The sequence below is a fragment of the Kitasatospora sp. NPDC051853 genome (assembly GCF_044452665.1).
Lineage (GTDB): Bacteria > Actinomycetota > Actinomycetes > Streptomycetales > Streptomycetaceae > Kitasatospora.
The window spans coordinates 352,738-407,262 of sequence record NZ_JBITBY010000005.1 but is presented as its reverse complement, the minus strand read 5'-3'; the positions used below and the strand labels follow the sequence as shown (position 1 = coordinate 407,262).

Genomic DNA, 54,525 nt, shown 5'->3' with positions numbered 1-54,525 from the left:
TACAGCACCGCGACCGTGCCGTCCGGGAGTCGGGCCAGGTCCGAGTAGCCGGAGCGGCCCGGGGTGATCAGGGTGCCGGCGGTCTGCCAGCTGCGGCCCTCGTCGGTGGAGGAGCGGATCGCCAGTTCGCGGCGGTCCTCCAGCGGGTTGGGGCCGAGGCGGGAGGCGCCGGAGTACAGCAGCCGGGCCGGGCGGCCGTCGAGGGCGGGGGAGTGCAGGCGCAGCAGCGAGCCGAAGACCGGGGCGGTGTCGAGGTTGGCCACCGGGGTGAACGGGGCGGCGAAGCCGGTGCCGCCGTCGGGGCTGGTGCTCTCCAGGCGGTGCTCGTTGGTGGTGCAGCGGGTGTTCTCGGAGTTGCGCGCGTTGACGTACAGGCCGCCGCTGCCGGTCTCGGCGAGGGTCGGCTCTGCCGGGTGGGCGCCGCTCTTGGGCGCACCGGAGACCGCGCCCAGCTGCCAGCTGAGGCCGCCGTCGTCGCTGACGTAGAGCTGGATCCCGGCCGTGGTGTCCCGGTCGGCGGTGTGGTCGCCGGCCACCACCAGCCGGTTCTTGTGCGGTCCGCCGGTGAGCTGGACGCCGTGGCCCGGGCCGGTGGAGACCCAGCCCCAGCCGGCGGCCTTGAGCTGCGGCTGCGGGGCGGGGGCGGACCAGTTGGCGCCGCCGTCCTCGCTGCGGACCGCCAGGACGGAGCGCGGGAAGGCGGCGCGGGAGGGCGCCGCCGGGTCGCCGTTCCAGTCGCTGCTGGAGTAGAGGAGGGTGATCCGGCCGGAGCGGGCGTCGATCACCGGGGCGGGGTTGCCGTGCGCCAGCCGGTCGTCGGCGCCGACCAGGACCTGGATCGGGCCCCAGGTGCGGCCGCCGTCGGTGGAGCGGCGCAGGACCAGGTCGTTGTCGCCGACGTCGCCGCAGTTGCCGTCGCGCACCCGGCCCTCGCCGAAGGCCAGCAGGGTGCCGGTGGCGGTGCTCAGCAGCGACGGGATGCGGACGCACTGGTACCCGCCGTCGCCGGGCACGAAGGGGGTGGAGAGCTTGGCCGGGACGGGCGTCACGGCGGCGGCCGGCACCGGAAAGGCGGTGGTCGCGGCGGCCAGCAGGGTGGCGGCGAGCGCGGACGGCCAGCCGGCGCGTGGTCGGCGGAAGGGTGCTGATGACACGGTGATGGGTCCCCCGGATCGTGAACTGACTGCTGGTCAGAACTCTAGAAGGGGCCGGTTTGCGGTGTGCACGGCGGGTCCGGAGTGGGTACGCACCGGTGGACGGGACCACGGACGGTTCGGCCACCGTTCACGGATCAACCACCTGTTGGTGGTGGGCCATTCGGCCGGAGCGAGGACTGTCATGCCCGCCCTGACGCAACCGACCTCCCCCAGGATGGAAACCGTGACCGTATCGCCCGCCGGCCGCTGGCGCCGCAGCCTCGCCCCCTCGCTCGCCGCGGCCACCGCCCTGGTGGCCGGTGTCCTGACCGTCGCCCCGGCCCAGGCGGCCCCGGCGGACGACATCCGGATCAACGAGGTCGTCACCACCGGCAGCGTCAACGACTCGATCGAGCTGTACAACAAGGGCACCGCCGCGGTCGACGTGTCGGGCTGGGTCCTCAAGGACGACAGCAGCTCGTCCGCCTACACGATCGCCTCCGGCACCACCCTGGTGCCGGGCGCCTTCCGGGCCTTCGACGTGTCCGGCTCCTTCGGCCTCGGCTCCAGCGACAAGGCCCGCCTCTACCTGCCCGGCGGCTCCACCCTGGTCGACAGCTTCACCTGGACCAGCCACTCCAACCCGTCCTGGTCGCGCTGCGCCGACGGCACCGGCGCCTTCAAGTCGGCCGCCGTGACGCTCGGTTCGGCCAACGCCTGCGGCACCTCCGGCGGGGGCACCACCCCGGTGGCCTGGCCCGGCGGCTCCACCGTGGCCACCGCCGACGGCTCCAACGTCTTCGGCTCCGACCTCAGCGGCCTGGCCCTGGAGGGCAGCGGCGTGCTCTGGGGCGCGCAGAACTCCGGCAAGCTCTGGCGCATGGTGCCCAACGGCTCCGGCGGCTGGAAGCCCGACACCGCCAACGGCTGGACCTCCGGCAAGACCCTGCGCTTCACCAACGGCTCCGGTGCCCCGGACGCCGAGGGCGTCACCCTCACCTCGGCCGGCGCGGCGGGCGGCGTCTTCGTCTCCAGCGAGCGCGACGGCTCCGGCAGCAGCCGCCTCTCGGTGCTGCGCTACGACGTCTCCGGCACCTCGACCTCGCTGACCGCCACCAAGGAGTGGAACCTGACCGCGGACCTCCCGTCGGTCGGCTCCAACGCCGGCCTGGAGGCGGTCACCTGGGTGCCCGACTCGGCGCTGACGGCGGCCGGCTTCAAGGACGCCTCGACCGGCGCGGCGTACGACCCGGCCGGCTACGGCGCGCACAGCGGCGGCGTCTTCTTCGTCGGTCTGGAGGGCAACGGCTCGGTCTACGGCTACGTCCTCCAGGACTCCGGCGCGTTCAAGAAGGTGGCCACCGTCGCCTCCGGCATGGCCGGCGTGATGGACCTGGAGTGGGAGCCGCAGGCGAACCGCCTCTGGGTGGTCTGCGACGACACCTGCAACGGCCAGCACCGCACCTTCACGGTGAACGCCTCCGGTGCCTTCGCCGTCGCGGCCGCCTACAACCGGCCGACCGGCATGGCCAACCTGAACAACGAGGGCTTCGCGGTGGCCGGCGCGGCCGAGTGCGTCGGCGGCTCCAAGCCGGTGTACTGGTCGGACGACGCCAACACCGGCGGGCACGCGATCCGCAAGGGCAGCATCAGCTGCTGACGCCCCGTCCGGCGCGGCGGTCCCGTCCCCGGGTGGGGGCGGGACCGCCGCCGTCGTTCACCGGGCCGGGCGGACGGGGTGCTTGCTCAGGATCGAGACCCGGTTGAAGGCGTTGATGGTGACGGCCACCCAGATCGCCGCCGAGATCTGCTCCTCCGTCAGCACGGCGCGGGCCTCGGCGTAGGCGTGCTCCTGCGCGGTGTCGTCGGAGGGGGCGGTGGTCGCCTCGGCCAGTGCGAGGGCGGCGCGCTCCTGGGGCGTGAACAGCCGGGTGTCGCGCCAGGCCGGCAGCACGCCGAGGCGCTGGGCGGTCTCGCCCTCCTGGAGCGCCGCCTTGGTGTGCACGTCCAGGCAGTAGGCGCAGCCGTTCAGCTGGGAGACCCGGAGGTTGACCAGCTCGACGAGCCGGCGGTCCAGCCCGGCCTCCGCGGCCGCGACCCGGACCGCCTCGGCGGTGGCGCGCATGGCGCGGAAGGGTTCCGGGTGCTGCTTGTCGATGAACACCCGCCGGGGCGCCGCTGCGGCCGTCGTCACATCGGTCGCGGTGTCGGTCATGGGGACTCCTGTGGTCGGTGGCGATCGTCAACGATCTTCCCATGGCATAATAGTTGAATCTGGAACCATTGGGCTCAACGGGAGGAACTGCCATGGACTATGTCGAGACCGGCACCGGGCAACCGTCGGTCGAGGTGCTGCCCGTGCGGGACGTCCCGCTCGGCGGGCCGCGGTCGATGACGGTGCGGCGCACCCTCCCGCAGCGGGGCCGCACCCTGATCGGCGCCTGGTGCTTCGTCGACCACTACGGCCCCGACGACGTCGCCGACACCGGCGGCATGGACGTCGCGCCCCACCCGCACACCGGCCTGCAGACCGTCAGCTGGCTCTTCACCGGCGAGATCGAGCACCGCGACAGCCTCGGCGTCCACGCCTACGTCCGCCCCGGCGAGCTCAACCTCATGACCGGCGGCCACGGCATCAGCCACTCCGAGGTCTCCACCCCCGCCACCACCGTCCTGCACGGCGTCCAGCTCTGGGTCGCCCTCCCCGGCCAACACCGCCACGCCCCGCGGGACTTCCAGCACCACGCCCCCACCGCCGTCCCGCTCCCCGGCGGTGAGGCCCGAGTCTTCCTCGGCACCCTGGCCGGCGACACCTCCCCGGTGAGCACCTTCACCCCGCTCCTCGGCGCCGAACTCACCCTCCGCCCCGGCGCCACCGTCACCCTCGCCGTCGACCCCGCCTTCGAGCACGGCCTCCTCGTCGACCGCGGCACCCTCGACGTCTCCGGCACCACCCTGGCCCCCGCCGACCTCGGCTACCTCGCCCCGGGCGCCGCCGAGTTGACCCTCACCAACACCGCCTCCACCGACGCCGTCGCGGTCCTCATCGGCGGCCCGCCCTTCGGCGAGGAGATCGTCATGTGGTGGAACTTCATCGGCCGCACCGACGCCGACATCCGCCAGGCCCGCGAGGACTGGGAGCACGGCGACCGCTTCGGAGAGGTCCAGGGGTACCCGGGCGAGCGGCTCCCGGCGCCGGAGCTGCCGAACGTGCCGCTGAAGCCGCGCGGGAACCGCAGCTGACCTGTGGTCTTCCAGCTCGGTGGGTGAGTTGATCCCCTCTGGAGCGGGTGTGTTCTGCGAGCGGCCCGAGTGCGGTGTCGCCGCGCTGCCCGGCCAAGCTCGCCGCGTATCTGGACCAGGGTCCGGCCGCGCACGGCTGGGTGGAGGACCAGGTGTGGACCGCTTCCCGCGTGGCCACGCTGATACGAGGTGACCGGACCGCGCCGGGGGCCATCGCGCTCGACGGGGCCTGGGCGGTGCTGTCGGCTCGGCGTGCTTGGATACGGCGTTCGCCTCGAGCGTGAAGGGAGAAGGGCTTGACGCGCACGACACCACCGCGGCCGCTCGACATCACGACAGCGTTTCCGGAACTCATCGGCTCGGCCAGGACAACCACCCGCCTTCACCCGACCCCCGGAACCCCGACCGTTCACGACAGTTCGGTGGGCGGTCCCCTGCTGTGGCCGACGGACGAACCCTGGCCGGACGGTGAGCCGGGATACCCGCCGGTCAAGCCCGTGCAGACCCTGGCAGACGTCCGCCAGGTGCGGACCCTGCTGACCCAGGCGTGGGCGCGACCGCGTGGCCCGCGTGAGAATCTGCTGACCGTGCAGGAGGACGAGACGGTGACGCGGCTGCGTGCCGGACACGACCCTGCGCTGCTGCCCACCGGCCCGCAACCGCTGATCCCGCTCGCGCAGCTCTACGCCCGTGACGTGCCCGCGCTGACCTTCCCGGAAGGCACCGATCTGCTGCAGGTGCTGTGGGCGCCGGGCCATGACGTCGAAGGCTGCTCGGCCAACGTGCAGCTGCGGTGGCGCCGGGCATCGGATGTGCAGGACCTCCTGCGGACGCCTCCCGAGCCCGCCTATGTCGAGTGCGACGTCCACGTACCCGAGCCATGCGTGCTCCAGCCCGAACCGGTAGGGGAGTTCCCACCGGGCCATCTGCTTGACCAGGCCCTGGGCGAGCGCCTGTACGACTGGTGCAGGCAGCGGTCCGTGAGCTACCAGAGCGACCTGTCCGTCGCTCCCGGCTGGAAGGCGGGCGGGTGGCCGGCTCCTTTCACCTTCCGTGACCCGCCCGAGTCCGACGAGGACGAGGAACGGCAGTGCGGCGAGTGCGGCGGGCCCCTGGACACGCTGCTCACCATCGACAGCGGTGAGTGGGACGGAGCCGGCGGCAGCTGGCGGCCGGCTGAAACGGCCACGGAGAAGCTCGTCGGAGACCCCTACCGGACCCTGCACAAGCCCACCATGATGACCATCGGACGGGGCTACACCCTGCAGGTCTACAGCTGCGTCAACATGCCGGCGCACCTGCCGCGCACGATCGTGCAGTAGCCCGGGCGAAGGCCCCGGAATGGCGACCGGCCAGTTCCCGTCCGTCGGCGATGACCGGCGCGTACTCGGGCACGCCGTCCGGGCACTCGCGCAGTCGGGCAGCGGTGACCAGGTGGATGCGGGAGCTGAAGCGCAGCAGCAGCACGGCGGGAGTTCCGGCACGGGGGGCGCCGCCCTTGGTCAGGCCGGCCTTGACCGGTGGTGGGCGACAACGTGCCTCTCCCCGCTCCTGCGGCCATGGAGGACCGGGCTGGTCAGGCGGTGCCCGGCGGTGTCCGGCGAGGGCCCGGACTGTCCCGGACAGTCCCGGACACCCCGAGACCTTGCTGGGCCACGACGGCGGCGGCGAGGGTGAGGGCCCGCTGGACCAACCGGTTCGGCGACCCACTCACGAGGAGTTCGCTCCATGACATTCCGTCTCGGGAAGACCGCGATCGCCGTCGGCCTGATGGCCGTGGCCTCGCTCTCGGTGCCGGCCGTGTCGGCGTCCGCGGCGCCGTCGTCCGACCTCGCCGCGGTCACCTGCGGCAACGCGTACTGGCCGCACAGCAACCTGGACTCGGGCTCGGGCACGATCTCGGTGAGCAGCGCCCCGGTGCGCACCGGCCCGTACGGAGCGTGCACCGCGGTCGGCTGGTACTCCCAGGGTGTCCAGGTGGACTACGACTGCTACTCCGTCAACGAGTACGGAAACACCTGGACCTACGTCCGGGGCCCGGCCGGCAGCGGCTGGATCTACGACGCCAACCTGAGCAACGGCGGCTCCACCGTCCGCTGCTGACCCTGAATCAAGCGGTGGCGGCTCGAGGGCGATCCCGGGCCGCCACCGACTCACGAGCGGGGACATCAACGACGGAAGGGCCCGGCTCTCACCCGGGCCGAACGCGAGCACCTCTGCTACCGCGGCCGACGCCGTTCCCGGCCGAGGCCGTTCGCGTTTCGTAAGGAGCCGGGCCCGGGGCACCGGCCCGCCGCGTCCGTAGGCTGGGCAGCCCGGTGTGCGGTGCGTGTCGCCGGGTCCCTGGTGAGGTCGTCCGGCGCGGAAGGCTGCTGATGATGTCCGCTGTTCCCCCAACTCCCCTGCCCCTGGCCGAAGTCGCCGAAGTCGCCGAAGTCGCCGAAGTCGGCGTGATCGGCGGGTCCGGGTTGTACGCCCTGCTGGACGAGGTCACCGAGGTGGTGGTGGACACCCCGTACGGGCCGCCGAGCGACTCGGTCCTGCTCGGCGAGGTGGCCGGGCGCCGGGTGGCCTTCCTGCCCCGCCACGGCCGGGGCCACACCCTGCCGCCGCACCGGATCGACTACCGGGCCAACCTCTGGGCGCTGCACTCCCTGGGGGTGCGTCAGGTGCTGGCGCCGTGCGCGGTCGGCGGCCTGCGGCCGGAGTACGGGCCGGGCACGCTGGTGGTGCCGGACCAGTTCGTCGACCGGACCTCGGGCCGGGTGCAGACCTTCTACGACGGGCTGCCGCTGCCGGACGGCACGGTTCCCGAGGTGGTCCACGTGGCGATGGCGGACCCGTACTGCGCGGCCGGCCGCGCGGCCCTGCTGGAGGCGGCCCGGGGCGAGGCCTGGGAGCCGGTGGACGGCGGGACGCTGGTGGTGGTGGAGGGGCCGCGCTTCTCGACCCGGGCCGAGTCCCGCTGGTTCACCGCCAACGGCTGGTCGGTGGTCGGCATGACGGGCCATCCGGAGGCCGTCCTGGCCCGGGAGTTGGCGGTCTGCTACAGCTCCGTCGCGCTGGTCACCGACCTCGACGCGGGCGTGGAGGCGGGTGAGGGGGTCACCCACGCCGAGGTGCTGGAGTTCTTCGGGCGCAACGTCGAGCGGCTGCGCTCGGTGCTGTTCAAGGCGGTCGAAGGGCTGCCGGTGGCCCGCGCGTGCGCCTGCGCGCACGCCCTGGACGGACTGGCGACCGGGCTCAACGGCGTTCCCGGCGCCTGAACCGGGCCCGGCGGGCCGCGCCCAGGCCGGCCCCCACCACGGCTCCCACCACGGCCCCCAGCGCGGTCACCACCGCGACGGCGGCCAGCAGGAGCAGCCAGTTGCGCAGGTAGGGCAGGGGGAGGACGGACGGGTTCCCGCCGTCCTCCCCGGCCCGCAGGACGGCGGGCACCGCGACCGCGCTGACCGCCGCGGCCACCGTCAGCCCCGCGCGCACGGCCGGAAGGCGTACCAGCAGGGCGCCGGCCAGCAGGACCAGCGGTACCCAGAGCCCGTCGTGGACCACCACGGCACCGGCCGACCAGAGCAGCACGTCCAGGGGGTCGGTGATGTGACGGTCGTTCAGCAGTCCGTAAACGCCGTAGCCGAGGAGGGCGGCCCCGGCCGCGCCGGTGGTGAGGCGCAGCGCCCTCATCCGAGCACCTCGATCCGGGAGACCCACTTGGTCTGGAGCACGCCGGGGCGGTTGGGGGCGATGATCCGGGCGGGGTGGCCGTGGTCGGCGTTCAGGACCCGGCCGTTGACGGACAGTGCGAGCAGGGTGAGCGGGTCGCGGGCGTGGGCGGGCTCCATGGTGGTGACGGCGTAGGGGCCGTAGGCCTCCAGGGAGACGATCCGCAGCCGGGCACCGGACGGCACCCGGGCGAGGTCGAGCAGGTCGCGCAGCCGCACCCCCGTCCACTCGGCGGACGCGCTCCAGCCCTCGACGCAGGCGATCGGCAGCCGGACGGTGTGCTGACGCAGGGTCAGCAGCTCGGCGAGGGAGAGCCGCAGCGGGGCGGGGCCGTCGACGGTCAGCCGCCAGTCGGCGGGGACGGTGGTGGTGCCCGCCTGGGCGGCGGTGCGGTTGACGGGCAGGCCCTGCGATCCGAGGTCGGGACGGCGCGGGGCCAGCAGGTCGGCCCCGCTCAGCCAGGGGACGGTCTGCCCGGCCGTGGTCACGGTGACGGCCGCGACGGAGGCGCCGACGGTGCCGAGGAAGGCCCGGCGGCCCGGCAGTGCGGTGCGGGGGCGCCACCACTGCTCGGCGATGGTGACGGCCTTGGCGGCGACGTGCAGCAGCAGGGCGCCGGTGATGATCCAGCCGAGCCAGAAGTGGGTCTGCCGGAACGGGAACGGCCACGGGTACCACTGGAGCGTGTTGAGCAGGCCGGTGAAGAGCTCCAGCAGGGTCGCGGCGACCAGCACGGCGATGGCGAGCCGCTCCAGCAGGTGCCGGAGGCTGCGGGCCGGCGGCCACTCGAACAGCTTCGGGTACACCGTCCACAGCTTGGCGCCCAGCAGCGGGACGGCCGCGATCCCGGCGATCACGTGCAGCCCCTGGGTGACCCGGTAGCCGTTCACCGGCCGGCTCGGCAGGTGGTCGCGCAGCCAGCCGGGCGGGTCCTGCAGGGCGTGGCTGACCAGACCGGTCAGGAAGCAGAGCACGACCGCCGCCCCGAGCCAGCGGCCGATGACCACGGCGGTGCGGGGTTCGTGCAGGGGGGACCGGAAGGTGCCCTCGCGCAGCGGGCCGATCCGCAGGAAGTCCGGCGGCTGCGGCAGGGGGAGGTCGAACCGGCGGGAGGCGCCGCCGGTGGTGGTGTCCTTCATGCCTTCATGAGAGCGCCGATCCGGGCGCCACGGGTGGTGCGACGTGCTTACGGAAGTCGTACGGCGGCTCGCGGCTCCGGCCCGCGCCCGTGCGGCGGTGGCACTCTGACGGGGTGTCCGACACCACGAGATCCGACCGCTCCGCCTGGCCGGCCGTCCTCGCCCTGGCCGCCCTCCTCGCCGCCCTGGCCGCCACGGTGACCGGCGGCGGGACGCTCGGCGACCCGGCCGGCCTGTACGGCTGGTACGCCGTCGACGGGGCGCTGTTCGCGCTCGCGGTCGTCCTGCTGCGCCGGGCCCCGGCGGAGGTGGTGCCGGCGCTGGTGCTGGCGGGCAGCGTCGCCGTCGCGGCGACCGGTCTGCTGGCCCCGCCGCGCACCAGCGACGACGCCTACCGCTACCTGTGGGACGGCCGGGTGCAGGCCGCCGGGCACTCGCCGTACGACCACGCCCCGGACTCCCCCGCGCTGGCCGGGCTGCGGGCGCGGGCGCCGGAGCTGTTCCCACCGGGCGGTGCCTGTGCGGGCTGGGACGAACGGCGGACCGCGGCGGGTGAGTGCAGCAAGGTCAACCGCCCCTCCGTGCACACCATTTACCCGCCGGTCGCCGAGGGCTGGTTCGCGGCGCTGTACGCGACGGGCGGCCGGTTCGGGGTGCGGGCCGCCCAGGTGGGCGGTGCGCTGCTGGCGGTGGCCGTGTCCGGGGCCCTGCTGCTGGTGCTGCGGCGGCCGGGGGCCGGCCCGCCGTGGCGGGCCGCGCTCTGGGGCTGGTGCCCCGGCGTGGCCGTCTGGGCGGTCAACGACGCGCACGTCGACACCCTCGGGGTGCTGCTGATGGTGGCCGGTCTGGCGGTGGCCGCCGGTGGCCGGCCGGTGGCCGGGGGTGCGCTGCTGGGCCTGTCGGTGGCCACCAAGCTGGTGCCCGCGCTGGCCCTGCCGGGGGCGCTCTCCGGGGTGTTCGGCCGACGGCCGCGGGCGCGGGACGCGCTGCTGCCGCTGGCCGCGCTGGCCGCGTTCGCGCTCTCCTACCTGCCGTACCTGTGGGCCTCCGGCCCGGCGGTGCTCGGCTACCTGCCCGGCTACCTGCGGGAGGAGGGCTACCACGAGGGGCGGATGGACCGGTTCGGGCTGCTCCGGCTGGTACTGCCGGACCAACTGGCCTCCCTGGCCGGGGTGGTGGTGATCCTGGCCGCCGCCGGGTGGGTGCTGTTCCGGGGCGACCCGGCCCGGCCGTGGAGCGGGGCGCTGCTGGTGACCGGGACGGCGCTGCTGGTGGCGACGCCGGCCTACCCCTGGTACGGGCTGCTGCTGGTGGCGCTGGTCGCGCTGGACGGCCGGTGGGAGTGGCTGGCCGTGCCGGCCGCCGCCCAGGTGCTCTACCTGACGGGTGGTCAGGGCCAGCAACTCGCCTACGGAGCCGCGCTGTTGGTGGTCGTGGTGGCGGCCCTGGCCCGCCGCCGCGGCCTCAGGCCCGCCGCAGGGCGGTGAAGCGGCGGCCGTGGCTGGTCCAGCGCTCCGACTCGACCAGGCCGGCCGGGCGGGCGTACCGGGCGGCGGCGTCCGCGCCCAGGCGGGCCCAGCGGAACGGCGGGCCGGTCTGCCCGGCGCCGTCCTCGACCCGGACCTCCAGGCGCTCGTCCAGCTCCACCGGCTCGGTCTCGGCTATCAACCGACCGCCGGGGGCCAGGAGTTGGGCCACCCGACGGAGCAGGGCGGCCGGATCGCCGCCGATGCCCAGGTTGCCGTCGGCCAGCAGGACCGCGCGCCAGCGGCCCTCGCCGGGGAGCCGTTCGAAGACCGAGCGGTGGAGCGCGGCGGCTCCCAGGCCCCGGGCCCGGGTGACGGCCGCCTCGGTGAGGTCGACGCCGAGTGCGGGGACGCCCAGGGCGAGCAGTTCGGCCACCAGACGGCCGGGCCCGCAGCCGACGTCCAGCACGGGGCCGCCCCAGCGCAGGCAGCGCTCCAGCACGCTGTGGTCGGCCCGGTCGGGCGGCGCGCACCAGCGCTCCACCTCCAGGCGGTGGCGCGAGCCGTCCGACCCGCGCAACCAGAGCGGCCCACGGCCGGTGCGGATCGCCGGCGTGAACGGGTCGTCGATCCAGGGCCGGGCCGGCGCGGAGGCGTTCACCGGTGCGCCCTCGGGACGGTGGTGATCCGGTCGAGGCAGGCGGCGAACCGTCCGGCCGGTGCCGCGGCGGCGACCTCGGCGGCGGCCCGGGCCGTGTCCACGTCGGTGAGCCGCGGCAGGTGGTGGACACGGAGCCCGGCCCGGTCCAGCCGGGCCAGCAGGGCCTCGCCGGTGCGGTCGGTGGACATCGGGACGCCGAGCAGCAGGTCCCGGGCGAGCCGCTCGGTGGGCCGGGCCAGCCCGAGGGCCCAGAAGCCGCCGTCGGTGGCCGGGCCGTACCAGGCGTCCACCCCCGCGCGGGCGCCGGGAGCCAACGGGCCGGCCAGCGTCGCGGCGTCCACCTGGGGGGTGTCCATGCCGACCAGCAGGGCCGGCGCACCGGGCGGGGCGTGCCCGAAGGCCGCCGCGAGCCGGTGGTCCAGCCCGCCCCCTGCCTGCGGCACGACGGTCCAGCCGGTCGGCAGCCAGTCACCCGGTGCGCCGTCCAGCACCAGCAGCCGCCGCCCGGCCGGCACGGTGGAGAGGGTGGCCAAGGTGTCGGCGAGCGCGGCCTCGGCGAGCTCGGCCGCCTGACGGTGCGTGAACCGGGGGGTGAGGCGGGTCTTCACCCGGCCCGGCACCGGGGACTTGGCGATCACCAGCAGGGTCGGCGGCGGCGCGGCGAGGACCGCCCGCATGTCGTGGACGGCCTGCCGGGTGCCGCGCAGCGTCCCGGTGACCTTCGAACGCCCCGCCCGGGGGCGGTAGTCCACCTCGGTCTCGGCGATCCGCATCCCGGCCGCCGAGGCGGCGAGCACCATCTCCAGCGGGTAGCCCGAGCGGCGGTCCGCCAGCCCCAGGGCCAGCAGCCGATCCCGCCGGGCGGCGCGCATCGGACCGAGGTCGTGCAGCGGCGCACCGGTGCGGGCGCGCAGCCGGCGGGCCAGTTCGGCGTTGGCCAGGCGGGCGTGCAGCGGCCAGGCACCCCGCCCGGTGGGCCGGCGGCGGCCGAGCACCAGGTCGGCGGCGCCCGCCAGCACGGGCTCCACCACCCGGGGGAGCTGGCGCGGGTCCAGCGAACCGTCACAGTCCAGGAAGCACACCAGCTCCGCGGTCGCGGCCAGCAGCCCGGCGTGGCAGGCGGCCCCGAAGCCGCGCCGCTCGGCGTGCACCACGGTGGCGCCGAGGCCGGCGGCGATGTCGGCCGAACCGTCGGTGGAACCGTTGTCCACCACGACCGGGCGCCACCCCTCGGGCATCCGGCCGAGGACCCAGGGCAGCGCCGCGGCCTCGTCCAGACAGGGCAGCACCACGTCGACGGGGGCGGGGAGGGAGGAAGGGTTCACCCTTCCCACGCTAGGGCCGGCCACCGGGCGCGGGACGGAACGGCGTGCTTACGGAAGTGCTACGGGGAGCGTGCCCGTCACCTGGAGCGGAGGCCGGGGCCTAGGCTCGTCCGGTGACCGTTCCCGCTCCTGCCGCCCGCATCCTCGTGGTCGACGACGACCCGACCGTCGCCGAGGTCGTCACCGGCTACCTGCTGCGCGCGGGCTTCCTGGTCGACCGGGCCGCCGACGGCCCGTCCGCCCTCGCGGCCGCCGCCGCCCACCGGCCCGACCTGGTCGTGCTGGACCTGATGCTGCCGGGCATCGACGGCCTGGAGGTGTGCCGCACGCTGCGCGGGCAACCGGGCGGGGCCGGGCTGCCGGTCGTGATGCTCACCGCCAAGGGCGACGAGGCCGACCGGGTGCTGGGCCTGGAGCTGGGCGCGGACGACTACGTGACCAAGCCGTTCAGCCCCCGGGAACTGACGCTGCGGGTCCAGTCGGTGCTGCGGCGCGGCCCCGCCCGCCCCGCGCCGCCCGCCCCGCTGGAGGTGGGCGACCTCGTGCTCGACCCGAACGGGCGCCGCTGCTTCCGCGCGGGCCGCGAACTCCCGCTCACCCTGCGCGAGTTCGACCTGCTGGAGTTCCTGCTGCGCCACCCGGGCACCGCCTTCTCCCGGGAGGAGCTGATGCGGCGGGTCTGGGGCTGGGAGTTCGGCGACCGCTCCACCGTCACCGTCCACATCCGGCGGCTGCGCGAGAAGGTCGAGGACGACCCCGCGGCCCCCGCGCTCATCACCACCGTGTGGAGCGTGGGCTACCGCTTCGACCCGCAGGGAGCTGACCCGACGTCATGAACGACCTCCTGCTCATCGCCGCCTACGCGGCGCTCGGCGCCGGCGTGGCCGGGCTGCTCGGCTGGCCCGCCGTCCGGGCGCTGCGACGGCGTTCGATGGCGCTGTCGCTGTTCGCCGTCGCGGTGGTCACCGTACTGGCCATGGCCTCCGGGACGACGGCCGTCGCCCAGGCGATGTTCCTCTCCGAGCACGACCTCGGCGTGGTGATGACGGTGCTGGCCATAGGAGCCGTGGTCTCCCTGGCGACCGCCGCCGTGCTCGGCCGGCAGGCCGTCACCGGCAGCCGGGCCCTGACCCTGGCCGCGCGCACCGTGGGCAGCGACGGCGGATTCGCCGCCCCCGACCAGCCGCTCAGTTCCGAACTGGCCCAGCTCAGCTCCGAGTTGGCCGCGACCAGCGCCCGGCTCGCCGAATCGCGCAAGCGCGAGCAGACCCTGGAGGCGTCCCGCCGGGAGCTGATCGCCTGGATCTCCCACGACCTGCGGACCCCGCTCGCCGGGCTGCGTGCCATGGCCGAGGCGCTGGAGGACGGGATCGCCGAGGACCCGGCCCGCTACCACGCCCGGATCGGCACCGAGGTGGACCGGCTCACCGGCATGGTCGACGACCTCTTCGAGCTCTCCCGGCTCCAGGCCGGCGCCCTCCACCTCACGCCCGCCCGGATCTCCTGCTACGACCTGGTCGGCGACGCGCTCGCCTGCGCCGACCCGCTGGCCCGCCAGCGCGGCGTCCGCCTGCTCGGCGGGCAGGTCGACCCGGTGCCGGTCGAGGTCGACGGGCGGGAGGTCTCCCGGGCGCTCGGCAACCTCCTGGTCAACGCGATCCGCTCGACCCCGGCCGACGGCGTGGTCGCGGTGACCGCGCACCGGCACGACGAGGAGGTCGTGCTGGCCGTCACCGACGGCTGCGGCGGCATCCCCGAGGCCGACCTGCCCCGGGTCTTCGAAACCGGCTGGCGCGGCGGCAGCGCACGCACCCCGCACCTGATCGAGGGGGCCGACGGCGGCGAACGGGCCGGCGGTGGCGCCGGGCTGGGCCTGGCGATCGTCCGGGGCATCGCCGAGGCCCACGCCGGCACCGCCACGGTGTCGAACGTCGAGGGCGGCTGCCGGTTCGAGATCCGGCTGCCCACCGCCGGCCAGCCGGCCTGACCGGCTGCCCACTGCCGACCAGCCGGCCTGATCCCGCCCCGGGGCCCGGGCGGTCCGGGCGACCGGACGGTTCAGCTGGCCGGGGCGCCGACGGCGTCCCGCTGCGGCGCGGTGGCGAACTCCGCCATCCCCTCGGCGAAGCCCACCGTCGGCAGCCATCCCAGCTCGCCGCGCAGCCGCGACGAGTCGGCGGTCACGTGCCGCACGTCGCCGAGCCGGTAGCGGCCGGTCACCTCCGGCTCCGGACCGCCGACGGCAGCGGCGAGGGCCCGCGCCATCTCCCCGACGGTGTGCGGCTCCCCGCTGCCGACGTTGTACGCCCGGGCCGTGCCTCCCGGCCGTCCCGCCACCGCGGCCAACGCCGCGGCGTTGGCCCCCGCCACGTCCGCCACGTGCACGAAGTCCCGCCGCTGCCCGCCGTCCTCGAAGACCTGCGGCGCCTCACCCCGCGCCAACGCCGAGCGGAACAGCGAGGCGACCCCGGCGTACGGGGTGTCCCGCGGCATGCCCGGCCCGTAGACGTTGTGGTAACGGAGCGTCAGGACCCTTCCGCCGCAGGCCCTCGCCCAGGCCGAGGCGAGGTGCTCCTGGGCGAGCTTGGTGACCGCGTAGACGTTCCGCGGATCGGCCGGTGCCTCCTCCGTGACCAGACCGGGCCGCAGCTCCTCGCCGCACTCCGGGCAGGGCGGCTCGAACCGGCCGGCCTCCAGATCGGCCGAGGCGCGCGGCCCCGGTGCGACCGCACCGTGCTCGGCGCACTCGTACCGGCCCTCGCCGTACACCACCATCGACCCGGCCAGCACGAGGTCGCGGACCCCGCGCCGGGCCATCGCGGACAGCAGCACCGCGGTACCCAGGTCGTTGCAGCCCACGTACTCCGGGGCGTCGTCCAGGTCGACGCCCAGCCCGACCATCGCCGCCTGGTGGCACACCGCGGACACCCCGTCCAGCGCACGCTCCACCACGTCCCGGTCCCGGACGTCCCCGCGCACCCGCTCGACCCCGGCCGGCAGCTCGGGCCACCGGCCCGACCCGCCGTGCGCGGCGGGCAGCAACGCGTCCAGCACCCGCACCCGGTGCCCTTCCGCCACCAGCCCGGCGGCCACCGCAGAACCCACGAACCCGGCACCGCCGGTCAACAGAACGTCCATACCCGGACGCTACGCCCGCCCCCGGCGGTCCCGGGGCAGCCATGACCGGCCGTCAGCACACCGTAAGATCCGGCCCGTTCCGTCCGGGCGGAGGTCCGACGGCAGCGGGGCCGGGTCACCACCGGGCGATGAGCGGGGTGTCCGGTCTGTGCTGCTGCCACTTCTCGTTGAGGCGGGTGAGGCGGGCGGGGGCGCCGATGCCGCGCACCGTCGTGATCCGGCCGTCCGCGACGTCGAAGGTCACGGCACCGATGACCCGGCCGTCGACCACGAAGAGGAGGGCGGGCGCCCCGTTGACGGGTGCGTAGTGGACGGCGGGCGTGCCGCCGGCGAGCCGTCGCTTCGCGGGGGTGGGACGGAAACCGGCCCGTGCGAGGGCGGCGACGCGCTGCGGGGTGTCGTACCGCAGCAGCGTCTTGGCCAGGCCGGCGGCGTTGGAGTCGGAGACCGCGGTCGCGTCGTCGGTGAGCAGCGCCACCAGGCGTTCGGTGCGGCCGGAGGAGGCGGCCGCGAAGAACTCCTCGACGACCCTGCGGGCGGACGCCGGGTCGGCCTCGCCGCCGCCGCGGCGTGCGGTGGTGATGTGGCGCCGGCCCCGGTGGAGGTGCTGCTGGCTCGCGGACTCGGTGATGTCGAGGATCCCGGCGATCTCGGCGTGGCCGTAGGAGAACGCCTCGCGCAGGACGTAGACCGCCCGCTCCAGGGGGGAGAGGCGTTCCATGAGGGTGAGTACGGCCAGGGAGACCGATTCGCGCTGCTCGAACGTGTCCGCCGGGCCGAGCATCGGGTCGCCGTCCAGGAGCGGTTCGGGCAGCCAGGCCCCGACGGTGCGCTCGCGGCGGACCCGGGCCGAGCGCAGCCGGTCGAGGCACAGGTTGGTGACGACCTTGGCCAGCCAGGCCTCCGGCACCTCGATCCGCTGCCGGTCGGCGGCCTGCCAGTGCAGGAACGCGTCCTGCACGGCGTCCTGGGCGTCGGCGGCGGAGCCCAGCAGGCGGTACGCCAGCGAGGCCAGCCGGTTGCGGCTGGCCTCGAACCGGTTGGTGTCGAAGCCGTCGGTGGCGGTGCTGTCCACGAGGGTCACCCTAGTGAGGTGGCTACCCGACCGTCCCCCGCGGGTGGAGGGTCTCCGTCCGGGGCGCCTCCTGCGGCGGGGCGGCCAGGCGGTGCCTGCGCCGGGGCAGGCCGAAGGTCGGGTGCGAGGTGGTCCACAGCGACAGCCCGACGATGCCCGCCTTGATCCGGGCGGCCTTGCGGCCGCCCAGGTACTTCGGCTTCGCCCGCGCCTGCTGGTCGACCATCTGCAGGATCCCGTCCCGCCGCCCGAGGCTGATGTGGTTGCCCAGGTACTCCAGCTTGGTGCGCGCGATCTCACGACCGGTCAGGTGCCCCACGATCGCGGCCGTGGCCTGCATGCCGGTATAGCCGGCCGTGGCGCAGGACATCGGCAGCGGCAGGCCGTTGTCGCCGATGGCGCGGGCGCTGTCGCCGACCGCGTAGACGTCCGGGTGCGAGAGCGAACGCATGGTGCGGTCGACGACGATCCGGCCGTCCTCGTCGACCTCCAGCCCGCCGGCCGTGGCGAGGGGGCCGACCGCGAACCCGGCCGTCCACACGGTCGCGTCGGCGGCCAGGGCGGAGCCGTCGGCGCACAGCACCCGCGTCGCCTCGACCGCCTCGACGCCGGTGTGCTCCAGGACGGTGATGCCGAGCCGGTCGCAGGCCCGGCGCAGGTGGCCGCGGGCTCCGGTGGAGAGCGGGGCGCCCAGCTCGCCGCGGGCGAGCAGCGTCACCGACAGGCCGGGCCGGGATTCGGCGATCTCGGTGGCGGTCTCGATGCCGGTCAGCCCGTCGCCGACGACCAGGACGGTCCTTCCATCGCCGCGCTCCTCCAGGCGGTCCAGGTGCTCGCGCAGGCGCAGCGCCGCCGGGCGGCTGGTGACGTGGAAGGCGTGCTCGGCCACGCCCGGGACGCCCCGGTCGGCGGCGTGGCTGCCGAGCGCGTAGACGAGCGTGTCGTAGCCGAACTCGCCGCTGCCGCCGTCGGCGTCGGCCACCGCGACGGCCCGGCGCCCGGGGTCGACCGCGGTGACCCGGGCCAGGCGCAGCCGCACCCCGGTGCCCGCGAAGACGTCGGCGAGCTGCGGGGCCTCGATCTCCTGGCCGGCAGCGAGCTGGTGCAGCCGCAGCCGCTGGACGAAGGCCGGCTCGGCGTTGACCACGGTGATCTCGGCGTCCGCCGGGGGCAGGCGGCGGGCCAGGGTCCCGGCCACGTAGGCCCCGGCATACCCGGCGCCCAGAACGACGATGCGGTGCTTCACGGTCTGCTCCTGTCGGTTCGCTTGGCTCTCGGGTACTTGAGCGGGGCAGCGGCCCGATTGCTGACAGGAGCCGTGTGTGATGTGGGCCACACGGCCGTGGTGTACGGGTCGCCTCCGTCGGGCGCCTCGGTGGACGGCGCCCCGCGCGCTTCGAACCGGCCGTCCCTGGGCACCTCTCCTCGCGGAGACGGACGCACACGCACCGTCGTGAACGAGGAGAGCGCATGAACCAGCCCGCGCACCAGCCCGAGCACCAGCCCGAGCACCAGTCCGAGCGCCAGGACGAAGCCCTCCGCCGGTCGTCCGCCTTCCTCGTCGACGAGGCCCTCGGATTCCTGTTCCCCGCCGCCCTGCGCGCCGCCGCCGACGTCGGTGTGGCCGACCACCTCGCGGGCGGCCCGCGCACCCCCGCCGAGCTCGCCGCGGCGACCGGGACGGACGCCGGCAACCTCCACCGGGTGCTGCGACTGCTCGCCACCCGGGGCGTGGTGACGGAGGGTCAGGACGGGCGGTTCGGGCTGACGGAGGCGGGGCAGGCGTTGCGCAGTGACGTGCCGTACTCCGCACGGGCCGCCGTCCGGATGCTCACCGACCACACCATGTGGCGGCCCGCGGGGGAGCTCTCGCGCTGTCTGACCGAGGGCGGCACGGCCTTCGAGGGCATCTTCGGCATGCCGTTCTTCGACCACTTCGCCAAGGACGAGCGCACCGCCGCCGTCTTCCACGTGGGGATGGCGGCCATGTCGGACGCGGAGAACGCCCCGATCGCCGCCGCCTGCGACCTCCCCGACGTCGGTACGGTCGTGGACATCGGCGGCGGCCACGGCGGACTGCTGATCGAGGCCCTCCGCCGCCACCCGCGCCTGCAGGGCGTCCTCTACGACCAGCCACACGTCCTGGCCGGCCACCGGCTCACCGACGCCGACGGGATCGAAGGCCGCTGGACCCTCGCCGAGGGCGACTTCTTCGCGGCCGTCCCGCCCGGTGACGTCCACCTGCTCAAGCGGATCACCCACGACTGGGACGACGACCAGTGCGTGACCCTCCTCGAACACTGCCGCCGCGCCCTGCACCCCGGCGGCCGCGTCCTGGTCCTGGACGCCGTCGTCCCCGAGGGCAACGCCCCGCACCAGTCCAAGACGCTCGACCTGATGATGATGGCCTCCCTCGTCGGCCGCGAACGCACCGCCGCCGACTTCGCCACCCTCCTCACCGGCGCCGGCCTCCGGCTCTCCCGCATCATCCCCACCTCCACCGTCCTCTCGGTGGTCGAGGCGGTCGCGGCCTGACGGGTCCTCACGGGGCCTCACGGGGCCTGGCACGGCCCACGGTGGCTTGCGCGGGGATCCCGCGCCGCAGGAGTGTGTCCGGGGCGGATCGCGACAGGGCGGGGGAGCAGAAGGTGTGCAGCATGGGTCTGGCCGCCAAGGAAGCGGCGATCGCCCGCTTCGTCGAGGAGCACCCACGGGCGGCCGATGCCGGCCGTGGGCACCCGGCCCTCCGCGGCTGTGAGGACGTTCGGTGGTCGGAGTACCCCGAGTGCCCGGCCGCGATTCCGGTGCTGCTGCACGCCCTTCTCGATCCGGGCGCCGCACCCGAGGCCAGGCGGGTGCTCACCAACTCCGTTCTCAACAGCGTCAGGGAGATGAACGCCGCCATGCCGGCGGTGCTGCCCTTCCTGCTGCGCCTGGCAGGCGACCCGCACGTTCCCGCGAGGGAGGACTTGCTACGGCTCGTGGTCGCGGCCGCAGGGTTCTCGAAGCCGGTCGACGCCGGGAACGAGGGCATGGTGCAGTGGTTCGGCAGCGACGAGGATCATCCCGAACGTGCGCAGTGCAGGGCGGTCTTCGCGGAGCACGCGCGTGTGGTGGCGGTGCTGGCGGAGCAACTGGACGGCCCCCACTACCGGTTGGAGCTCCGGCAGGCCGCCGGGCTGCTGTGAGGTGCCGGCTGGGGTGTCCGCGCTCGTCGCGGTCCGGGCGGTGGTGGGCGAGGCCGGAGTCGAACCGGCACAGCGATGCGGGGGCTTTACAGGCCCTTGGGCTCTCCAGTGCCCAGCTCGCCCTTGTTCGGTGAAGGGAGCGGAGGAGGTGGGGGTCGAACCCACACGGGTGCTCACGCACCCCAACGGTTTTCAAGACCGCGGCCGGCGCCACCTGTCGGCTGGCTCCTCCGTGAACTGCCTTGTGCTGCGCTGCCGGACGAGGATTCGAACCTCGAACTTCCTGATCCAGAGTCAGGCGTGCTGCCAGTTGCACCATCCGGCACTGCGGGGCGGCGGTGAACGCGAAGGCCGCCCGGAAGGGGTGGTCGTTCCCCTCGGGCGGCCCGGCACGTGACGGTGCCGGTCTACCGCGTGGAGGGATACCCCTGGCTCTGCTGTGAGCCCGAAGAACGCTGATACGACTGGCCGTTGCTCATGACGTGCGTTCCTCTCCGTGGCGGTGGTGCCGGGCTGATGTGCCTACTCTGCGGCAGGCCGGCCGGTCGGGGCAACCGAGTTTCGCCAGGGTGCTGTGCAGGTTCACCAGCTTCGCCCGCGTCCTCGCCGCTCGTTCACGCCGGAGTTCAAGCCCGGTTCCGAGCGTCGCTCGGCACGGCCGAGCTCGGGCGGTGGCCCGCTCAAAGGCGGGACCACCACATGCTGTTGTCTTCTTCGATTCCCTTCCACACCATGTGCAGGGTCCCGTCCACCTCGCCCACGGCGGGGCCCCGGGAGGTGCCTACCGAACCCATGTTGATCTGGCCGGTGAACGCGGTTCCGTCGAAGAAGGAGAAGTAGATGCCCTGGTCGTCCTCCGCGCCTTTCCAGGCGACCGCGAGCCGCGCTCCGTCGACCGCGACCGACGGCCCTGCGCTGGTGCCGACCTGCACAGTTCTGTTCCCGCTGGCCAGCGCCACCGTGTACACGAGATTGCGCTGGTCCCGCCAGTCCTGTTCCCCGTCACCGATCGACGAGAAGTAGATTCGCGGGTCGTCGTCGATGCCCTTCCAGAACATGAAGAGCCGCCCTTGGAACTCGGCGAGCGCCGGCGAATCCGAGGTGCCGACGCCGTTCACGTTGCGCTGCGGCGCCCAGACACCGGACCGGAAGTGGGAGAACCAGATGGAACTGTCGCCGCGGACCCCTTTCCAGGCCAGGTACGGAATCCCGCTGAACAGGGCGAGAGTGGGGCGATGGCTCGATCCTGCGCCCCTGACGTCGTCGGGCTGGGACCAGCCGGTGCCCACGTCGATGGATGTGTGGAGGCCCTGGTCGTCCCCGCTTCCCTTCCAAGCCATGATCAGCCCGGTGGAAGTTCCGTCCCCCTTCGGGAACCCGGCGAGCGCCGGGCTGTGCGAGGACCTGAAGCCCTGCCGGATTCCCGCCTGCGGCGTCCACCCACCGGCCTCCAGGTGCGATGCGTAGAGGGTGGAGTCGTCGCGGCTGCCTTTCCACGCCATGTGCAGGGTATTCGTCACCCAGTCCAGTCCCACCGATCTGGTGGCGGTCAGCGCGGGGCGGTCGGAGGTGGCCCGGTCGCCGATCGAGACCTGGGGCGACCAGCCGTACAGGCTGCGGACCGCGTCGATGCTCTCCGCGTCCACGAGCGAAGTGTTGCGGTCGATGGGGAACATCAACGAGGAGGGGTCGTCCGAGTGCGCCAGACCCAGGACATGCCCGATCTCGTGGAGGGCGACATTGAACAGGGAGCTTTCCGTCCAGGTTTCGACGAGATCGAAGTGAAGCTTCCCGCGCGGCGGGAACTCCGCCGAGGCCAGCGTGCCGCCGACGGTGCCGAAGTGGGGATTGGCGAGCAGCGTTTCGAAGGCTGCGTGGATGTCACCACCCGTCGGCGTCGGCGTGAACGTGAAGAGGCCGCCGACTGCGGACTGCCAGGTGCTGAACGCGGAGGAGATCGTGGAGATGACTGTCGCGGGAGGGAGTGTCTGGCCCATGGGGCCGATCATTCTCGCGAAGGTCGGGTCGATCGAGAAGGAGAGTGCGCGTTCGGGCCAGCGGCCCCACGGCGACCCGAAGGTTTGGATCTTGGTGTCCGAATCCATGGCGTCCGGGACGCCGCACCTGCCGTACACGGATTCGAAGCCGGCCTGCTCGCCGAGCGCCCTGAGGGACGCGACGCCGTTCGCCTCGCACAGGGTGCGCAGGCTCAGTGGGACCTCCGGATGTCCGATCCTGGAAGCGATCTGTCGTAACTGCATGATCTTTCCTTGCTCTTGCCGGTGAGCCTAGGCGGAACCCTCGACGGGTTCACCGAGTGGGATCTTCGACCAGATGGCCACGTGCCCGTCCGGCGTCGATCTCCTGCCGACGCACAGCCACAGCGTCGTTCCTTCGTCTCGGTGCGCGTGGCCGGGCCGAATCGACATGAGACTGACGGCCAGCAGGTCGCCGCTCCGGCCTTCCCTGGGCAGCGAGGGGTCACCGGCGCCGAGTTGGGTTTCGACCCGGAGATTGATGCGTGCATCGTGGATGGTCACGCCGCCGGGGTAGTCCCTGGAGAAATTGATGGTGAGCCCATCGTTCTCGCCGTGTACGAGTGCGCGACGAAACGGCCCACCCTCCTGCGTCCGGTAGGCCTTCTGTTCGAGAATCAGGTCTGATGCCTGCGCATTGACGACGGCTGCTTCGATCGTCACCCAGCCATCCTTGTCCTTGTCCAGGAAGACGTCGCTGGTCACTTGGCCACCCGCTCTCCGCTTGCGATGCGACTGGGGTCCGTGCACGTGAACGGTGCACGGTGCTCCGCCCAGTCTGCGACCGCGACGCGGAGGCGGCACTCCGGCCCGGAGGGCCACGAGTTACCCGACTCGGACCAACTCGATGCGGCTGAGCTCGTGCCGAGGTGCGGGTCGTCGGAGGACTCGCCGCAGGCGGGCGGTGAGGCTGCGGATCGACCAGATCCAGAGTCAGGCGTGCTGCCGGTTGCACCATCCGGCACTGCGGGGCGGCGAAACGCGAAGGCCGCCCGGAGGGGGTGGTCGTTCCCCTCGGGCGGCCCGGCGGGTCTGTGGCAAGATCACGGAATGCTTCGACTCACGGACTTCATCATCGACTGCCCGGACACGATGGCGCTGGCGGCCTTCTACTCCGAGGTGGTGGGGCTCCCGGTCAAGGAGGACAGCAACGAGCACTGGGCCGGTATCCGGTTCGGCGAGATCGAGCTGGCCTTCATCCAGGTCGAGGACTACCGCGCCCCGCAGTGGCCCGACAGCGAGCACCCCAAGCAGTTCCACCTCGACTTCGAGGTGGACGACATGGAGGGTGAACAGCGCCGCGTCCTGGCCCTCGGCGCGACCCTGCAGCGGGACTGCGTCGGCTCCGACGGATACGGCTTCCGCGTCTACACCGACCCCATCGGCCACCCGTTCTGCCTCTGCCGCAACAAGGGCGTCGTCTGGGTCGACGGGAGCCCCACCTGGCCCGGGCGCGGCTAGGCGTCGGTGCCGTGCGGGGTCTTCTCCCAGCTGAACGGTGACACCGCGAGTTGGTGGAGGGCCCGCCAGGCGGCGACCGACCAGAGCACCGAGTAGACCGGGACGAACACCGCCTGCCAGGGGCCCGCCAGGCCGGCCCGCCTGGCGGAGGCGTAGGTGATGCCGATCCAGGAGGCGACCGAGAGCGCCTGGGCGGCCAGGACCGGGACCACCGACCCGGGGTCGTTCGCCAGGGCGAGGAGGGTGAGGGCGGAGGCGACCGGTTGGAGTGCCGAGGTGAGCGGGGCGCTCGCGACGACGCCGAGTAGGGAGAGCAGTCCGGAGACCCGGAACCGGTGTGCGGTCCGGTGCGGGTGCCGGGTGTGCACCACCGCCGTCAGCAGGAAGCCCTTGAACCACCGGGTCCGCTGGCGCATCCACGGGCCGAGCCGGCCGATGGCCTCCTCCCGGGTGACGGCGTCGATCGTCTCGACCCGCTTGCCGAGTGCCGCGCACCGCATGCCGAGGTCGGCGTCCTCGGTGACGTTCCAGGCGTCCCAGCCGCCGAGTTGACGGAGGGCGGTGGTGCGGAAGTGGTTGCTGGTGCCGCCGAGCGGGATCGGCATCCCGAGCCGCACCATGCCGGGCAGGACGAACGTGAAGCGCAGCGCGTACTCCAGTGCGGACTGCCCGGTCAGCCAGTTGACCTCCGCGTTCCGGAACAGCAACTGCGCCTGTACGCAGGCCAGTCGCTCGTCCCGCGCGGCGAACCGGGCCGCCACGCGCCGCAGTTGGTCCGGCTCCGGCCGGTCCTCGGCGTCGAAGATCACCAGTAGCTCGCCGCGGGCCAGCATCAGGCCGAGGTTCACCGACCGCGGCTTCGTCTGCGGCGGACCGGACGGCAGGTGGACGGTGCGGACGAACGGCGGCGGGTCGGCGGCCAGGACCGCCCGCAGGGTGTCCGGGTCGTGCCGCTCCAGTAGGACCAGTACCTCCAGGCGGTCCGGCGGGTAGTCCAACGCGCCCATCTGCCGCACGAGTTCACCGATCACCGCCGCCTCCCGGTAGGCGGGGACCAGGACGGTGTAGGACGGGAGCTCCTCGTCCGCCAGTGGACGGTCGGGGGTGGAGCCGACGTGTCGCATCCCGGCCACCGCGATCACGGCGTGCAGCAGGCTGTACGCCGTGGACAGCGCCGTGAGCACCAGTAAGGTGGCCGTCGGCGCGACCACCACCGCGGACAGCCCGCCGAGGCCGGCCACCGCCGCCGCCCACAGCTGCCAGCGTGCGAACCCCGACTTGGCCGCCAACTCCGGCTGGGCCTCGGCGAATCCGTTCGCCATCAGCTCGGCCACCTCGGCCGACCGCTCCACCAGGATCCGGTCCTGCTCCGGCGCGTCCGCGCTCCGCAGTGCCTCGACCACGTCCGTGTCGACAATCCCCGCCATGACGCAGCTTCCTGACCCCTCGTCGAATACCGGCCCGACGATTGTCATGGCCGGTCAGGCCGACGGGGTCGGAACGCCCTTCTCGTGATCATGACTTGCGTCACGCCGCACGGCCGGGAACCCGGCGGGCTCGGGCGGGCTCAGGCGGGCCGGGTCTCGGCGAGGGCGGGGATGCCGGCGGCGCTGGGGAGGATGTGGGTGTGGGGGTGGGAGGCGAGGTAGGTCTCGTCGACCTTGCCGGTGAGCACGCCGACCACCACGCCGGCGCCGGAGTTGGTGCCGGCCTGGAGGTCGACGGCGGTGTCGCCGGCGGCGAGGACGGCGCGGACGTCGAGGACGCCGGTCTTCTCCATGGCGCGGTGGATCATGTACGGGGCGGGGCGGCCGCGGCCGACCTCGTTGGAGGTGACCACGGCGTCGAGGTTGCCGCCCTCGCCGGTGGACCAGCCGATGGCGGCGAGCAGCGGGACGGCGACGTCGTCGCTGAATCCGGTGGTGAGGGCGACCTTGATGCCGCGGGAGCGCAGCTCGGCGAGGGCCTGCTCGACGCCGGGGAGGGGCTGCGGCGGGGTGGCGAGGTAGGCCTCCCGGAGGTGCTCGGCGAAGGCCCGGTAGCTCTCCTCGACCAGTTCGGGGGTCGGGGTGCCGCCGCCGAGGCGGACCAGGGCGTCGATGGCCTCGCGCTTGTCGGTGCCCATCCAGGTCTGCAGGTCCTCGTCAGCGACGGCGACGCCGTTGCGCTCCACGGCGGCGCGCAGCGCCCGGTAGACCGCGCCGGCCTCGTCGATGGTGGTGCCGGCCATGTCCAGTACGGCGAGCTCGATCACGTGTCAGTCCTCTTCGGTGCGGTGGTGGGGCGTGGTGGGGTAGCGGCCGGCGGTGGTGCGGCCTTCGATGGTGTTCTCGATGGTGAAGGTGGCCATGGCCGGGAGGTAGCGGTCGTCGCCGTACTCGAGCGGCTCCCCGTCGCTGGAGGAGGTGATCCGGCGGACCCGCAGCAGGGGTTCGCGGGGCCGGACCTCCAGCAGTTCGGCGTCGGCGGTGCCGGCGGCGATGGCGTCGATGGTGTGCCGGGCGCGGTACAGGTCCACGCCGCGGCGGAGCAGTTCGGCGTTGACCGAGCCGGAGTCGGGATCGAAGTCGAACAGGTGCTGCCCGACCTCGCCGACGAAGCTGGAGCGCTCCAGCATCGCGGGGACGCCGTCGAGCAGCCGCAGCCGGACCAGCTCGACCACGAAGTCCGCCTCGGTCAGGCCGAGTCGGGCGGCGGCCGGCTGGGAGGCACGGCGGCGGGAGACCTCGATCGTCCGCTGTCCGGGCTCCCGGCCGATCGACTCGGCCCACTCGGTGAAGGAGAGGAAGGTCGCGAACGGCTGCGAGGGCGCGGTGCGGCGGGCGACCGGCGGGCGGCCCCGGCCGCCGACGAGATTGCCCTCGCGGCGCAGTGCGGCCAGGGCCTGGCGGACCGGGCCCCGGGAGACGCCGAACTCGGCGCACAGCTGGGACTCGCTGGGCACCGGCTCGCCCTCGGGCCAGGCGCCGCTGTTGATCCGGTGCAGGAACTCCACGCTGAGCCGCTGGTGCAGCGGCCCGTCCGAACTTGTCTTCACAACTCGACTATGACACTACGTCGCCGGAATCCCAAGAGGCGGCCCGAGGCTCGATTTCCCAGGTGAACATCTGGTGTCGCCCCGATGAGCAGAAGGAAAGTTGTCTATACAGCCATTGACAGAGGTTCGGGTCGGAGGGAAGGCTGGCCGGCATGAGCACCGCACCTTCTGACCTGGTCGTCGTCGGAGCCGGCATCGTCGGCCTCGCGCACGCCTTCGAGGCCCTCGCCAACGGACTGTCCGTCACCGTCGTCGAACGCGACCGCCGCCCGGTGGGCGCGTCCGTCCGCAACTTCGGACACTGCTGCATCGGTGCCCAGCAGGGCGAGCTGCTCGACATCGCCCGCCTCTCCCGGGGTGGTTGGCTGCGTGCCGCCGCGGCCGCGGGCTTCTGGGCGCGCGAGGCCGGCGCCCTGGTGGTCGCCCGCTCCGAGGCCGAGGCGGCCGTCCTGGAGGAGCTGCACGCCGACCGCGGCGGCGACGCGGTGCGGCTGCGCAGCGCCGCCGAGACCGCCGCGGCGCTGGGCCGCGCGACCACCGGCGACCTGGTCGGCGGGGCCTTCCTCCCCGACGACCTGCGGGTCAACCCGCGCGAGGCCGCGCCGGCGCTGGCCCGCTGGACATCCGAGCAGCCCGGCGCCCGCGTCCTGTGGGGCACCGCCGTCACCGGCGTCGAGCCCGGCACCGTGCACACCAGCCGCGGGCCGGTGCACGGCCGTCAGATCCTGGTCTGCGTCGGCCACGACCTCGACCACCTCTTCCCCGAGGTCGCCGAGCGCCACGAGATCGAACGCTGCCGGCTGAACATGGCCCGGGTGAAGGCCCCCGCCACCTTCCGCACCGACTCCGCCGTGCTGACCGCCACCTCGATGCTGCGCTACGACGCCTTCACCGGGCAGCCCTCGGCCGCCCGGCTGCGCGAGGAAGTCCTGGCCCACAGCCCGGAGTTGGTGGAGATCGGTGCCAACGTCATGTTCACCGGCCTGCCGGACGGCACCATCCTGGCCGGTGACTCGCACCACTACGACGCCACCACGCCGCCGTTCCTGGACGAGCGGGTCTCCCGGCTGCTCCTCGACGCCATCGCCGACGTCCTGGGCGTCGAACACCTGGAGGTCCTCGAACGCTGGCAGGGCGTCTACGCCAGCAGCGGCCGGGGCCCGCTCCTGGTCCGCGACCTCGCCCCCGGCGTGCGGGCCCTCTCGGTCACCTCGGGCGTCGGCATGACCCTCTCCTTCGGCCTCGCGGCCCGCACCTTCGCCGGGACCCTGGAGCCCACCGCCCTCTGACCGGCCGGTTCGGCGGCGCCCGCGTCAACGGGGCGTCAAGAACGGGCGTACGGGCGCAAGGAGCGCGTCAGGGCAGCCGGGCGGGCGGCGGCCCGGGGCCTAGGTTCGACACGGAGGGAGACGGAGCGGTCCGTGGGGGACGCTCCCCCTCCAGATCGGCGGAGCCCCCTCCGCCGGGACACCGGCCACGGCCGGGTGAGGGGAGCAGGCGCGGCGGTCGGCCGGTGGGGCCGTGCGGGGTGAAGGGCCGTCAGTGGGGACGGCCCGGCCGCACGGCACGGTACGGCCCGCCGCCGCGCCTCCGGCCTCACGGCGACCGGTAGGCGGCCGTCGCGATCCGCAGCAGGGAGCGGATCAGCGGGTTCGGGTCGTCCTCGTTCCACGCCAGCACCACCGGGCTCGGCTCCACCTCGGGCAGCGGCACGGCCGCCAGGCCCGGCGGCAGCTCGTGCCCCAGCGGGGCCAGGCCCACCGTGCCGTTCCAGAGCACGGCCTGCCGGCACTCCTGCACGGCCCGCACCACCGGGCCCCGCCGCGGTGCGCCGCCGCTCCAGTACGCCGCCCACCGCGGGTCGGTGCCCTCGGGGAAGCGGAACCAGCGGCGTCCGGCGAGGTCGGCGAGGGTGAGGTGGCCCCGGTGGGCGAGCGGGTCGTCGCCGCGGAGCACCGCCCCGACCGGGTCGGCCCGCAGCCGACGCACCGTCAGACCGGTCTCGTCGAACGGGCCCCGGGTCAGCGCGAGGTCGACCTGCCCGGTGCGCAGGCCGCAGGTGGGGTCGGTCAGATCGGCCTCGCGGATCCGGATCTCGACCTCCGGATGGAGCTCCCGGAAGGCCCCGGCCAGCCGTACGGCGCCCGGGTCGGTGCCGTCGCCGAGCAGTCCGACCGTGACCACGGCGGGGCCGGCGGCCGCCGCCACCCGGGCCCGGGCCGGCTCCGCGCGGCCGAGGAGCCCGCGCGCCTCCGCGAGCAGCACCACGCCCGCCGGGGTCGGGCCGACGCCCCGTGGGGAACGGTCCAGCAGCACCGCGCCGAGCTCCGCCTCCAGCTGCCGGATCGCCCGGCTCAGCGCGGGCTGGCTGATGTGCAGGCGCGCGGCGGCCCGGCCGAAGTGGCGCTCCTCGGCGACCGCGACGAAGTACCGCAGGGTCCGCAGCTCCATGCCGCGACGATACCCGCGGGGGTCGGGGCCGGGACGGGGGTGGCCGCGGAGGTGGCGCACCGCCGGCCCCCGGAAGCGGTGATACCCGTGGCGCATCGCCCGTTCCGGAACGGGTCTTGGACGGCCGCGCCGCCCCGGCGGTGGAATCGGGACATGAACCACGAACCGCTCCCCGACCCGGCCGTCCGGGTGGCCGGCACCCGCGAGATCGCCCCGGACCTGCTGGTCGTCCCGGACGGCGGCGTGCCGCTCGTCCCCAACATCGGCATCGTCGGCGGCACCCGGGCCGTCCTGGTGGTCGACACCGGCCTCGGCCCGGACAACGCCGAACGGGTGCTCGCCCTGGCGGAGGAGGTCGCCCGGGGCCGCCGCCTGTACCTGACCACCACCCACTTCCACCCCGAACACGCCTTCGGCACCGAGGTGTTCGCCGGCCGGGCCACCTACTTGGTGAACCGGGCCCAGGCCGAGGAGCTGCGCACCCGGGGGCCGGGCTACCTGGAGATGTTCCGCGGCCTGGGCCCGGCGGTCGCCCGCCGCCTGGACGGCGTCACCCTGCCGACCCCGGACCGGGTGTACGACGACGGGGACGGGTACCAGCTCGACCTCGGCGGGTGGACCCTCCCATGGGGGGAGGGTCCACGATGGGGGCGTGCACGAGGAACAGCTCACCATCGGGCGCTTCGCCCGCCTGTGCCGCCTGAGCGTCAAACAGCTGCGGCACTACGACGACACCGGCCTGCTGGCACCCGCCCGGGTGGACCCGGCCACCGGCTACCGCTACTACGACCCGGCGCAGGCCCGCGACGCGCTGACCATCGCGCTGCTGCGCGGGATGGACCTGCCGCTGGCCGTGATCGCGCGGGCGCTGGCGGCCGGGCCGGGGCAGCGGGCGGAGATCCTGCGCGCCGAGCGGGACCGGCTGGCCGAGCGGATCAGCCGGGACCGGGCGCGGCTGGGCATGCTGGAACGCCTGGCGGAGGGCGGCCTGCCCGGGTACCAGGTGACGTTCGTCCAGGAGCCGGAGCTGCGGCTGGCGGTGGTCCGGGCCGACTGCGCCCCCGAGCGGATCGGGGAGGCGTTCGGGGAGTGCGTCGGGAGGCTGCTGCCCGCGCTCGCCGGAGCGGGGGTGCCGTGGGAGCCGCCGCTGTGGGGGCTGTACCCGGTGGACCTGGTGGAGCCGATGCGGATCGCGGTCGGCGCGCGCACGGCGGCGGACGTCGGAGGGAGCGGGCTCGATGTCGAGGTGCGCCCCGCCGGGTTCGTCGCCGAGACCGTCCACACCGGGCCGTACGCCCAACTCCCGCTCGCCTACCACGCGTTGTTCGCCGCCGTCCACGAGCGCGGACTGCACCCGGTGGCCCCGGCCCGCGAGGCGTACCTCGTCGGACCGCACGAGGCGTCGCAGGAGGAACTGATGACCCGTCTGGTCGTCCCGGTCCGTGGGCACGAGGAGCAGAGCGAGCAGAGGGAGGAAAAGGCATGAGCACGGTGGTGGAGGTGGAGGCCCGGGGCGGGCAGCACTGCGAGACGACGGCGCTGGGGGTGCTGCTGAGGCACGAGGGGATCGACCTGTCAGAGCCGATGCTGTTCGGCCTCGGGGCCGGGCTGTCCTTCGTCTACTGGGACGGCAAGGCGATGGACTTCCCCTTCCTGGGGGGACGGGTCAAGCCCTTCGAGCTCACCCGCAACCTGGCGGACCGGCTCGGTCTCGACCTCGTGGTCCGGGAGACCGCCTCGGCCGGGAAGGCGTGGGAGAACGTGCGGGCGGCCGTCGAGGGCGGGCGCCCGGTGGGGCTCCAACTCGACAGCCACCACCTGGAGTACTTCACCTCGAAGGCGCACTTCGCCGGTCACGTGGTCGCCCTGTACGGCTACCGGGACGGCCGCGCGCTCCTGGTGGACACCGAGCAGCAGGGCGGCGCGGTCTCCACCAGCCTGACCAGCCTCGCCGAGGCGAGGGCGGCCCGCGGCCCGATGGCGGCCAGGCACCGCTCCTTCACCCTCACCGCCCCGCCGACGGTGCAGGACCCGTACCGGTGGATCGTGCCCGCCGTCACCGCCTGCGCCGAGGCCTTCCTCCACCCGCCGATCGCCAACCTCGGCCACCGCGGCATCGCCAAGTCGGCCGGGCTGGTGCGGGGTTGGCGCGAGCGCGCGGAGGACCCGGAGCGCGACCTGCCGCAGGCCGCCCTGCTGATGGAGCGGGCGGGCACCGGGGGCGCGCTGTTCCGCAACCTCTACCGCGACTTCCTCGCCGAGTGCACCGGCCTGGTCGACAGCGACCACCTCCGCACCGGCCACGCCCTGTACGCGGAGGCGGCCGGGCTGTGGACGGAGGTGGCGGCGCTGGTCGACCGGGCCGGCGCTCCGGATGGCCGGCCGGAGCTTGACCGGGCCGCGCTGCTCCTGGGCGAGTTGGCCCGGATCGAGCGCGAGGCGATGGAGGCGCTGAGCCGGCTGGGGCCCTGAGCGGACCGATGCGATGGTGGGGTCAGGCCGTGGTGCGGCGGTCCGTGGTGAGGAGGCCGAGGCCCTCGCGGGTGGCGGCCACCACGACCCGGTCGCCGGGGGAGAGCAGGTGGGTGGGGGCGGGGTTCCAGAGGAGTTCGGGTTCCGTGGTGTAGGAGTTGGTGAGGTCGGGCCGGCGTTCGGCGGGGTCGGCCAGGTCGATGGCCAGGATGCGCCAGGAGCCCGGGAGTTGGGCCTCGCCGATGGTGCGGTCGGCCAGGTGGGGGTTGTCGGTGACGTCGAGGGCGGCGACCAGCAGGACCTCCCGGCCGATGGCGATGGCGCCGAGGACCTGGCGGCCCATCATGGCGGAGGAGAAGGCGGGCGCGGCGAGGAAGGAGACGCTGCGGCTGCGGGTGTCGGCCTGGGGGTAGGAGTCGCGCAGCGCACGGTAGACGTCGTTGGCGAAGTCGTCGTCGAACAGCCGCAGGACGACCCGGAGCCGGGGGTCGCTCTCGCGGGCGGCCAGCGCCGCCTCCAGGTTGGTGCCGTCCTCGCTGGTGAGGGCGAGCAGGGCCCGGCTGTGGCCGATCCGGGCGGCGTCCAGGACGCCGTCCTGGGTGGCGTCGCCGATCACCACCGGGACGTCGTAGGCGCGGGCCCGGGCCACGCCCCGGGCGGTGGGGTCGCGGTCGACGCAGACCACGGGGATGCCCAACTCCCAGAGCCGGTCCAGGACCCGGCTGCCGATCCGGCCGAGACCGACCAGCACGACGTGGCCGGTCAGGCCGGCCGGCGGGCGGCGCAGGGCGGTGGCGGAGCGGAAGGTGCCGAGGGCGTCCAGGCTGAGTGCGATCAGGAACGGCATCAGCAGCATGCCGCTGACCGCGGAGACCAGTTGCAGCGCCTTGCCGCCGTGGCCGGCCTGCTCGGCCGGGTCGGCGATGCCGAGCACGTCGAGGGTGACCAACCAGGCCGCGTGCAGCGGGGGTTGGCCGGTGAGCTGCCAGTTGAGGCCGGTGAGCACGAGCAGCAGCACGGCCAGCCCGGTCAGGGCCCAGCGCAGCCGGGGGGTGAACAGCTCGGCCAGCCGGAGGCGGTGGAGGCCGGGCAGGCGGCGGGGGCGGGGCGGGGCACTGGGGCCGAGGAGCTCCAGGACGGTGCGCGGTCCGGTGGCCGGGAAGTCCGCGGGGCCGGGAAGCACCACCTGGGGGGAGCGGGCGCCGGGGAGGAGGGGAGCGGCGAGGACCGCGAGTTCGGTGCCCTCCGGGCGGGCGCCGGGGTCGAGTTCGGCGACCCGCAGCAGCCGGCCGTCGACGGGCAGGGCGTGGGTGTGCCCGCCCAGGACGGCGGCGACCAGGGCCGGGGCGGCGGTGGAGGAGGCGGACAGCACGGTGGTGGAGGCCTTGAGCGAGCCCGGGGCCAGACCGGGATCGCGGGCGAGCGCGGCCCGGTCCAGGAGCTGCTCGACCCGGGTGCCCAGCCGCCGGTTGAAGACCCGCACCACCAGCCGCAGATCGGGGTTGAGGCGGCGGGCCCGGAGCGCGGCCTGCAGGTTGGCCTGGTCGTCCTCGGAGGTGAGGGCGAGGGCGGCGGCGCTCCGTACGCCCGCGGCGGCCAGCGCCGCGAGGTCGGTCTCGGCGGCCTCGACGGCGGTGACCCGCAGGTCCGGGTCCGCGGCGAGCGCGGTGATCTGCGGGCCGTGCCCGTGCAGCCTGGAGGTGAGGACCACCACGACCTGCTGCCGGTAGAGCGTGGCGAGTTCGAGGGCCAGGCGGTGCGCGAGCGCGTCGTTCCCGCAGACCACCATGTGCCCGGACGGCTCCGGCGGCTCCTCCGGGACCCGTGGCAGGGGGAGCGGCAGCGGCGGCTGCTCGAACCGGGGCGGCTGGGGTGGGATCACTGTGCTCACCGGGGAAGTCTCGCCGCTCGTGGGGCCTGTGGACGCTCCTGAGGAGGATTGTTGACGACCTGTCACCTGGAGGCCGGCCCTCCGGCCTGTGTGCGGCCGGCGGCCGGACGGCCGGCGGAACCCTGGTGGCGGTCCCCCGGGCGGGGCTCAGGGCAGCAGCAGGCGGCTGCCCGGGGGGAGGGCGCCGGTGCGGGCGGCCTCGGTGAGGTGGGTGAGCAGGGCCGTGCGGAACTCGGCGGCCGCGCGGCTGAGCGGGACCTCGCGGCCGTGGGCGACGGCGATGGTGCGGCCGAGGCCGGGGCGGGCGAAGGGGCTGACGTGCAGGCCGGAGCGGGCGGCGACCATGCCGGGGAGGACCGCGGGGCCGAGGCCGGCCCGGACGGAGGCCAGGACGGCGTCCATCTCGCCGCCCTCGACGGCGTAGACGGGCTCGAAGCCGGCCCGGCGGCAGGCGGCCAGCGTGGTCTCGCGGACGTCGTAGCCCTCGCGGAACATCACCAGCGGCCGGTCGCGCAGGTCCTCGATCCGGGCCCGGCGCCCGGCGGCCGGGGCGGTGGCGGAGACCAGCACCAGTTCCTCGTGCAGCACCTCGGTGACGGCCAGCGCGGCCGGGCCGCCGCCCTCCGGCGGGACCACCAGGGCGAGGTCCAACTCGCCTGCCTCCAGGGCCCGTTCGAGACCGCGCGAGCCGCCCTCCCGGAGCTGGAGGTCGACCCCGGGGTGGGCGGCCCTGAAGGTGCGCAGCACGTCCGGCACCAGGCTGACGCACAGGCTCGGCGGGGCCCCGAAGCGCACCCGGCCGCGCCGCAGCTGGACGGTCTCCTGCACCGCGCGCCGGGCCGACTCGGTGTCCGCCAGGATGCGCCGGGCCAGCGGCAGCAGCGCCTCGCCCGCGTCGGTGAGGGTGGCCCCGGTCCGCGAGCGGTGGAACAGCTCCGCCCCCAACTCCCGCTCCAGGGAACGGATCTGCTGCGAGAGCGAGGGCTGCGCGACCAGCTCCCGCTCGGCGGCCCGGGTGAAGTTGCGGGTCTCGGCGACGGCGGTGAAGTAGCGGAGCTGCTGGAACTGCACCCACCCATCATAGGCACTGCCTATCGTCAGGACCGGAACCATGTCTTGGACGCACCGTGCCGAAGGTCCCTACCGTTTCCGGCATGGCACTCGCGACTCGGACGGGCGGACGCCCGTCCACACCGGCGGTCCTCTGGCGCTCGACCCTCGGCAAGAAGGCGGTCATGGCGGTCAGCGGGCTCGTCATGCTGCTCTACCTGGTGGCCCACATGCTCGGGAACCTCAAGGTGTTCTTCGGGCCGGCGGACATCAACGGCTACGCGCACTGGCTGCGCACCCTGGGACAGCCGCTGCTGCACTTCGGCTGGTTCCTCTGGCTGGCCCGGGCCGTGCTGCTCGCGGCCGTGGTCGCGCACGGCGTCGCCGCGTACCAGCTGAGCCGCCGCGACCTGAAGGCCCGTCCGGTCAAGTACGCCCACACCCGCCGCCGGGCGAGCTACGCCACCCGCACCATGCGCTGGGGCGGGGTGATCCTCGGGCTGTTCATCGTCTGGCACATCCTCGACCTGACCACCCTGACGGTGAACCCGCTGGGGGAGGAGGGCCACCCGTACCAGAACATCGTGGCCTCCTTCTCCACCTGGTACGGCGGCGGTGTCTACTGCCTCGCCGTGCTCGCCCTCGGCCTGCACGTGCGGCACGGCTTCTGGAGCGCCGCCCAGACCCTCGGCGCCAACAACCCGCGCCGCGACCGGGGGTTGAAGCTCGCCGCGAACGGACTCGCGCTGCTGCTCACCGCCGGTTTCCTGTCCGTCCCCGTCGCCGTGATGACCGGAGTGGTCCGATGAGCTCCACCGAGAGCACCTACCTCGACTACACCCTCGGCGCGCCGATCGCCGACACCGCCGCCCCCGGCGGCCCGATCGAGGAGCGCTGGGACCGGCGCCGGTTCGAGGCCAAGCTGGTCAACCCGGCCAACCGCCGCAAGCACACCGTGATCGTGGTCGGCACCGGCCTGGCCGGCGGCGCGGCCGGCGCCACCCTGGCCGAACAGGGCTACCACGTCGTGCAGTTCTGCTTCCAGGACTCCCCGCGGCGGGCCCACTCGATCGCCGCCCAGGGCGGCATCAACGCCGCCAAGAACTACCGCAACGACGGCGACTCGGTCCGCCGCCTGTTCTACGACACCGTCAAGGGCGGGGACTTCCGCGCCCGGGAGTCCAACGTGCACCGCCTGGCCCAGGTCTCGGTGGAGATCATCGACCAGTGCGTGGCCCAGGGCGTCCCGTTCGCCCGCGAGTACGGCGGCCTGCTGGACACCCGGTCCTTCGGCGGCGTCCAGGTCTCCCGCACCTTCTACGCCCGCGGCCAGACCGGGCAGCAGCTGCTGCTCGGCGCCTACCAGGCGCTGTCCCGGCAGATCGCCGCCGGGAACGTCGAACTGCACGCCCGCACCGAGATGCTGGACCTGCTGGTGGTCGACGGCCGGGCCCGCGGCATCGTCGCCCGCGACCTGGTGACCGGCGAGCTGACGACCCATCTGGCCGACGCCGTGGTGCTGGCCACCGGCGGCTACGGCAACGTCTTCTACCTCTCCACCAACGCCAAGAACTCCAACGCCACCGCGATCTGGCGGGCCCACCGGCGCGGCGCCCTGTTCGCCAACCCCTGCTTCACCCAGATCCACCCCACCTGCATCCCGCGCAGCGGCGACCACCAGTCCAAGCTCACCCTGATGAGCGAGTCGCTGCGCAACGACGGCCGGATCTGGGTGCCGAAGGCGAAGGGCGACACCCGCCCGCCGGCCGCGATCCCGGAGCAGGAGCGGGACTACTACCTGGAGCGGATCTACCCCGCCTTCGGCAACCTCGTCCCGCGCGACATTGCCTCCCGGGCGGCCAAGGTGGTCTGCGACGAGGGCCGCGGCGTCGGCCCCGGCGGGCAGGGGGTCTACCTGGACTTCGCGGACGCCATCGCCCGGCTCGGGCGGGACGTGGTGGAGGCCCGGTACGGCAACCTGTTCGAGATGTACGCGCGGATCACCGCCGAGGACCCGTACTCCGCGCCGATGCGGATCTACCCCGCCATCCACTACACGATGGGCGGGCTCTGGGTGGACTACGACCTGCAGACCACGGTGCCCGGCCTGTTCGCCGTCGGGGAGGCCAACTTCTCCGACCACGGCGCCAACCGGCTCGGCGCCAGCGCCCTGATGCAGGGCCTGGCCGACGGCTACTTCGTGCTGCCGCCCACCCTCAACCACTACCTCGGCTCCACCCCGCTCGCCCCCGTCCCCGCCGACCACCCCGAGATCGCCGCCGTCGAGGCCGAGACCGCCGGCCGACTGGCCCGCATCCTCGCCGTGGACGGCGACCGCACCCCCGACTCGCTCCACCGCGAGCTCGGCGAACTCCTCTGGGACGAGTGCGGGATGGCCCGCGACGAGGCCGGGCTGCGCCGGGCACTGGCCCGCATCCCGCAGCTGCGCGAGGAGTTCTGGCGGCGCGTCAAGGTCCCCGGCAGCGGTGCCGAGCTCAACCAGGCCCTGGAGAAGGCCAACCGGCTGGTCGACAACCTGGAGCTGGCCGAGCTGATGTGCCTGGACGCACTGCACCGCACCGAGTCCTGCGGCGGCCACTTCCGCACCGAGAGCGCCACGCCCGACGGCGAGGCCGCCCGCCGCGACGAGGAGTTCTCCTACGCCGCCGCCTGGGAGTTCACCGGCACCGGGCGGGCCCCCGTGCTGCACCGCGAGGAACTCCACTTCGAACACGTCCACCCCACCCAGCGGAGCTACGCGTGAACCTCACCCTGCGCATCTGGCGCCAGCCCGGCCCCGACGCCCCCGGCTCCATGACCACCTACCAGGTCTCCGGCATCAGCCCCGACATGTCCTTCCTGGAGATGCTCGACACCCTCAACGAGGAGCTGATCCAGCGCGGCGACGTGCCCGTCGCCTTCGACCACGACTGCCGCGAGGGCATCTGCGGCGCCTGCGGCATGGTCATCAACGGCCGGGCCCACGGCCCCGAGCGGACCACCACCTGCCAGCTCCACATGCGGCACTTCCGCGACGGCGACACCATCGACGTCGAACCCTGGCGGGCCGGCGCCTTCCCGGTGGTCAAGGACCTGGTGGTGGACCGCACCGCCCTGGACCGCATCATCGGCTCCGGCGGCTACGTCACCGCCCCCACCGGCTCCGCCCCCGAGGCGCACGCCACCCCCGTCCCCAAGGAGACCGCCGACCTCGCCTTCGAGCACGCCGAGTGCATCGGCTGCGGCGCCTGCGTGGCCGCCTGCCCGAACGGCTCGGCGATGCTCTTCACCGCCGCCAAGGTCGTCCACCTCAACGTCCTCCCGCAGGGCGCCCCCGAACGCTCCTCCCGGGTCCGCGCCATGGTCGACACCATGGACGCCGAGGGCTTCGGCGGCTGCACCAACACCGGCGAGTGCGCCACCGCCTGCCCCAAGGGCATCCCCCTCACCGGCATCTCGGTCCTGAACCGCGAGCACCTCCGCTCCCTGCGCGGCTGACGGGGCCCCAGCGGCCCGCGCCGAGGCGGCCGGTGACGGGTGCTCAGTGCTCGGTGACGTCGACCCCGCGCCAGAAGGCCACCCGGCCGCGGACGTGCTCCGCCTCGGGCAGCGGGTCGGCGTAGTACCAGGCGGCGTCGGGGTTGGTCCGCCCGTCGACGTCGAGGGTGTAGTAGGAGGCCGTGCCCTTCCAGCCGCACATGCTCGTGGTGTCGGACGGGAGGAGGAACTCCCGCCGGACCGAGTCGAGCGGGAAGTAGTGGTTCCCCTCGACGACGACGGTCTCGTCGCTCCGGGCGATCACGGTGTCCTGCCAGCGCGCGGTTGCCATGCGCCGATTCTGGCGGGGGAGGGGCCGGGTTTCAACGCCCGGTGCGGGCCGGGCGGCGGCGGACGATGAGAATGCGGTGAGATCGGCACGGCCCGGAATCCGCCCCCACCATGCCGCTGAGCTGCGCACATGACCGTCCGGTGAGGCATTCTGCGGCATCGGCCGGCCCGGATTCACAGGGAACTGCGAGATTCCGGTGCCAGGGTCTGACTCCTCGGCGGCGCCCGGCCGCCCGGTACCCCCGGAGAGGAGTCCGCCATGGCCGCGGTCGCCCCGCCGCACGCTCCGCCACGCCGCTTCCCCGTCGCCACCGTCCCCGCCGCGGTGGTGGCGGCGGTCGTGATCGGGGCGCTCGGCGTCCTCGCGCTCTGGTGGCAGGGCACCGGCGCGGTCACCGGCGCGGCCGGGTGGCTGACCGGGGCCGGGCGGATCACCGGGCTGCTGGCCGGGTACGCGGCGCCGGTGCTGCTGCTCCTGATGGCCCGTCTGCCGTTCCTGGAACGGGAGGTCGGCGCCGACCGGCTGGCGCGCTGGCACGCCTTCGGCGGGCGCTACCTGGTCGCCCTGGTGACGGTGCACGTGCTGACGGTCGTCTGGGGCTACGCGCTGACGGACGGTCAGGGGCCGCTCGGCGAGGGCGTGGAGATCGTGTTCCACTTCCCCGGGATGCTCAAGGCCGCCCTGGGCACCCTGCTGATGCTCGGCACCGGCGCGGTGTCCGCCCGCGCGGCCCGCCGCCGGATGCCGTACGAACTCTGGTTCCACCTCCACCTCGCCGCCTACCTCGCCGTGGCGCTGGCCTTCGGCCACCAGCTGGCCACCGGCGCCGACCTCGGCGGCGGCACCCCCGGCCGGGCCGTCTGGTACGTGCTCTACCTGGGCACCGCCGCCGCGCTCGGCTGGTACCGGCTGGCCCTGCCGTGGCTGCGCGACCGGCGGCACCGGCTGGTGGTGGCCGAGGTCCGGCCCGAGGGCCCGGGCGTGGTCTCGGTCTTCCTGACCGGCCGGCGGCTGGACCGGCTCCGGGCCGAGCCGGGCCAGTTCTTCCGCCTGCAGTTCCAGGCGCCCGGGCTGCGCTGGGCCGCCAACCCCTACTCGCTCTCCGCGCCGCCGCACCCCGGCCACCTGCGCTTCACGGTGAAGGACCTCGGCCCGCACAGCGCGGCGGTGGCCACCCTGCGCCCGGGCACCCGGGTACGCGCCGAGGGCCCGTACGGCGCCTTCACCGCGCGGCTGCACCGGCGGCCCAAGGTGCTGCTGCTCGGCGCGGGCGTCGGGATCACCCCGCTGCGCGCGCTGTTCGAGACGCTGCCGGGCGAGGTGACCCTGGTGCAGCGGGCCGGCCGGCCCGAGGACCTGCTGTTCACCCGGGAGCTGGCCCTGATCGCGGCCCGCCGGGGCGCCCGGGTGCACGCGCTGACCGGCAGCCGGGCCGAGGTCGGCGACCTCGGCGAGGCGCTGCGCCGGCTGGTCCCGGACCTGGCCGGGCACGAGGTCTACCTCTGCGGGCCCGGGCCGATGACCGCCGAGGCGGTCCGCTCGCTGCGGGCCGCCGGGGTGCGGGCCGGCCGCATCCACCACGAGTCGTTCGCGTTCTGAGGAGCCGTCATGCGCCGAGCCGTCGTCACCGGGACCGCCACCGCCGCGGGGGTGGTCCTGCTGCTCTCGCTGAAGCCGCACGACAGCACCCCGCCCGCGGCGGTCGGCTCCGGGGCACCCGCCTCCGGGACACCCGCCCCCGCCGCCTCCGGGGACGCCTCCGACGCGTCGGCCACCACCCGGTCGGTGACCGGTGACGCCGTCGACACCCGGTACGGGCCGGTGCAGGTGAAGGTCACCCTGACGGGTACCAGGATCACCGCCGTGGAGGCGGTCCGGTACCCCTCCGAGGACCGCCGCGACCGGGAGATCAACTCCTCCGCCGTCCCGGTCCTCAACCAGGAGGCGATATCCGCCCAGAGCGCCGACATCGACGTGGTGTCGGGGGCCACCTACACCAGCGACGGGTACGCCCGCTCGTTGCAGAGCGCCCTCGACCGGGCGGGCCGGTGAGCACGGGACCGGAGCGGACCGTGAAGCACGCCGAGCACGTGATGGGGACGGTCTTCTCGGTCACCGTACGGGACCCCGGCCCGCGCACCGCCGCCGCGCTGGAGCGGCTGGTGGCCCGGCTGCACGAGATCGACGCCCGCTTCTCCACCCACCGGGAGGGCAGCGAGATCAGCCGGCTGGCCCGGGGCGAGGCGGAACTGACGGACTGCCACCCCGAGGTGGCCGAGGTGCTGGCCCGCTGTGCGGAGACCGGGCGGGAGACCGGTGGCCGGTTCTCCGCCCGGCCCGGCGGACGGCTGGACCCGAGCGGCTGGGTGAAGGGCTGGGCGGTCGAGGAGGCCTGCCGGATCCTGCGGGCCGCCGGCTCCCGGCAGCACTGCGTGAGCGGCGGCGGGGACGTCCAGACGACGGGCGGGCCGTGGCGGATCGGGGTCGCCCACCCGCTGCGCCCGGGCGCGCTGGCGACGGTGCTCACGGGACACGACCTCGCCGTGGCCACCTCCGGGACGGCGGAACGCGGCGCCCACGTGCTGGACCCGTCCACCGGCCGACCGGCCCTCGGCTTCGCCTCGCTGACCCTGGTCGGCGACCCCGGTACGGGCCTGGCCCGCACCGACGCCTGGGCCACCGCCGTCTGCGCGATGGGCCCCGTACCCGGCCTGGCCTGGGCCGGGGAACGTCCCGGGGTCGAGGCCTTCGCGGTCCTCCCCGACGGCGCCCTGCTCCGCACGCCCGGCCTCGCCCGGCACCTCCCGCCGGCCGGGCCCGCGGACTGGGCGCTGCGGGTCGCGACCTGAGGACCGGGACCTGCGGGCCGGGCTCTGCGGGCCGCGGGCCGGGGTTCGTGGCCGGGCGCGGGACGGGCGGACCATGGAGGTGGACGCGCCGGACCGAGGAGCACACCATGACCGGAACGATCGTGGCCGGGTACGACGGTTCTCCCGCGAGCATCGCCGCCGCGGGCTGGGCCGCGCACGAGGCGGGGAAGCGGAAGGTGCCGCTGCGCCTGGTCCAGGCCTGGCCCTGGGCCGGCGAGCACGTGCTCGGCCGCGAGGACGCGGTGCGCTGGGGCCGGGAGGGCCTGGCGGCGGAGGCGGACGGCCTGCGGGAGCGGGGCGGCGGCACCGAGGTGACCGGCACTCAGGTGCCGGGCGATCCGGTGGACGTCCTGGTCGAGGCGGGGCGGGGCTCCTCGATGCTGGTGCTCGGATCGCACGGCCTCGGTGCGCTGCGGGGCTTCCTGACCGGCTCGGTCAGCCGCCGGGTGCTGGGCCGGGCGGACTGCCCGGTGGTCCTGGTCCGGTCGGGCGAGCCGGTCGGCGACCGGGCCGGGGCCGAGGTGGTGGTGGGCCTGAGCCTGCGTCACCCCGGCGAGCGGTCCGTGGACTTCGCCTGCCGGACGGCGGCCGCGCGCTCGGCCCGGCTCCGCGTGGTGCACGCCTGGCACCCGGCGGGCGGGAGCGACTACCTGGCGTTCGCGTCGCTCGGCCCGGCGGAGGCGGAGCTCGACCGGGACCGCCGCCGCGCCGTCGCCGAGGCGGTGGCCCCCTGGCGCGGCCGCTACCCGGGCCTGGAGATCACCGAGTCGGTGGTGCCCGGCCCCGTCGCGCTCACCCTGCTGGACGCCGCCGCCGGACGGGGCCTCCTGGTGCTGGGCCGCCACGACAGCCACCTGCCGGTCGGCACCCACCTCGGCTCGGTGGTCCAGGCGGCCCTGCACCACGCCCAGGGGCCGGTCGCCGTGGTGCCCGAACACTGACGGGCGGCGCGGCCGGGGCCGTCTGACGGGCCGTCGGGCCGCTGGCTAGGGTGGTGCTGCCCGGACCCGGCGCCCGGTGCGGCGGGGTGCGGCGGGGTGCGGCGGGGCACGGTACGGGCCGGAGGAGGCAACGGATGGGTGGGGACAGGGCGCGGACGCCGCTGCCGCAGCTCCGGCTGGACGAACTGCTGGAGGAGCTGCAGGCGCGGATCGACGCGGTCCGGGGGACCAGGGACCGGGTGCACAGCCTGATGGAGGCCGTGCTCTCGGTCGGCCGGGAGCTGGACCTGACCCAGGTGCTGCGCCGGATCGTGGAGACCGCCGCCGAGCTGGTGGACGCCCGGTACGCGGCGCTCGGGGTGGTCGGGCCCGACGGCGCGACGCTCTCGCAGTTCCTGACGGTCGGTCTGACCGAGGAGGAGATCGCCGGGATCGGCCGCTACCCGACCGGCCGGGGGCTGCTGGGCGAGCTGATCCACCGTCCGGAGCCGCTGCGGCTGGCCGAGTTGACCGCCCACCCGGCCTCGACCGGCTGCCCGGCGCACCACCCGGAGATGCGCACCTTCCTCGGCGTGCCGATCCGGGTCCGCGGCGAGGTGTTCGGCAACCTCTACCTCACCGACCGGCGCGGCGGCCAGGAGTTCGACACCGACGACGAGGCGGTGATCTCCACCCTGGCGGTGGCCGCCGGAGTGGCGATCGACAACGCCCGGCTGTACGAGGAGGCCCAGCGGCAGCAGCGCTGGCTCGCCGCCAGCGCCGAGATCACCCGCAGCCTGCTCTCCGGCGGTTCGCGCTCCGAGGTGCTGGAACTGATCGTGGAGCGGGCCCGGGAGATCGCCGGGGCGGAGCTCGGCGACGTCTCGGTGCCGGCGGGCCCGGGCCGTGCTCCCCGTCCCGGCGAGGCGCTGCGGGTCGAGGTGGCCGCCGGGGGCGAGGCGGCGCGGCGGCTGGGCCTGACGGTGCCGATGGCGGAGACCCTCTCCGGGCAGGCCTTCGCCCGGGGCGTGCCCGTCACCACGCCCGACCTGGCCGGCGACCCCGCGCTCTCCGGCGGCCCGCGCCGCTTCGCCGGGCTCGGCCCGGCCGTGGCCGTCCCGCTCGGCCGCTCCTCCGGGCAGGTGGACGGGGTCCTGCTGCTCGCCCGGCACAGCGGCGAACCGCCGTTCACGGAACGGGAGATCGGCCCGCTGCTCGGCTTCGCCGACCAGGCCGCCCTGGCCCTGGAGCTGGCCTCGCGGCGGCGCGAGGCCGAACAGCTCGCCATGCTGGAGGACCGCGACCGGATCGCCCGGGACCTGCACGACCTGGCGATCCAGCGGCTGTTCGCGACCGGGATGACGCTGCAGAGCGCGGCGCGCCTGATCGAGCACCCGGGCGCGGCCGAGCGGGTGCTCCGGGCGGTGGGCGACCTGGACGAGACCATCAAGATCATCCGCTCCACCATCTTCGGCCTCCGGGCCCGCGACGAACCCGGCCGGGACGGCCTGCGGGCCAGGGCCGTCCGCACGGCGGAGGCCGCCCAGGCCGTCCTCGGCTTCGCCCCCCAACTCGCCATGGAGGGACTGCTCGACACCGACGTCCCGGCCGAGACCGCCGAGCACGTGCTCGCCGTCCTCGGCGAGGCCCTCAGCAACGCCGCCCGCCACGCGGGTGCGAAGCGGGTGGCCGTCTCCCTCCGGGCCACCGGCAGCCGCGTCCTGCTCACCGTCGAGGACGACGGCACCGGCATCCCGGCCGGCGGCCGCCGCAGCGGCCTGCGCAACCTCGCCGAACGGGCCGCCCGCCTCGGCGGCACCTTCGAGCTGGAGACCCCGGCCGGCGGCGGCACCCGGCTGGTCTGGACGGCCCCGCTGGAGCTCTGAGGCCCCGCCCCTCGGCCCGTGCGCCGGCCGTCGCACCGGTGCCGCACCGGTGCCGCACCGGTGTCCGTGGCAGGCTTCCGGGTCATGGACAGGGACGGTGTGGACGTCGGCGCGCAGCGCGCGCCGCTGCTGGTGGTGGACGCCGCGAACGTGGTGGGCTCGGTGCCGGACGGCTGGTGGCGCGACCGCCGTGGTGCGGCGCAGCGGCTGCGGGACGCCCTGGCCCCGGTCGCGGAGCACGGGTTGGCGCCCGACCGGGTCCCGGGCCGGTCGTACGGCGGCCCGCTGGAAGTGGTCCTGGTGGTGGAGGGGGCCGCCCGCAGGGTGTGCGGGATTCCGGGGGTGCGGGTGGTCGACGCCCCGGGGAGCGGCGACGACCGGATCGTCGAGCTCGTCGGGGCGGCCCGTACCGCCGATCCGGAGCGGGCCTGTCTGGTCGTCACCGCGGACCGCGGACTCCGCGCCCGGGTCACCGCCCTCGGCGCCGAGGTGGTCGGCCCGCGCGCCGTCCGCCCCGTCTGAACCTCGGCGTCCCCTCCGGCCGGAGCTACGCGGAGCGGCGGCGGGGCGGGTGGGCGGGCTGGTCGGCCAGGGCGTCGGTGGCGATCAGGGCGGCCTGGACGCGGCGTTCGACGCCGAGCTTGGCGAGCAGGCGGGAGAGGTGGTTCTTGACGGTCTTCTCGGTGAGGTAGAGCCGCTGGCCGATCTGACGGTTGGTCATCCCCTCGCCGACCAGGGCCAGCACCTCGCGCTCGCGGCTGGTCAGCAGCGGGTACGCCGGCTCCTTCGGGGTGGCGTCGCTGCGCAGCCGCCCGAGCAGCCGGGTGGTGGCGCCGGGGTCGAGCAGGGACTGGCCGGAGGCGACCGTGCGGACGGCGGTGATCAGGTCGGTGCCGGCGATCTGCTTGAGCACGTAGCCGGCGGCCCCGGCCAGGATCGAGTCGAGCAGGGCCTCCTCGTCGTCGAAGGAGGTGAGCATCAGGCAGGCCAGACCGGGCATCCGGGAGCGCAGTTCGCGGCAGACCGTCACCCCGTCGCCGTCGGGCAGGCGCATGTCGAGCACGGCCACGTCGGGCCGCAGGGCCGGTACCCGGGCGAGGGCCTGGGCGGCGGTGGCCGCCTCGCCGATCACGCTGATGCCGGGCTCGTCGTCCAGCAGGTCCCGCACGCCCCGGCGGACCACCTCGTGGTCGTCCAGCAGGAACACCGTGATCCCGGTGGGGTCCTGGTCGTCGCTCATCGTCCCTCCTGGACGCGGGCCCGCAGCCGGGCGTGGATCCTGCGAGGAGTATCCGCCGGACGGCCGGGGCCGGGACAGGGCCTTCCGACCCTGTCCCGGCCCGACACCGCGTCAGGCCCGCCCGGCCCGCCGGTGGTTCAGTCGTGCGGCACCACCGCGACCGGCGCGTGCGCGTGGTGGAGCACGGCGTGGGCGGCCGGGCCGAGCCGCATCCCCACCGGGTGCGGCCGGCGGCGTCGGCCGACCACCACCAGCGCGGCCTCGTGCGAGGCCTCCACCACCGCACCGGCGGCCGTCCCGGCCCGGGCGTCCAGGACCACGGGCACGTCCGGGTAGCGGTCGCGCACGTCGGCGACGGCCTTCTCCAGCAGGTCGGCCTCGATGGTGCCGAACTGCTCCCAGGTCTCGTGCGGCGGCACCCAGCCCGCGTACCCCCAGGAGGCGGGCGGCTCCCAGCCGTGCACCGCGCGCAGCCCGGTGCCGAGCGACCCGGCCTGGCGGAAGGCGAACGCGAGCGTCTCCGGCGACGGGTCCCGGCTGTCCACGCCGACCACCACCTCGCCGGTGCGGTGGATCTCACCCGTCCAGTGGACCTCGTCGTCCTGCGCCGCGTCCGACCGCCGGACGGCCGAGGCGCGCACCAGCACGGTGGGCCGCTCGCACCGGGCCGTCACGGCCAGGCCGACCGAGCCCACCACCAGACCGGCGAAGCCGCCCAGCCCGCGCGAACCCAGCACCAGCAGCTCGGCCCGCTCGGCGGCCCGCACCAGCACCTCCGCCGGAGCACCGCCGACCAGCAGCTCCGTCCGCACCGTCAGCCCGGGGCTCACCCGGTGCGCCTCGTCGGCCGCCTCGTCCAGCAGCCGCGCCGTCAACCCCCGGACGCCGTCCGGCTGTTCGGGCGCCGCGTGCACGTCGTCCAGCCAGGTCCGCACGTGGCCGATCCACAGCTTCGCGCCCCGGCGCACCGCCTCCTCCGCGGCCCACCGCACCGCGGCCCGGCTCTCGGGCGAACCGTCGACCCCGACCAACAGGCTTCGCTCCATGGCGGATACCCTCCTCGTCCTCCGGCCCCGGAGCACCGCGCTCGGGGCCGGGACCAGCTTCCGCCCGGGACGGACCCGGCCCCCAGGGCCATGAGGGCCCCTCCACCGGGGTCGATGGTCCCGACCGGCGCCGACCGGCCCGGCGCGAACGGGTGGAGTGTCAGGGCCTCACACTGGACCTCCGCCCGGCGCGGACCCCTCCTCCGGTTCCCAGTCGGGGTGTTCGCGGGCGGCCCAGGTACGGGAGACGGTGCCGGTGCGCATGCCGCGGCGGGCCTCGGGGTCGCGGACGGCCAGCCAGACGTGGCCGGTGACGGCGAGGGTGAGGGCGGTGGCGAGCCAGTCGTGGACGAAGGTGGCGCCGGTGCGCACCGGGAGCGGGGCGAGGTGGGTGAACCACATCAGCAGGCCGGTGCCGAGCATGACCAGGACCGCGCCGGCGGTGAAGGCGGCGTAGAGCTTCTGGCCGGCGTTGAACTTGCCGGCCGGGCGGTGCGGCGAGCCGTGGCGGACGGCGTGCAGCCAGGTGCGGTCGGCGGCGGTGAAGCGGTTGAGGCGGGTGAGGTCGGCGCGCAGGGCCCGGGAGACCAGTCCGAGCAGGAGCGGCACCGGGAGGAGGAGGCCGGCCCACTCGTGGACGGTGCGCACCAGGCCCCGGCGGCCGACCAGTTGGGACAGTGACGGGAGGTAGAGGACGGCGGCCGTGGCCAGGCAGGTGAGCATCAGGGCGGCGGTGGCCCGGTGGACCCGGCGCTGGGCGGGGGTGAAGCGGCGCACCCGGCCGGGCGCCGGGGCGGGCTCAGGAGGTCGGGGCATCGTCGCGTCCGTTCGAGCGGCCGACCCAGGCGTCGGTGTCGTAGCCGCGGTGCTCCCAGTAGCCGGGTTCGACGGCGGGGGTGAGGGTGATGCCGGAGAGCCACTTGGCGGACTTGTAGAAGTACATCGGGGCGACGTACAGCCGCACCGGGCCGCCGTGCTGGTGGCTGACCGGGGCGTCCTGCATCCGCAGGGCCAGCAGGACGTCCTCGCGGCGGGCCTGATCGAGCGTCAGGCTCTCGGTGTAGGCGCCGTCGAAGCAGCTGAACCGGACGGCCGCGGCCCCGTCCCGCACCCCGGCGGCGTCCAGCAGGTCGGCCAGGCGGACGCCTTCGAACGGGGTGGCGGGCACCCGCCAGCCGGTCACGCACTGCACGTCCCGGACGATCCGCCGCTGGGGCAGGGCCTGGAGCTCGGGCAGCCGGTACGTCGTCGGGCGGTCCACCAGACCGTCGACGGTCAGGGTGTAGTCGTCGGCCGTCCGGGGGCGGACGGAGTCGACCACCGAGTAGTACCGGAAGCCGCTGCCGCCGGGCAGCAGCCCGGTCACCCCGGTCGGGTCCTTGCTGACGACGGCGTCCACCCCGCGCTGCAGCCACGGCCCGGCCGCGACCCCCGCCGCGCCGAGCCCCAGCATCGCCAGCACCACCCGCCGCCCCACCGGTGCCCCAGCGGGCTCCGTTCCGTCCTCGTGCGTCATGGGTCCGATTCGACCAGCTGGGGACGCCGGTGACCAGGGAAGGCGGGGGGACGTCAGACTTTCGTCACACCGTCCCGGCCGGGGTGCCCGTCCCGGTGGTGTCGTTGAGGTCGTCGAGGAGGCCGGCCTGGTGGGTGAGGACGCCGCCGAGGATGGAGCGGGCGACCTTGAGGAGGTCGGCGAGCTCGGGGGTGGTGAGGCGGTAGTGGACCGTCGAGCCCTCGCGGCGGGTGGTGACGAGCTGGGCGCGGCGCAGGACGGCGAGCTGCTGGGAGAGGTGGGCGGGTTCGACGCCGACCTCGGGGAGCATCTCGGCGACGGCGTGCTCGCGTTCGCTCAGCAGCTCCAGGACGCGGATGCGTACGGGGTGGCCGAGGGTTTTGAAGAACTCGGCCTTGAGCTGGTACAGCGGCGCGCGGGTCACGGACGGCGCGCGGTGCTGCGCGTCCTTCACGTCGTCACCGCCTCGGGATGGGGCTGGTCCTGGGAGTGCGTCATCACCCGAGACCTTAGCAACCGCGGCTGTGCGAGGGCCCTCCCGCGGGGCGGGAGAACGGGGGAGGCCCGGGGCACGGGCGGCCGTGGTGGCGGCGCCTCCCGCACGCCCGGGGCGACCGCACGTCCCCGGACGGGCGCGTGGCGGTCGGCGTCGCCGGCCGGATTCCCGAAGACCCGCGCATCCGGGCCTCCTCCATCCCTCGCAGTTGCCAATCTTAGCAACTAGTAAAGTCATGCATGCAAGGCCCCCCGCGTTCCCCGTACCGGGCCTCGCTCCCGGCCGGGGTCAGTGGCGGTTGCCGAGGGCGAAGAGCAGGATGACGAAGCCCGCGAAGAGGTGGGTGCCCGCGATGTAGACGGAGGCGCGGATCCACATCTGCTTCCGCCGGGCCTTCTCGTCGCGCACGCCGTCGGTCTCGCTGCGGGTCACGGTGGGGGCTCCTGTCATCGGGCGGTCCTCGGGGCGGTCTTCGGGTGGGTGGCGTCGGTGAGGTGCTCGGCGCGGGCGATGGCCTCGGGGGTGGTGGCCAGCACCAGGCCCTCGACCTCCAGGGCGTCGAGGACGCCGAGCGCGTCGAGGGTGCGGCGGTGCTCGTCCCGGACGCCGGAGACCAGCACGAGGACGCCGCGGCGCCGGAGCTTGGTGATGGCGTCGGCGAGGACGAGGGCGCCGGTGGAGTCGATCGCGGTGACGTGGGAGAGCCGCAGGACGACCGCCCGCAGGGGGGTGGTCTCGGCGAGTTCGAGCAGGAAGCGGTGGGCGGCGGCGAAGAACAGCGGGCCGTCGATCCGGTAGGCGGCGATGTGCTCGGCGAGCAGGGCCTGTTCCTGTTTCCGGTGTCCGCCCGGCGGAGGGCCGGTGTGCAGCGGTTCCTGCGCGAGGGCGGCGGTGCGGGCGACCTGACGCAGCGCCAGCACCCCGGCCACCACCAGGCCGACGATCACGGCGGTGACCAGGTCGAAGGCGAGGGTGGCGCCGGCGGTGAGGGCCAGGATCGCGGCCTCGCCCCGTCCGGCGCGGGCGATCGCGCGCAGCGAGGCGACCTCGACCATCCGGACGGCGGTGGCGATCAGCACCCCGGCCAGGGCGGCCAGTGGGATGCCGGAGACCAGCGGTGCGGCCGCGAAGACGACGACGGCGAGCACGGCGGCGTGGGCGAGGGCGGCCAGGCGGGAGGCGGCGCCGGAGCGGACGTTGACGGCGGTGCGGGCGATCGCGCCGGTGGCGGCGACGCCGCCGAACAGCGGGGCGGCGAGGTTGGCCAGGCCCTGGCCGAAGAGTTCGCGGTCGCTGTCGTGGCGCTCGGAGACGCTCATCGCGTCGGCGGCGGTGGCGGACATCAGGGACTCCAGGGCGGCCAGGGCCGCGACCGCGAGCGCGGCCGTCGCCAGGTGCGGTACCGAGGAGGGGTCGAGGAAGGCGAGGGAGGGTGCCGGGAGTCCGGAGGGGAGGTGGCCGATGGTCGCCACGTCGAGGTGCGCGAGGCCGGCCACCGCGGTCGCGGCGACGACGGCGAGGAGGGAGAACGGCACCCCGGGGCGCAGGCGCGCACCGAGCAGCATGACCAGCGCGACGCCCGCGGCCAGCCCCGCGCTCGCCGGGTCGGGGTGGAGGGTGAAGTCGCCGAGGGCCTGCCAGGCGCCGGCCAGCACGTTCCCGGCCCCGCCCGGCTCCACCCCGAGGGCGGCGGGGACCTGCTGGAGGCCGATCACCCCGGCGATCCCGAGGGTGAACCCCTCCACCACCGGGGCGGGTACGTAGGCCATGAACCGTCCGGCGCCCGCGAGCGCCAGGGCGATCAGCAGCAGGCCGGAGAGCAGACCCACCGTCAGGACCCCGGGCACGCCGAACTCGTGGACGATCGGCACCAGCACGACCGTCATCGCGCCCGTCGGCCCGGAGACCTGGAAGTCCGAGCCGCCGAAGACCGCGGCCAGCGCCCCGGCGACCACCGCCGTGGCCAGCCCGGCCTCGGCGCCCGCACCGGAGGCGACGCCGAAGCCGAGCGCGAGCGGCAGCGCCACGATCGCCACCGTGAGGCCGGCCAGCAGGTCCCTGCGCGGGGAGCGCCCCATCGACCTCAGGGCGGCCCTGTCCGGCAGGACCGCGCGCACCCGGGCCCGGGCGCGTCCCGCCACCGGCTTCCCCGCCGCGCTCACGCCGACCTCTCCTCGGGGCCGCGCAGCTGGGCGAGGAGGTGGCCCTGGTCGGTGATCATCGTGGTGAGGATGCGGCGGGCGGCCCGCAGCAGCTCGGCCACGTCCGGGGTGCTCAGCTCGTAGACCACGGTGTTGCCCTCGCGGGTGGCGGTCACCAGGTTGCTGCGGCGCAGCACCGCCAACTGCTGGGAGAGGCTGGAGGCCTCGATCTCCAGCGCCGCGAGCAGGTCGCGGACCGGCAGCGGGCCGTCCTGGAGCAGCTCCAGCACGCGGATCCGGGCCGGGTGGCCGAGGGTGCGGAAGAACTCCGCCTTCAGCTGGTAGAGCGGAACGGCGGCCACGGCCGTCAGCCCTCCTCGTCCGTGGCGGGGGCGAGCGCGATGCCGTACTGCCCCGCGATCCGCAGCAGCTGCCTGACCCGCCCCTGGTACGCCTGCACCCCGTCGTCGTCACCGGCCGTCCGGGCCAGTGCCAACTCCCTTCGTGCCTCAGCGAGTTGATCCCGCAGTTCCTGGTCGAACACGTCGCTCACCGTTCGCTCCTCCCTCGTCATGCCGACTGCATCATCTAGGCATGTGAAGAATTCTTCAACTCGCGATCACCGACTACGGAGAGTGAGGTAGGGTGAGCGCGACGTGGCGGGCACGAGGAAGGGCAGGTCATGGACAGCACCCCCTGGCGGGAGCGGTCGGTCGTCGTGACGGGCGGGACGCGCGGCATCGGGCGGGGGATCGCCGAGCGGTTCGCCCGCCTCGGGGCTGCGGTGGTGGTGACCGGCCGGGACGGGGCGGCCGCGCGGGAGGTGGCCGGGGCGCTGGTCCGGTCGACCGGCGGGCGGGTGGCGGGAGCCGCGGCCGACCTGCGGGACCCGTCGGCGATGGAGGAGGTGGCGGCCCTGGCGGAGCGCCTGCACGGGCACGTCGACGTCCTGTGCGCCAATGCCGGGATCTTCCCCGAGCGGCCGCTGCGGGAGATGACGGCGGCCGACGTCGACGAGGTCCTCGCGGTCAACCTGCGCGGCTCGATCCTCGCCGTGCGGGCCTGCCTGCCCGCGATGGAGCGCGCGGGGCACGGGCGGGTCGTCCTCACCTCCTCGATCACCGGCCCCACCACCGGATACTCGGGCTGGTCCCACTACGGCGCCAGCAAGGCCGGCCAGCTCGGCTTCCTGCGCGGCGCGGCCCTGGAGCTGGCCCCGTCGCGCATCACGGTGAACGCGGTGCTGCCGGGGAACGTGCGCACCGAGGGCCTGGACGCGCTGGGCGAGGACTACCTGCGCCGGATGGCGGCCTCGGTCCCGCTCGGCAGGCTGGGGGAGCCGGCCGACGTCGCCCACGCCGTCTGCTTCCTCGCCTCGGACGGGGCCGCGTTCATCACGGGGCAGACCCTCACGGTGGACGGCGGCCAGACCGTGCCCGAGTCGCTGGAGGCCTTCGCCCCCGCCCCTGCCGCCGCCGTCACCGCCGCCGTCACCGGCTGACGAGGCGTCACGGCTGGTCAGCCGGTGCGGAGTTCGCGCTCCAGGGCGGCGATGGCGAAGGCGTCGGGAGAGGCCTGCTGCCAGCGGGGGCGGCCGAACATGATGTCGGCGGAGATGCCGTTCAGCATGGCGACGGCGCGGATGGTGAAGTCGACGGGGTCGACGGGGGTGAACTCGCCGCGGGACTGGCCCTCCCGGACGACGGCCTCCAGCCGGGCGTCCCAGGTGTCGGAGAGCTCGGTGAGGAGCTTGCGGCCCGCGTCGTCGTGCCGGCGGGCGAACATGTGGGTCCAGAGGCCGTAGCGCTCGTCGCCCTCTCCGCGCGGGAGGTAGTAGCGGACGAACAGGGCCAGCTTCTCGGTGGCGGTGGCGGCCTGCTCGGCGGCCTCCTCGAAGCGGGCGCCGAGGTCGGCCTCGCTCCAGGCGAGGACCTCCAGCAGGAGCCGGTCCTTGCGGCCGAAGTGGTAGAGGATGTGGCCGGTGCTCATCCCCGCGCGGGCGGCGATGTCGGCCATCCGCACCCCGGCCGGGCCCTTCTCGGCGATGGCGCCGATGGCGGCCCGCATCGCCCGGCCCCGCGCTTCGTCGCCGCTCGGCTGGCGCTTCCTCTCGACCATGGCCCCGTCCTGGTTCTCGTCGACCTAGACCATTAGTCTAGACTGAAAATCTAGTCAGTACGTTCCCTGCTGACCCGACCTGCCAGGAGAGACCCGCAATGACGCGCGGATTCGATGTTGTGGAAGCCGGTATCGCCAGCCTGCGCGCGGCACTGGAGAAGGGCGAGACCACCGCGGTCGAGCTGCTGGAGGCGTACCTCGCGCGGATCGAGGCGTACGACCGCCCCGGCACCGCCACCGCGCTCAACTCCATGGTCGTGATGAACCCCGAGGCCCGCGCCGAGGCCGAGGCCTCCGACGCCCGCCGCGCCCGCGGCGAGACGCTCGGCCCGCTGGACGGCATCCCGTACACCGCCAAGGACAGCTACCTCGCCAAGGGCCTGACGGCGGCGGCCGGTTCGCCCGCCTTCGAGCACCTGGTGGCCCAGCGCGACGCCTTCGCGATCGAGCGCCTGCGGGCCGGCGGCGCCGTGCTGATCGGCCTGACCAACATGCCGCCGATGGCCAACGGCGGCATGCAGCGCGGGGTCTACGGCCGCGCGGAGAGCCCCTACAACGCCGAGTGGCTGACCAGCGCCTACGGCTCCGGCTCCTCCAACGGCTCGGGCACCGCCACCGCGGCCTCCTTCGGCGCCTTCGGCCTCGGCGAGGAGACCTGGTCCTCCGGCCGCGCCCCGGCCTCCAGCAACGCGCTCTGCGCCTACACCCCCAGCCGCGGCGTGATCTCGGTCCGCGGCAACTGGCCGCTGGTGCCGACCATGGACGTGGTGGTCCCGCACACCCGCACCATGGCCGACCTGTTCGAGCTGCTGGACGTCGTGGTGGCCGACGACGCGGAGACCCGCGGTGACCTGTGGCGCGCCCAGCCGTGGGTGGAGCTCCCGGCCGCCTCCGAGGTCCGCCCGGCCTCCTACCCGGCGCTCGCCCCCGCCGACGCCGCGGCCGCGCGCGCCGCGCTGGCCGGCAAGCGGGTCGGCGTCCCGACGATGTACATCAACGCCGACCCCGAGGCCGGCACCAACCCCGAGGGCGGCATCGGCGGCCAGACCGGGCAGCGGGTCGACACCCGCGCCTCGGTGATCGCCCTGTGGGAGGCCGCCCGCCGGGACCTGGAGGAGGCCGGCGCCGAGGTGGTCGAGGTCGATTTCCCGGTGGTCTCCAACTACGAGGCCGACCGCCCCGGCGCGCCCTCGCTCCTCACCCGGGGCCTCGTCAGCCGCGACTTCCTCAAGGTCGAGATCGAGGACCTCTCCGCCTGGGCCTGGGACGACTTCCTGCGCGCCAACGGCGACCCGGCGCTGCCGAGCATCGCCGAGGTGGACGCGGACCGGATCTGGCCCAAGCACCAGGGCGAACTCCCGGACCGCTACGCCGGGTTCGACGACACCATCGGCGAGTACCCGTGCTTCGTGGCGGAGCGTCCGTACGCCTCCTTCACCGACATGCCGCACGTCGAGGAGGGCCTGCGCGGGCTGGAGGAGACCCGCCGGGTCGACCTGGAGCAGTGGATGGACGGGCTCGGCCTGGACGCGGTGGTCTTCCCCGCGCTGGCCGACGTGGGCCCGGCCGACATGGACGTCAACGAGGCCTCGGCCGAGCTCGGCTGGCGCAACGGCGTCTGGGTCGCCAACGGCAACCTGGTGCCCCGGCACCTCGGCATCCCCACCGTGACCGTGCCCATGGGCACCATGGCCGACACCGGCATGCCGGTCGGCCTGACCTTCGCGGGCCGCGCCTACGACGACAACGCCCTGCTGGCCCTCGGCGCCGCCTTCGAGGCGACCGGCGAGCGCCGGACCGAGCCGCTGCGCACGCCGCGCCTGCCGGCCTGACCCGCGGCGGGGGGGGGGGGGGGGGGGGGGGGGGGGGGGGGGGGGGGCGGGGGGGGGGCGGCCGCGCCCCCCGGCCCCCCGCGGGGGGGGGCAGGGGACGAACAGAAACCCCAGCGCCGAAGAACAACCACACCCCACCCCA

Annotated in this window: 53 protein-coding genes, 3 tRNA genes and 2 pseudogenes (1 of these 58 only partly in view); 26 read left to right on the top strand and 32 right to left on the bottom strand. The window is 74.7% G+C overall.

What is annotated here, in order from left to right; translation table 11 throughout:
* Positions 1–1,154, bottom strand: the 5' portion of a protein-coding gene (locus ACIA8O_RS17255; protein ID WP_396294665.1) for an exo-alpha-sialidase. 778 nt of this gene lie to the left of the window's left edge; only the first 1,154 of its 1,932 coding nucleotides appear in the window; it begins with the start codon at positions 1,152–1,154; the stop codon falls past the left edge of the window.
* A gap of 226 nt (positions 1,155–1,380) precedes the next feature.
* Between ACIA8O_RS17255 and ACIA8O_RS17250 the strand changes: the two genes are divergently transcribed.
* Positions 1,381–2,796 (top strand): lamin tail domain-containing protein, encoded by a 1,416-nt coding sequence (locus tag ACIA8O_RS17250; RefSeq protein WP_396294664.1) that lies wholly within the window; start codon positions 1,381–1,383, stop codon positions 2,794–2,796.
* A 57-nt stretch (positions 2,797–2,853) separates the two neighbouring features.
* Here ACIA8O_RS17250 and ACIA8O_RS17245 read toward each other — a convergent pair whose 3' ends face one another.
* A complete protein-coding gene (locus ACIA8O_RS17245) occupies positions 2,854–3,351 on the bottom strand; it encodes a carboxymuconolactone decarboxylase family protein (RefSeq protein WP_396294663.1) in 498 nt (165 codons plus the stop codon).
* Between the two features lie 92 nt (positions 3,352–3,443).
* Here ACIA8O_RS17245 and ACIA8O_RS17240 point away from each other — a divergent pair, with 92 nt between their 5' ends.
* From ACIA8O_RS17240 to ACIA8O_RS17225, 4 genes are all read left to right on the top strand, one after another.
* Positions 3,444–4,379: a pirin family protein gene (locus tag ACIA8O_RS17240; RefSeq protein ID WP_396294662.1), complete on the top strand. Its 936-nt coding sequence runs from the start codon at positions 3,444–3,446 to the stop codon at positions 4,377–4,379.
* Between the two features lie 296 nt (positions 4,380–4,675).
* Positions 4,676–5,701 carry a hypothetical protein gene (locus ACIA8O_RS17235; protein WP_396294661.1) on the top strand — a complete coding sequence of 342 codons (1,026 nt, stop codon included), beginning with the start codon at positions 4,676–4,678 and terminating at the stop codon, positions 5,699–5,701.
* 406 nt (positions 5,702–6,107) lie between these two features.
* Positions 6,108–6,482: a hypothetical protein gene (locus ACIA8O_RS17230; protein WP_396294660.1), complete on the top strand. Its 375-nt coding sequence runs from the start codon at positions 6,108–6,110 to the stop codon at positions 6,480–6,482.
* A gap of 275 nt (positions 6,483–6,757) precedes the next feature.
* The gene (locus tag ACIA8O_RS17225; RefSeq protein WP_396294659.1) at positions 6,758–7,645 is read left to right on the top strand and encodes an S-methyl-5'-thioadenosine phosphorylase; all 888 of its coding nucleotides are present in this window, start codon (positions 6,758–6,760) and stop codon (positions 7,643–7,645) included.
* On the opposite strand, the gene ACIA8O_RS17220 is transcribed toward ACIA8O_RS17225, so the two are convergent.
* Together ACIA8O_RS17220 and ACIA8O_RS17215 are read right to left on the bottom strand one after the other, a co-directional pair.
* The gene (locus tag ACIA8O_RS17220) at positions 7,623–8,060 is read right to left on the bottom strand and encodes a hypothetical protein (RefSeq protein WP_396294658.1); all 438 of its coding nucleotides are present in this window, start codon (positions 8,058–8,060) and stop codon (positions 7,623–7,625) included. The two genes, ACIA8O_RS17225 and ACIA8O_RS17220, sit on opposite strands and share 23 nt — an antisense overlap.
* Entirely contained in the window at positions 8,057–9,238 is a 1,182-nt protein-coding gene (locus ACIA8O_RS17215) for a molybdopterin-dependent oxidoreductase (RefSeq protein WP_396294657.1), read from the bottom strand. Before ACIA8O_RS17215 ends, ACIA8O_RS17220 begins: the two co-directional genes overlap by 4 nt.
* A 113-nt stretch (positions 9,239–9,351) precedes the next feature.
* Between ACIA8O_RS17215 and ACIA8O_RS17210 the strand changes: the two genes are divergently transcribed.
* On the top strand, positions 9,352–10,725 hold the full coding sequence (locus ACIA8O_RS17210) for a hypothetical protein (RefSeq protein ID WP_396294656.1): 1,374 nt from the start codon (positions 9,352–9,354) through the stop codon (positions 10,723–10,725).
* Here ACIA8O_RS17210 and ACIA8O_RS17205 read toward each other — a convergent pair.
* The 3 genes and pseudogenes from ACIA8O_RS17205 to ACIA8O_RS17195 all read right to left on the bottom strand — a co-directional run.
* A complete protein-coding gene (locus ACIA8O_RS17205) occupies positions 10,703–11,365 on the bottom strand; it encodes a class I SAM-dependent DNA methyltransferase (RefSeq protein ID WP_396294655.1) in 663 nt (220 codons plus the stop codon). The genes ACIA8O_RS17210 and ACIA8O_RS17205 overlap by 23 nt on opposite strands.
* A complete protein-coding gene (locus tag ACIA8O_RS17200) occupies positions 11,362–11,808 on the bottom strand; it encodes a DUF2064 domain-containing protein (RefSeq protein ID WP_396294832.1) in 447 nt (148 codons plus the stop codon). The genes ACIA8O_RS17205 and ACIA8O_RS17200 overlap by 4 nt, the downstream gene beginning before the upstream one ends.
* Before the next feature lie 177 nt (positions 11,809–11,985).
* Positions 11,986–12,690: pseudogene (locus tag ACIA8O_RS17195) on the bottom strand (glycosyltransferase family 2 protein); the annotation flags it as partial.
* Positions 12,691–12,803: 113 nt separating this feature from the next.
* Between ACIA8O_RS17195 and ACIA8O_RS17190 the strand changes: the two are divergent.
* Positions 12,804–13,526: a response regulator transcription factor gene (locus ACIA8O_RS17190; RefSeq protein ID WP_396294654.1), complete on the top strand. Its 723-nt coding sequence runs from the start codon at positions 12,804–12,806 to the stop codon at positions 13,524–13,526.
* Entirely contained in the window at positions 13,523–14,677 is a 1,155-nt protein-coding gene (locus tag ACIA8O_RS17185; protein WP_396294653.1) for a sensor histidine kinase, read from the top strand. Before ACIA8O_RS17190 ends, ACIA8O_RS17185 begins: the two co-directional genes overlap by 4 nt.
* 71 nt (positions 14,678–14,748) lie before the next feature.
* Here the strand turns inward: ACIA8O_RS17185 and ACIA8O_RS17180 are convergent, their stop codons facing one another.
* From ACIA8O_RS17180 to ACIA8O_RS17170, 3 genes are all read right to left on the bottom strand, one after another.
* Positions 14,749–15,828 carry an NAD-dependent epimerase/dehydratase family protein gene (locus tag ACIA8O_RS17180; RefSeq protein WP_396294652.1) on the bottom strand — a complete coding sequence of 360 codons (1,080 nt, stop codon included), beginning with the start codon at positions 15,826–15,828 and terminating at the stop codon, positions 14,749–14,751.
* Between the two features lie 115 nt (positions 15,829–15,943).
* Positions 15,944–16,903 carry a sigma-70 family RNA polymerase sigma factor gene (locus ACIA8O_RS17175; protein WP_396294651.1) on the bottom strand — a complete coding sequence of 320 codons (960 nt, stop codon included), beginning with the start codon at positions 16,901–16,903 and terminating at the stop codon, positions 15,944–15,946.
* A 22-nt stretch (positions 16,904–16,925) separates the two neighbouring features.
* Positions 16,926–18,149 (bottom strand): NAD(P)/FAD-dependent oxidoreductase, encoded by a 1,224-nt coding sequence (locus tag ACIA8O_RS17170; protein ID WP_396294650.1) that lies wholly within the window; start codon positions 18,147–18,149, stop codon positions 16,926–16,928.
* 224 nt (positions 18,150–18,373) lie between these two features.
* Here ACIA8O_RS17170 and ACIA8O_RS17165 point away from each other — a divergent pair, with 224 nt between their 5' ends.
* Together ACIA8O_RS17165 and ACIA8O_RS17160 are read left to right on the top strand one after the other, a co-directional pair.
* The gene (locus tag ACIA8O_RS17165; protein ID WP_396294648.1) at positions 18,374–19,438 is read left to right on the top strand and encodes a methyltransferase; all 1,065 of its coding nucleotides are present in this window, start codon (positions 18,374–18,376) and stop codon (positions 19,436–19,438) included.
* 122 nt (positions 19,439–19,560) lie between these two features.
* Positions 19,561–20,091 carry a hypothetical protein gene (locus ACIA8O_RS17160; protein ID WP_396294647.1) on the top strand — a complete coding sequence of 177 codons (531 nt, stop codon included), beginning with the start codon at positions 19,561–19,563 and terminating at the stop codon, positions 20,089–20,091.
* 41 nt (positions 20,092–20,132) lie between these two features.
* Here the strand turns inward: ACIA8O_RS17160 and ACIA8O_RS17155 are convergent.
* From ACIA8O_RS17155 to ACIA8O_RS17135, 5 genes are all read right to left on the bottom strand, one after another.
* Positions 20,133–20,214 (bottom strand) — tRNA-Tyr (locus tag ACIA8O_RS17155).
* Positions 20,215–20,231: 17 nt separating this feature from the next.
* A tRNA-Ser gene (locus ACIA8O_RS17150) sits at positions 20,232–20,323 on the bottom strand.
* A 20-nt stretch (positions 20,324–20,343) separates the two neighbouring features.
* Positions 20,344–20,416, bottom strand: a tRNA-Gln gene (locus ACIA8O_RS17145).
* Positions 20,417–20,771: 355 nt separating this feature from the next.
* Entirely contained in the window at positions 20,772–22,352 is a 1,581-nt protein-coding gene (locus ACIA8O_RS17140) for a matrixin family metalloprotease (RefSeq protein ID WP_396294645.1), read from the bottom strand.
* A 27-nt stretch (positions 22,353–22,379) separates the two neighbouring features.
* Positions 22,380–22,832 (bottom strand): hypothetical protein, encoded by a 453-nt coding sequence (locus ACIA8O_RS17135; protein ID WP_396294644.1) that lies wholly within the window; start codon positions 22,830–22,832, stop codon positions 22,380–22,382.
* Between the two features lie 345 nt (positions 22,833–23,177).
* On the opposite strand from ACIA8O_RS17135, the gene ACIA8O_RS17130 reads away from it, so the two are divergent.
* Positions 23,178–23,588 (top strand): VOC family protein, encoded by a 411-nt coding sequence (locus ACIA8O_RS17130; RefSeq protein WP_396294643.1) that lies wholly within the window; start codon positions 23,178–23,180, stop codon positions 23,586–23,588.
* On the opposite strand, the gene ACIA8O_RS17125 is transcribed toward ACIA8O_RS17130, so the two are convergent.
* The 3 genes from ACIA8O_RS17125 to ACIA8O_RS17115 form a co-directional block, all read right to left on the bottom strand.
* Positions 23,585–25,015: a glycosyltransferase gene (locus ACIA8O_RS17125; protein ID WP_396294642.1), complete on the bottom strand. Its 1,431-nt coding sequence runs from the start codon at positions 25,013–25,015 to the stop codon at positions 23,585–23,587. The genes ACIA8O_RS17130 and ACIA8O_RS17125 overlap by 4 nt on opposite strands.
* A gap of 140 nt (positions 25,016–25,155) precedes the next feature.
* Positions 25,156–25,842, bottom strand: a complete 687-nt coding sequence (locus ACIA8O_RS17120) for a phosphonatase-like hydrolase (protein WP_396294641.1) — start codon at positions 25,840–25,842, stop codon at positions 25,156–25,158.
* A 3-nt stretch (positions 25,843–25,845) separates the two neighbouring features.
* Positions 25,846–26,625 (bottom strand): GntR family transcriptional regulator, encoded by a 780-nt coding sequence (locus ACIA8O_RS17115; RefSeq protein ID WP_396294640.1) that lies wholly within the window; start codon positions 26,623–26,625, stop codon positions 25,846–25,848.
* Positions 26,626–26,777: 152 nt separating this feature from the next.
* On the opposite strand from ACIA8O_RS17115, the gene ACIA8O_RS17110 reads away from it, so the two are divergent.
* Positions 26,778–27,914, top strand: a complete 1,137-nt coding sequence (locus ACIA8O_RS17110; protein WP_396294639.1) for a TIGR03364 family FAD-dependent oxidoreductase — start codon at positions 26,778–26,780, stop codon at positions 27,912–27,914.
* Positions 27,915–28,221: 307 nt separating this feature from the next.
* Here the strand turns inward: ACIA8O_RS17110 and ACIA8O_RS17105 are convergent, their stop codons facing one another.
* Positions 28,222–29,076, bottom strand: a complete 855-nt coding sequence (locus ACIA8O_RS17105) for a LysR family transcriptional regulator (protein ID WP_396294637.1) — start codon at positions 29,074–29,076, stop codon at positions 28,222–28,224.
* Positions 29,077–29,229: 153 nt separating this feature from the next.
* Here ACIA8O_RS17105 and ACIA8O_RS17100 point away from each other — a divergent pair.
* The 3 genes and pseudogenes from ACIA8O_RS17100 to ACIA8O_RS17090 all read left to right on the top strand — a co-directional run.
* Positions 29,230–29,658, top strand: a pseudogene (locus tag ACIA8O_RS17100) (MBL fold metallo-hydrolase); the annotation flags it as partial.
* 70 nt (positions 29,659–29,728) lie between these two features.
* Positions 29,729–30,562, top strand: coding sequence for a MerR family transcriptional regulator (locus tag ACIA8O_RS17095; protein WP_396294635.1), 834 nt, complete (start codon positions 29,729–29,731; stop codon positions 30,560–30,562).
* A complete protein-coding gene (locus ACIA8O_RS17090; protein ID WP_396294830.1) occupies positions 30,559–31,548 on the top strand; it encodes a BtrH N-terminal domain-containing protein in 990 nt (329 codons plus the stop codon). Before ACIA8O_RS17095 ends, ACIA8O_RS17090 begins: the two co-directional genes overlap by 4 nt.
* 22 nt (positions 31,549–31,570) lie before the next feature.
* Here the strand turns inward: ACIA8O_RS17090 and ACIA8O_RS17085 are convergent, their stop codons facing one another.
* A complete protein-coding gene (locus tag ACIA8O_RS17085) occupies positions 31,571–33,439 on the bottom strand; it encodes an NAD-binding protein (RefSeq protein WP_396294634.1) in 1,869 nt (622 codons plus the stop codon).
* Positions 33,440–33,586: 147 nt separating this feature from the next.
* Positions 33,587–34,510 (bottom strand): LysR family transcriptional regulator, encoded by a 924-nt coding sequence (locus ACIA8O_RS17080; RefSeq protein WP_396294633.1) that lies wholly within the window; start codon positions 34,508–34,510, stop codon positions 33,587–33,589.
* 83 nt (positions 34,511–34,593) lie between these two features.
* On the opposite strand from ACIA8O_RS17080, the gene ACIA8O_RS17075 reads away from it, so the two are divergent.
* From ACIA8O_RS17075 to ACIA8O_RS17065, 3 genes are read left to right on the top strand one after another with little or no spacing between them, the layout of a single operon-like run.
* On the top strand, positions 34,594–35,298 hold the full coding sequence (locus tag ACIA8O_RS17075) for a succinate dehydrogenase cytochrome b subunit (protein ID WP_396294632.1): 705 nt from the start codon (positions 34,594–34,596) through the stop codon (positions 35,296–35,298).
* On the top strand, positions 35,295–37,253 hold the full coding sequence (locus ACIA8O_RS17070; protein ID WP_396294631.1) for a fumarate reductase/succinate dehydrogenase flavoprotein subunit: 1,959 nt from the start codon (positions 35,295–35,297) through the stop codon (positions 37,251–37,253). The genes ACIA8O_RS17075 and ACIA8O_RS17070 overlap by 4 nt, the downstream gene beginning before the upstream one ends.
* A complete protein-coding gene (locus ACIA8O_RS17065) occupies positions 37,250–37,987 on the top strand; it encodes a succinate dehydrogenase/fumarate reductase iron-sulfur subunit (RefSeq protein ID WP_396294629.1) in 738 nt (245 codons plus the stop codon). The genes ACIA8O_RS17070 and ACIA8O_RS17065 overlap by 4 nt, the downstream gene beginning before the upstream one ends.
* A 43-nt stretch (positions 37,988–38,030) precedes the next feature.
* On the opposite strand, the gene ACIA8O_RS17060 is transcribed toward ACIA8O_RS17065, so the two are convergent.
* On the bottom strand, positions 38,031–38,318 hold the full coding sequence (locus tag ACIA8O_RS17060; protein WP_396294628.1) for a DUF427 domain-containing protein: 288 nt from the start codon (positions 38,316–38,318) through the stop codon (positions 38,031–38,033).
* A gap of 258 nt (positions 38,319–38,576) precedes the next feature.
* On the opposite strand from ACIA8O_RS17060, the gene ACIA8O_RS17055 reads away from it, so the two are divergent.
* The 6 genes from ACIA8O_RS17055 (at position 38,577) to ACIA8O_RS17030 (ending at position 44,516) form a co-directional block, all read left to right on the top strand.
* Positions 38,577–39,917: a ferric reductase-like transmembrane domain-containing protein gene (locus ACIA8O_RS17055; protein WP_396294627.1), complete on the top strand. Its 1,341-nt coding sequence runs from the start codon at positions 38,577–38,579 to the stop codon at positions 39,915–39,917.
* A gap of 9 nt (positions 39,918–39,926) precedes the next feature.
* Complete coding sequence (locus ACIA8O_RS17050; protein WP_396294625.1) at positions 39,927–40,370, top strand: FMN-binding protein; 444 nt, start codon at positions 39,927–39,929, stop codon at positions 40,368–40,370.
* A 41-nt stretch (positions 40,371–40,411) separates the two neighbouring features.
* A complete protein-coding gene (locus ACIA8O_RS17045; RefSeq protein WP_396294829.1) occupies positions 40,412–41,167 on the top strand; it encodes an FAD:protein FMN transferase in 756 nt (251 codons plus the stop codon).
* A 107-nt stretch (positions 41,168–41,274) separates the two neighbouring features.
* A complete protein-coding gene (locus ACIA8O_RS17040) occupies positions 41,275–42,129 on the top strand; it encodes a universal stress protein (protein WP_396294624.1) in 855 nt (284 codons plus the stop codon).
* A gap of 134 nt (positions 42,130–42,263) precedes the next feature.
* The gene (locus ACIA8O_RS17035) at positions 42,264–43,994 is read left to right on the top strand and encodes a GAF domain-containing protein (RefSeq protein WP_396294623.1); all 1,731 of its coding nucleotides are present in this window, start codon (positions 42,264–42,266) and stop codon (positions 43,992–43,994) included.
* A gap of 84 nt (positions 43,995–44,078) precedes the next feature.
* Complete coding sequence (locus ACIA8O_RS17030) at positions 44,079–44,516, top strand: NTP pyrophosphohydrolase (RefSeq protein ID WP_396294622.1); 438 nt, start codon at positions 44,079–44,081, stop codon at positions 44,514–44,516.
* Between the two features lie 25 nt (positions 44,517–44,541).
* On the opposite strand, the gene ACIA8O_RS17025 is transcribed toward ACIA8O_RS17030, so the two are convergent.
* The 9 genes from ACIA8O_RS17025 to ACIA8O_RS16985 form a co-directional block, all read right to left on the bottom strand.
* Positions 44,542–45,234, bottom strand: coding sequence for a response regulator (locus tag ACIA8O_RS17025; RefSeq protein ID WP_396294621.1), 693 nt, complete (start codon positions 45,232–45,234; stop codon positions 44,542–44,544).
* Positions 45,235–45,371: 137 nt separating this feature from the next.
* Positions 45,372–46,280 (bottom strand): universal stress protein, encoded by a 909-nt coding sequence (locus ACIA8O_RS17020; protein ID WP_396294620.1) that lies wholly within the window; start codon positions 46,278–46,280, stop codon positions 45,372–45,374.
* Between the two features lie 168 nt (positions 46,281–46,448).
* Complete coding sequence (locus ACIA8O_RS17015; protein ID WP_396294619.1) at positions 46,449–47,096, bottom strand: cytochrome b/b6 domain-containing protein; 648 nt, start codon at positions 47,094–47,096, stop codon at positions 46,449–46,451.
* Entirely contained in the window at positions 47,080–47,796 is a 717-nt protein-coding gene (locus tag ACIA8O_RS17010) for a molybdopterin-dependent oxidoreductase (RefSeq protein WP_396294618.1), read from the bottom strand. The genes ACIA8O_RS17015 and ACIA8O_RS17010 overlap by 17 nt, the downstream gene beginning before the upstream one ends.
* 64 nt (positions 47,797–47,860) lie before the next feature.
* Complete coding sequence (locus tag ACIA8O_RS17005; protein WP_396294617.1) at positions 47,861–48,250, bottom strand: ArsR/SmtB family transcription factor; 390 nt, start codon at positions 48,248–48,250, stop codon at positions 47,861–47,863.
* Positions 48,251–48,580: 330 nt separating this feature from the next.
* Complete coding sequence (locus ACIA8O_RS17000) at positions 48,581–48,724, bottom strand: DUF6126 family protein (protein WP_396294616.1); 144 nt, start codon at positions 48,722–48,724, stop codon at positions 48,581–48,583.
* Between the two features lie 14 nt (positions 48,725–48,738).
* Complete coding sequence (locus ACIA8O_RS16995) at positions 48,739–50,370, bottom strand: SulP family inorganic anion transporter (protein ID WP_396294828.1); 1,632 nt, start codon at positions 50,368–50,370, stop codon at positions 48,739–48,741.
* An 80-nt stretch (positions 50,371–50,450) separates the two neighbouring features.
* Positions 50,451–50,795 carry an ArsR/SmtB family transcription factor gene (locus ACIA8O_RS16990; protein ID WP_396294615.1) on the bottom strand — a complete coding sequence of 115 codons (345 nt, stop codon included), beginning with the start codon at positions 50,793–50,795 and terminating at the stop codon, positions 50,451–50,453.
* Between the two features lie 5 nt (positions 50,796–50,800).
* A complete protein-coding gene (locus ACIA8O_RS16985; protein ID WP_396294614.1) occupies positions 50,801–50,986 on the bottom strand; it encodes a hypothetical protein in 186 nt (61 codons plus the stop codon).
* 129 nt (positions 50,987–51,115) lie between these two features.
* Here ACIA8O_RS16985 and fabG point away from each other — a divergent pair, with 129 nt between their 5' ends.
* A complete protein-coding gene (fabG, locus tag ACIA8O_RS16980) occupies positions 51,116–51,934 on the top strand; it encodes a 3-oxoacyl-ACP reductase FabG (protein WP_396294613.1) in 819 nt (272 codons plus the stop codon).
* Between the two features lie 17 nt (positions 51,935–51,951).
* On the opposite strand, the gene ACIA8O_RS16975 is transcribed toward fabG, so the two are convergent.
* Entirely contained in the window at positions 51,952–52,551 is a 600-nt protein-coding gene (locus ACIA8O_RS16975) for a TetR/AcrR family transcriptional regulator (RefSeq protein ID WP_396294612.1), read from the bottom strand.
* A 98-nt stretch (positions 52,552–52,649) separates the two neighbouring features.
* Here ACIA8O_RS16975 and ACIA8O_RS16970 point away from each other — a divergent pair, with 98 nt between their 5' ends.
* Entirely contained in the window at positions 52,650–54,383 is a 1,734-nt protein-coding gene (locus tag ACIA8O_RS16970) for an amidase (protein ID WP_396294611.1), read from the top strand.
* Positions 54,384–54,525 lie beyond the last annotated feature (142 nt).

Coding starts and splice junctions, on each gene's coding strand:
- ACIA8O_RS17245 (WP_396294663.1), bottom strand. CDS start 3,351: ATGACCGACACCGCGACCGATGTGACGACGGCCGCAGCGGCGCCCCGG.
- ACIA8O_RS17240 (WP_396294662.1), top strand. CDS start 3,444: ATGGACTATGTCGAGACCGGCACCGGGCAACCGTCGGTCGAGGTGCTG.
- ACIA8O_RS17230 (WP_396294660.1), top strand. CDS start 6,108: ATGACATTCCGTCTCGGGAAGACCGCGATCGCCGTCGGCCTGATGGCC.
- ACIA8O_RS17225 (WP_396294659.1), top strand. CDS start 6,758: ATGTCCGCTGTTCCCCCAACTCCCCTGCCCCTGGCCGAAGTCGCCGAA.
- ACIA8O_RS17220 (WP_396294658.1), bottom strand. CDS start 8,060: ATGAGGGCGCTGCGCCTCACCACCGGCGCGGCCGGGGCCGCCCTCCTC.
- ACIA8O_RS17215 (WP_396294657.1), bottom strand. CDS start 9,238: ATGAAGGACACCACCACCGGCGGCGCCTCCCGCCGGTTCGACCTCCCC.
- ACIA8O_RS17185 (WP_396294653.1), top strand. CDS start 13,523: ATGAACGACCTCCTGCTCATCGCCGCCTACGCGGCGCTCGGCGCCGGC.
- ACIA8O_RS17180 (WP_396294652.1), bottom strand. CDS start 15,828: ATGGACGTTCTGTTGACCGGCGGTGCCGGGTTCGTGGGTTCTGCGGTG.
- ACIA8O_RS17165 (WP_396294648.1), top strand. CDS start 18,374: ATGAACCAGCCCGCGCACCAGCCCGAGCACCAGCCCGAGCACCAGTCC.
- ACIA8O_RS17160 (WP_396294647.1), top strand. CDS start 19,561: ATGGGTCTGGCCGCCAAGGAAGCGGCGATCGCCCGCTTCGTCGAGGAG.
- ACIA8O_RS17140 (WP_396294645.1), bottom strand. CDS start 22,352: ATGCAGTTACGACAGATCGCTTCCAGGATCGGACATCCGGAGGTCCCA.
- ACIA8O_RS17130 (WP_396294643.1), top strand. CDS start 23,178: ATGCTTCGACTCACGGACTTCATCATCGACTGCCCGGACACGATGGCG.
- ACIA8O_RS17125 (WP_396294642.1), bottom strand. CDS start 25,015: ATGGCGGGGATTGTCGACACGGACGTGGTCGAGGCACTGCGGAGCGCG.
- ACIA8O_RS17110 (WP_396294639.1), top strand. CDS start 26,778: ATGAGCACCGCACCTTCTGACCTGGTCGTCGTCGGAGCCGGCATCGTC.
- ACIA8O_RS17105 (WP_396294637.1), bottom strand. CDS start 29,076: ATGGAGCTGCGGACCCTGCGGTACTTCGTCGCGGTCGCCGAGGAGCGC.
- ACIA8O_RS17090 (WP_396294830.1), top strand. CDS start 30,559: ATGAGCACGGTGGTGGAGGTGGAGGCCCGGGGCGGGCAGCACTGCGAG.
- ACIA8O_RS17075 (WP_396294632.1), top strand. CDS start 34,594: ATGGCACTCGCGACTCGGACGGGCGGACGCCCGTCCACACCGGCGGTC.
- ACIA8O_RS17070 (WP_396294631.1), top strand. CDS start 35,295: ATGAGCTCCACCGAGAGCACCTACCTCGACTACACCCTCGGCGCGCCG.
- ACIA8O_RS17060 (WP_396294628.1), bottom strand. CDS start 38,318: ATGGCAACCGCGCGCTGGCAGGACACCGTGATCGCCCGGAGCGACGAG.
- ACIA8O_RS17055 (WP_396294627.1), top strand. CDS start 38,577: ATGGCCGCGGTCGCCCCGCCGCACGCTCCGCCACGCCGCTTCCCCGTC.
- ACIA8O_RS17050 (WP_396294625.1), top strand. CDS start 39,927: ATGCGCCGAGCCGTCGTCACCGGGACCGCCACCGCCGCGGGGGTGGTC.
- ACIA8O_RS17045 (WP_396294829.1), top strand. CDS start 40,412: ATGGGGACGGTCTTCTCGGTCACCGTACGGGACCCCGGCCCGCGCACC.
- ACIA8O_RS17040 (WP_396294624.1), top strand. CDS start 41,275: ATGACCGGAACGATCGTGGCCGGGTACGACGGTTCTCCCGCGAGCATC.
- ACIA8O_RS17035 (WP_396294623.1), top strand. CDS start 42,264: ATGGGTGGGGACAGGGCGCGGACGCCGCTGCCGCAGCTCCGGCTGGAC.
- ACIA8O_RS17030 (WP_396294622.1), top strand. CDS start 44,079: ATGGACAGGGACGGTGTGGACGTCGGCGCGCAGCGCGCGCCGCTGCTG.
- ACIA8O_RS17025 (WP_396294621.1), bottom strand. CDS start 45,234: ATGAGCGACGACCAGGACCCCACCGGGATCACGGTGTTCCTGCTGGAC.
- ACIA8O_RS17020 (WP_396294620.1), bottom strand. CDS start 46,280: ATGGAGCGAAGCCTGTTGGTCGGGGTCGACGGTTCGCCCGAGAGCCGG.
- ACIA8O_RS17015 (WP_396294619.1), bottom strand. CDS start 47,096: ATGCCCCGACCTCCTGAGCCCGCCCCGGCGCCCGGCCGGGTGCGCCGC.
- ACIA8O_RS17010 (WP_396294618.1), bottom strand. CDS start 47,796: ATGACGCACGAGGACGGAACGGAGCCCGCTGGGGCACCGGTGGGGCGG.
- ACIA8O_RS16995 (WP_396294828.1), bottom strand. CDS start 50,370: ATGGGGCGCTCCCCGCGCAGGGACCTGCTGGCCGGCCTCACGGTGGCG.
- fabG (WP_396294613.1), top strand. CDS start 51,116: ATGGACAGCACCCCCTGGCGGGAGCGGTCGGTCGTCGTGACGGGCGGG.
- ACIA8O_RS16975 (WP_396294612.1), bottom strand. CDS start 52,551: ATGGTCGAGAGGAAGCGCCAGCCGAGCGGCGACGAAGCGCGGGGCCGG.
- ACIA8O_RS16970 (WP_396294611.1), top strand. CDS start 52,650: ATGACGCGCGGATTCGATGTTGTGGAAGCCGGTATCGCCAGCCTGCGC.